This window comes from Kamptonema formosum PCC 10802 (assembly GCF_000332335.1).
Lineage (GTDB): Bacteria > Cyanobacteriota > Cyanobacteriia > Cyanobacteriales > Oscillatoriaceae > Oscillatoria.
On the sequence record NZ_KB235948.1, the window covers coordinates 617,841 to 675,511 of the forward strand.

49 protein-coding genes (1 of these 49 only partly in view) are annotated in these 57,671 nt (G+C 54.6%); 22 read left to right on the top strand and 27 right to left on the bottom strand.

Annotation, left to right across the window (positions count from 1 at the left end):
• On the top strand, positions 1-59 hold the 3' portion of the coding sequence (locus tag OSC10802_RS0102700; protein ID WP_017715244.1) for a M48 family metallopeptidase. Its footprint begins 1,876 nt before the window's first position; 59 of the gene's 1,935 nt are visible here — the last part of the coding sequence; its start codon lies off the left edge, out of view; the stop codon is at positions 57-59.
• Between the two features lie 288 nt (positions 60-347).
• Here OSC10802_RS0102700 and OSC10802_RS43865 read toward each other — a convergent pair whose 3' ends face one another.
• The 4 genes from OSC10802_RS43865 to OSC10802_RS0102720 form a co-directional block, all read right to left on the bottom strand.
• Positions 348-1,430 (bottom strand): OmpA family protein, encoded by a 1,083-nt coding sequence (locus tag OSC10802_RS43865; RefSeq protein WP_082218232.1) that lies wholly within the window; start codon positions 1,428-1,430, stop codon positions 348-350.
• Between the two features lie 7 nt (positions 1,431-1,437).
• Entirely contained in the window at positions 1,438-2,007 is a 570-nt protein-coding gene (locus tag OSC10802_RS0102710; RefSeq protein WP_017715246.1) for a hypothetical protein, read from the bottom strand.
• A gap of 357 nt (positions 2,008-2,364) precedes the next feature.
• Complete coding sequence (locus OSC10802_RS48675) at positions 2,365-2,883, bottom strand: hypothetical protein (RefSeq protein WP_155967341.1); 519 nt, start codon at positions 2,881-2,883, stop codon at positions 2,365-2,367.
• A gap of 196 nt (positions 2,884-3,079) precedes the next feature.
• Entirely contained in the window at positions 3,080-3,934 is an 855-nt protein-coding gene (locus OSC10802_RS0102720) for a hypothetical protein (protein ID WP_026098109.1), read from the bottom strand.
• A 908-nt stretch (positions 3,935-4,842) separates the two neighbouring features.
• On the opposite strand from OSC10802_RS0102720, the gene asnS reads away from it, so the two are divergent.
• Entirely contained in the window at positions 4,843-6,234 is a 1,392-nt protein-coding gene (gene asnS / locus OSC10802_RS0102725) for an asparagine--tRNA ligase (RefSeq protein WP_017715250.1), read from the top strand.
• A gap of 76 nt (positions 6,235-6,310) precedes the next feature.
• Here asnS and OSC10802_RS48680 read toward each other — a convergent pair whose 3' ends face one another.
• Positions 6,311-6,574 carry a hypothetical protein gene (locus OSC10802_RS48680; protein ID WP_232731604.1) on the bottom strand — a complete coding sequence of 88 codons (264 nt, stop codon included), beginning with the start codon at positions 6,572-6,574 and terminating at the stop codon, positions 6,311-6,313.
• A gap of 134 nt (positions 6,575-6,708) precedes the next feature.
• On the opposite strand from OSC10802_RS48680, the gene OSC10802_RS0102730 reads away from it, so the two are divergent.
• Positions 6,709-9,411 carry an AAA family ATPase gene (locus OSC10802_RS0102730; RefSeq protein ID WP_017715251.1) on the top strand — a complete coding sequence of 901 codons (2,703 nt, stop codon included), beginning with the start codon at positions 6,709-6,711 and terminating at the stop codon, positions 9,409-9,411.
• Positions 9,412-10,071: 660 nt separating this feature from the next.
• Here the strand turns inward: OSC10802_RS0102730 and OSC10802_RS0102735 are convergent.
• On the bottom strand, positions 10,072-10,572 hold the full coding sequence (locus OSC10802_RS0102735) for a hypothetical protein (protein ID WP_017715252.1): 501 nt from the start codon (positions 10,570-10,572) through the stop codon (positions 10,072-10,074).
• 201 nt (positions 10,573-10,773) lie between these two features.
• Here OSC10802_RS0102735 and OSC10802_RS43870 point away from each other — a divergent pair, with 201 nt between their 5' ends.
• Positions 10,774-11,874, top strand: coding sequence for an ATP-binding protein (locus tag OSC10802_RS43870; RefSeq protein WP_017715254.1), 1,101 nt, complete (start codon positions 10,774-10,776; stop codon positions 11,872-11,874).
• Positions 11,871-14,339, top strand: coding sequence for an AAA family ATPase (locus OSC10802_RS0102750; RefSeq protein WP_017715255.1), 2,469 nt, complete (start codon positions 11,871-11,873; stop codon positions 14,337-14,339). The genes OSC10802_RS43870 and OSC10802_RS0102750 overlap by 4 nt, the downstream gene beginning before the upstream one ends.
• Positions 14,340-14,755: 416 nt before the next feature.
• Here OSC10802_RS0102750 and OSC10802_RS52535 read toward each other — a convergent pair whose 3' ends face one another.
• Both OSC10802_RS52535 and OSC10802_RS0102760 read right to left on the bottom strand, forming a co-directional pair.
• Positions 14,756-14,938: a hypothetical protein gene (locus OSC10802_RS52535; RefSeq protein WP_017715257.1), complete on the bottom strand. Its 183-nt coding sequence runs from the start codon at positions 14,936-14,938 to the stop codon at positions 14,756-14,758.
• A 200-nt stretch (positions 14,939-15,138) separates the two neighbouring features.
• Positions 15,139-15,339 (bottom strand): hypothetical protein, encoded by a 201-nt coding sequence (locus OSC10802_RS0102760; protein WP_017715258.1) that lies wholly within the window; start codon positions 15,337-15,339, stop codon positions 15,139-15,141.
• A gap of 225 nt (positions 15,340-15,564) precedes the next feature.
• Here OSC10802_RS0102760 and OSC10802_RS0102765 point away from each other — a divergent pair, with 225 nt between their 5' ends.
• Positions 15,565-15,753: a hypothetical protein gene (locus OSC10802_RS0102765; protein ID WP_017715259.1), complete on the top strand. Its 189-nt coding sequence runs from the start codon at positions 15,565-15,567 to the stop codon at positions 15,751-15,753.
• 44 nt (positions 15,754-15,797) lie between these two features.
• Here the strand turns inward: OSC10802_RS0102765 and ctpC are convergent, their stop codons facing one another.
• On the bottom strand, positions 15,798-17,105 hold the full coding sequence (gene ctpC, locus OSC10802_RS0102770; RefSeq protein WP_026098110.1) for a carboxyl-terminal processing protease CtpC: 1,308 nt from the start codon (positions 17,103-17,105) through the stop codon (positions 15,798-15,800).
• 123 nt (positions 17,106-17,228) lie between these two features.
• Positions 17,229-18,449 carry a (E)-4-hydroxy-3-methylbut-2-enyl-diphosphate synthase gene (gene ispG / locus OSC10802_RS0102775; RefSeq protein WP_017715261.1) on the bottom strand — a complete coding sequence of 407 codons (1,221 nt, stop codon included), beginning with the start codon at positions 18,447-18,449 and terminating at the stop codon, positions 17,229-17,231.
• Between the two features lie 230 nt (positions 18,450-18,679).
• On the opposite strand from ispG, the gene OSC10802_RS56300 reads away from it, so the two are divergent.
• On the top strand, positions 18,680-20,179 hold the full coding sequence (locus OSC10802_RS56300) for a macro domain-containing protein (RefSeq protein WP_052334289.1): 1,500 nt from the start codon (positions 18,680-18,682) through the stop codon (positions 20,177-20,179).
• 171 nt (positions 20,180-20,350) lie between these two features.
• On the top strand, positions 20,351-20,566 hold the full coding sequence (locus OSC10802_RS0102785) for a hypothetical protein (protein ID WP_044169938.1): 216 nt from the start codon (positions 20,351-20,353) through the stop codon (positions 20,564-20,566).
• 207 nt (positions 20,567-20,773) lie between these two features.
• Here the strand turns inward: OSC10802_RS0102785 and OSC10802_RS0102790 are convergent, their stop codons facing one another.
• From OSC10802_RS0102790 to OSC10802_RS0102810, 4 genes are all read right to left on the bottom strand, one after another.
• The gene (locus OSC10802_RS0102790) at positions 20,774-20,974 is read right to left on the bottom strand and encodes a hypothetical protein (RefSeq protein WP_017715263.1); all 201 of its coding nucleotides are present in this window, start codon (positions 20,972-20,974) and stop codon (positions 20,774-20,776) included.
• Positions 20,975-21,256: 282 nt separating this feature from the next.
• Positions 21,257-22,195 carry a S1 RNA-binding domain-containing protein gene (locus OSC10802_RS38450; protein WP_044169939.1) on the bottom strand — a complete coding sequence of 313 codons (939 nt, stop codon included), beginning with the start codon at positions 22,193-22,195 and terminating at the stop codon, positions 21,257-21,259.
• A 258-nt stretch (positions 22,196-22,453) separates the two neighbouring features.
• A complete protein-coding gene (locus tag OSC10802_RS43880; protein ID WP_017715266.1) occupies positions 22,454-24,628 on the bottom strand; it encodes a M10 family metallopeptidase in 2,175 nt (724 codons plus the stop codon).
• A 421-nt stretch (positions 24,629-25,049) separates the two neighbouring features.
• A complete protein-coding gene (locus OSC10802_RS0102810) occupies positions 25,050-25,793 on the bottom strand; it encodes a dienelactone hydrolase family protein (protein ID WP_017715267.1) in 744 nt (247 codons plus the stop codon).
• Positions 25,794-26,388: 595 nt separating this feature from the next.
• On the opposite strand from OSC10802_RS0102810, the gene OSC10802_RS0102820 reads away from it, so the two are divergent.
• On the top strand, positions 26,389-27,372 hold the full coding sequence (locus OSC10802_RS0102820; RefSeq protein ID WP_026098112.1) for a GntR family transcriptional regulator: 984 nt from the start codon (positions 26,389-26,391) through the stop codon (positions 27,370-27,372).
• Positions 27,373-27,454: 82 nt separating this feature from the next.
• Positions 27,455-28,126 carry a nitroreductase family protein gene (locus tag OSC10802_RS0102825; protein ID WP_017715270.1) on the top strand — a complete coding sequence of 224 codons (672 nt, stop codon included), beginning with the start codon at positions 27,455-27,457 and terminating at the stop codon, positions 28,124-28,126.
• Between the two features lie 447 nt (positions 28,127-28,573).
• Here the strand turns inward: OSC10802_RS0102825 and OSC10802_RS0102830 are convergent, their stop codons facing one another.
• Together OSC10802_RS0102830 and OSC10802_RS0102835 are read right to left on the bottom strand one after the other, a co-directional pair.
• Entirely contained in the window at positions 28,574-30,121 is a 1,548-nt protein-coding gene (locus tag OSC10802_RS0102830; RefSeq protein WP_017715271.1) for a hypothetical protein, read from the bottom strand.
• A complete protein-coding gene (locus tag OSC10802_RS0102835; protein ID WP_017715272.1) occupies positions 30,122-30,646 on the bottom strand; it encodes a hypothetical protein in 525 nt (174 codons plus the stop codon).
• Here OSC10802_RS0102835 and OSC10802_RS38460 point away from each other — a divergent pair.
• From OSC10802_RS38460 to OSC10802_RS0102855, 3 genes are all read left to right on the top strand, one after another.
• A complete protein-coding gene (locus OSC10802_RS38460; protein ID WP_017715273.1) occupies positions 30,645-34,937 on the top strand; it encodes an nSTAND1 domain-containing NTPase in 4,293 nt (1,430 codons plus the stop codon). The genes OSC10802_RS0102835 and OSC10802_RS38460 overlap by 2 nt on opposite strands.
• Before the next feature lie 662 nt (positions 34,938-35,599).
• Positions 35,600-35,908, top strand: a complete 309-nt coding sequence (locus OSC10802_RS0102850; protein WP_017715275.1) for a hypothetical protein — start codon at positions 35,600-35,602, stop codon at positions 35,906-35,908.
• A 12-nt stretch (positions 35,909-35,920) separates the two neighbouring features.
• Positions 35,921-36,400, top strand: a complete 480-nt coding sequence (locus OSC10802_RS0102855; protein WP_017715276.1) for a hypothetical protein — start codon at positions 35,921-35,923, stop codon at positions 36,398-36,400.
• Between the two features lie 55 nt (positions 36,401-36,455).
• Here OSC10802_RS0102855 and OSC10802_RS0102860 read toward each other — a convergent pair whose 3' ends face one another.
• From OSC10802_RS0102860 to tig, 6 genes are all read right to left on the bottom strand, one after another.
• Positions 36,456-36,857 (bottom strand): type II toxin-antitoxin system VapC family toxin, encoded by a 402-nt coding sequence (locus OSC10802_RS0102860; protein ID WP_017715277.1) that lies wholly within the window; start codon positions 36,855-36,857, stop codon positions 36,456-36,458.
• A complete protein-coding gene (locus tag OSC10802_RS0102865; protein WP_017715278.1) occupies positions 36,857-37,087 on the bottom strand; it encodes a hypothetical protein in 231 nt (76 codons plus the stop codon). Before OSC10802_RS0102865 ends, OSC10802_RS0102860 begins: the two co-directional genes overlap by 1 nt.
• A 274-nt stretch (positions 37,088-37,361) precedes the next feature.
• Entirely contained in the window at positions 37,362-38,207 is an 846-nt protein-coding gene (locus OSC10802_RS0102870; protein WP_017715279.1) for an alpha/beta fold hydrolase, read from the bottom strand.
• 101 nt (positions 38,208-38,308) lie between these two features.
• Positions 38,309-39,649 (bottom strand): ATP-dependent protease ATP-binding subunit ClpX, encoded by a 1,341-nt coding sequence (gene clpX, locus OSC10802_RS0102875; RefSeq protein ID WP_017715280.1) that lies wholly within the window; start codon positions 39,647-39,649, stop codon positions 38,309-38,311.
• A 9-nt stretch (positions 39,650-39,658) separates the two neighbouring features.
• On the bottom strand, positions 39,659-40,348 hold the full coding sequence (gene clpP, locus OSC10802_RS0102880) for an ATP-dependent Clp endopeptidase proteolytic subunit ClpP (RefSeq protein WP_017715281.1): 690 nt from the start codon (positions 40,346-40,348) through the stop codon (positions 39,659-39,661).
• 208 nt (positions 40,349-40,556) lie between these two features.
• On the bottom strand, positions 40,557-42,059 hold the full coding sequence (tig, locus tag OSC10802_RS0102885; protein ID WP_017715282.1) for a trigger factor: 1,503 nt from the start codon (positions 42,057-42,059) through the stop codon (positions 40,557-40,559).
• 777 nt (positions 42,060-42,836) lie between these two features.
• Here tig and OSC10802_RS0102895 point away from each other — a divergent pair.
• The 4 genes from OSC10802_RS0102895 to OSC10802_RS0102910 all read left to right on the top strand — a co-directional run bounded on the left by OSC10802_RS0102895 (position 42,837) and on the right by OSC10802_RS0102910 (position 47,616).
• On the top strand, positions 42,837-43,883 hold the full coding sequence (locus tag OSC10802_RS0102895) for an aspartate-semialdehyde dehydrogenase (protein WP_026098113.1): 1,047 nt from the start codon (positions 42,837-42,839) through the stop codon (positions 43,881-43,883).
• Between the two features lie 119 nt (positions 43,884-44,002).
• Positions 44,003-44,890: a 4-hydroxy-tetrahydrodipicolinate synthase gene (dapA, locus tag OSC10802_RS0102900; RefSeq protein ID WP_026098114.1), complete on the top strand. Its 888-nt coding sequence runs from the start codon at positions 44,003-44,005 to the stop codon at positions 44,888-44,890.
• Between the two features lie 271 nt (positions 44,891-45,161).
• Positions 45,162-46,928, top strand: a complete 1,767-nt coding sequence (locus OSC10802_RS0102905) for a ribonuclease J (protein ID WP_017715286.1) — start codon at positions 45,162-45,164, stop codon at positions 46,926-46,928.
• A gap of 298 nt (positions 46,929-47,226) precedes the next feature.
• Positions 47,227-47,616 carry a BTB/POZ domain-containing protein gene (locus OSC10802_RS0102910; RefSeq protein ID WP_017715287.1) on the top strand — a complete coding sequence of 130 codons (390 nt, stop codon included), beginning with the start codon at positions 47,227-47,229 and terminating at the stop codon, positions 47,614-47,616.
• A gap of 346 nt (positions 47,617-47,962) precedes the next feature.
• Here OSC10802_RS0102910 and OSC10802_RS0102915 read toward each other — a convergent pair whose 3' ends face one another.
• Positions 47,963-48,184, bottom strand: coding sequence for a hypothetical protein (locus OSC10802_RS0102915; protein ID WP_155967345.1), 222 nt, complete (start codon positions 48,182-48,184; stop codon positions 47,963-47,965).
• A 728-nt stretch (positions 48,185-48,912) separates the two neighbouring features.
• Here OSC10802_RS0102915 and OSC10802_RS38465 point away from each other — a divergent pair.
• The 3 genes from OSC10802_RS38465 (at position 48,913) to recR (ending at position 52,508) form a co-directional block, all read left to right on the top strand.
• A complete protein-coding gene (locus tag OSC10802_RS38465) occupies positions 48,913-49,215 on the top strand; it encodes a Mo-dependent nitrogenase C-terminal domain-containing protein (protein ID WP_017715289.1) in 303 nt (100 codons plus the stop codon).
• Between the two features lie 859 nt (positions 49,216-50,074).
• Positions 50,075-51,796: a glycosyl hydrolase family 28-related protein gene (locus tag OSC10802_RS0102925; protein ID WP_017715290.1), complete on the top strand. Its 1,722-nt coding sequence runs from the start codon at positions 50,075-50,077 to the stop codon at positions 51,794-51,796.
• A gap of 70 nt (positions 51,797-51,866) precedes the next feature.
• A complete protein-coding gene (gene recR, locus OSC10802_RS0102930; protein ID WP_071593374.1) occupies positions 51,867-52,508 on the top strand; it encodes a recombination mediator RecR in 642 nt (213 codons plus the stop codon).
• A gap of 121 nt (positions 52,509-52,629) precedes the next feature.
• Here recR and OSC10802_RS0102935 read toward each other — a convergent pair whose 3' ends face one another.
• From OSC10802_RS0102935 to OSC10802_RS38470, 3 genes are all read right to left on the bottom strand, one after another.
• Positions 52,630-53,223, bottom strand: coding sequence for a Uma2 family endonuclease (locus OSC10802_RS0102935; RefSeq protein ID WP_017715292.1), 594 nt, complete (start codon positions 53,221-53,223; stop codon positions 52,630-52,632).
• Positions 53,224-53,388: 165 nt separating this feature from the next.
• Entirely contained in the window at positions 53,389-53,580 is a 192-nt protein-coding gene (locus tag OSC10802_RS52545; protein WP_232731605.1) for a hypothetical protein, read from the bottom strand.
• 4 nt (positions 53,581-53,584) lie between these two features.
• Positions 53,585-54,841, bottom strand: a complete 1,257-nt coding sequence (locus OSC10802_RS38470; RefSeq protein ID WP_198525051.1) for an FAD-binding protein — start codon at positions 54,839-54,841, stop codon at positions 53,585-53,587.
• 33 nt (positions 54,842-54,874) lie between these two features.
• On the opposite strand from OSC10802_RS38470, the gene OSC10802_RS43885 reads away from it, so the two are divergent.
• Both OSC10802_RS43885 and OSC10802_RS0102950 read left to right on the top strand, forming a co-directional pair.
• Positions 54,875-55,126 carry a hypothetical protein gene (locus tag OSC10802_RS43885; RefSeq protein WP_017715293.1) on the top strand — a complete coding sequence of 84 codons (252 nt, stop codon included), beginning with the start codon at positions 54,875-54,877 and terminating at the stop codon, positions 55,124-55,126.
• Between the two features lie 638 nt (positions 55,127-55,764).
• On the top strand, positions 55,765-57,216 hold the full coding sequence (locus tag OSC10802_RS0102950; RefSeq protein WP_155967349.1) for a hypothetical protein: 1,452 nt from the start codon (positions 55,765-55,767) through the stop codon (positions 57,214-57,216).
• Positions 57,217-57,364: 148 nt separating this feature from the next.
• Here OSC10802_RS0102950 and OSC10802_RS0102955 read toward each other — a convergent pair whose 3' ends face one another.
• Positions 57,365-57,649: a DUF427 domain-containing protein gene (locus tag OSC10802_RS0102955; RefSeq protein ID WP_026098117.1), complete on the bottom strand. Its 285-nt coding sequence runs from the start codon at positions 57,647-57,649 to the stop codon at positions 57,365-57,367.
• Between the last annotated feature and the right edge of the window lie 22 nt (positions 57,650-57,671).

The following is a 57,671-nucleotide window of genomic DNA, read 5'->3' on the forward strand; positions in this document are numbered from 1 at the left end:
GCGCTATCGCGATTACCCTTGACTGTCCGCTGCCTCCTTTTCTGAAGCAAAGCCGGTAGATATCTGTCTGGGAATCTAGAAATCAGGTTCGTTATCCCTCGTTCCCAGGCTCCGCCTGGGAACGCCGTCTTGGAGGCTCTGCCTCCTTTAGGCAGATATAGCAATAAACAGTCAGTTTAGGACACGCTCGATACGAAGTATAGACGTAGGGCAGGCGTCGCGCTGTAGGCGCTTGCGCCGTGCGCTCTTAGCGCATGCGCCGCTACGCTAACGCCTGCCCTCAATATATCTGGGACAGGCGAGACGCCTGTCCTACGTCCGTGCCCTAAGCGGTTCAAAAAAAACCCTCATATCCCAGCATTTTGCTGCGCGTACTTCAAATTCTTCTCATACTCCCCAACCTTTTTCTGCGCATTTTGGTAATTCGGGCTAGATGCCGGCACCTCCTTCATCAGCTGAATCGCTTCCTGCCACTTCTTGGCTACGTTTTTCCAATCCTCCGGAGTTTTGGCGCTTTGAACTAACAGTGCCGCATCTTGAGCCGATTTCACCGCTACCCCGAACGTATCCGCACCGGGCGAGATCACTTCCTTGCGGGTTTCAGTTTTGATAATGAACTCGACGCGGCGGTTCTTTTCCCTGCCGGCGGGATTGTCCGAACCGTCTGGATTCTCATTCCGATCGAGGGGTTTACTTTCGCCGAAACCTTGGGTTTGCATGCGAGTTGCCGGCTGCTTGAAAACATTGACCAAATAGTATTTCACCGCCGCCGCACGCTTCTTAGACAGGTCGATATTGTAGTCGTCATCCCCCTTGCTGTCGGTGTGCCCGTAGATGAAAACCTGCGCGTCTTTGTAATAGCTAAGCAGTTGATTAATCTTGGCGAGGGTTGGCTTGGCTTTAGCGCGAACGCTGTATTGGTCAAATTCAAATAAAATATTATCAGGCAGATTGAATTTGATGCCTTCGACTGTCCTTTCCGCTTTCAATTCCGTGACAATTTTCTCAACTTCTACCTTGGTTGGCTCCACCGGCACAGTCGCCGGCGCGGGAGTTGCCGGTGGTGGCTCCACCGGCACAGCCGCCGGCGCGGGAGTTGCCGGTGGGGGAGAACTTTCTACCGCAGTGGGAGCAACCGGCTGAGTCTCCACCTCTGTCTTCGTAGCCGGTTGCCCTTCAGACTTCAACTCAGTAGCAGGAGCCCCTTGACTTGTAGCCTCCAAGGTGGTAGTAGTATTGCCAGCCGGCGCTACCACCTCCAAAGTAGTAGTCGCCACCGGCTCAGCCTCCATGACAGTCGTCACCGGCACCGGCTCTGACTCCAGAGTTGTGACTTCAGGATATTGTTTGCCGGCACCCTGACAGGCTGAGGCAGCTAGCAGAAAAAATGAAGCCACAGTTAAATCGCGCCATCGCATTAGTTTTTTCATCTTGCTGCTACCGCCGAATGAAGATGTCTTCAAAACTCATATAAGGACGCTTTTCGCTCTTGTCGGAGTAAGAGTAACTCTTTGCATTAATGAATAAGGTCAGCTCAGTAGCTTCGGGTGATACCCTGCCAGTGAAAACAAACTGCCCCTTCATTGTAGTGCCAGGTTGAATTGCGATTGTGCGGTTATCCGGCGGAGCTGATAAATTATATTGGGGTCCCTCGTAACTGCCGCTGTGCTTGAGATACATATCATCTTTAGCATTTAGCTCGATAACCTGCCGGCTGCCATTAGTAACCTCCAGTGTCACGATAATGCTGTTGTCAGTAAAAGCAACTTTCCTCAGCAGCCCCCACACTTGATCACTATTGACTTGCAAGTTGTAAGTTTGCTCGGGTGGGAGTTGGTTTGTAGATGGCGGCTTCGCAGACGAGCTGGATTGAGTCTGAGCTGGCGCAGCGGTTTCGGTGTTGGGCGCTTGGTTGAAGAACTGACAGCCAGTATGCGCCAGCGACAGCAAAGCGATCAGTGGTATGATGCGACGGGTATTGGCCATGTTGATTTTTTTTTTCAACATCGTGATTGTACTAGCTTGCAAAAAATCTGTCAAGCCCCTGCAGCCCCTGCGCGCAACGTGCAGCTTGTACAGCTGTGGTGCCGGGGAGAGGGGGTTTTACCCCTCGCCACAGGTTCGTAGTTGGGCTTCAGCCCAAAGCTCGTAGTTGGGCTTCAGCCCAAAGCTCGTAGTTGGGCTTCAGCCCAAAAAGGTTCGTAGTTGGGCTTCAGCCCAAAAAGGTTCGTAGTTGGGCTTCAGCCCAAAAAGGTTCGTAGTTGGGCTTCAGCCCAAAAGTTCGTAGTTAGGCTTCAGCCCAAAAGTTCGTAGTTGGGCTTCAGCCCAAAAGTTCATAGTTAGGCTTCAGCCCAACCGCCGATATTACTCATTTTGCTTAGTCATCACCACATCCGCCCACCACAGAGTACAATTCGCAGGAGTGTTGCCAACCGGCGACAGCTTTCCTTCCACAATATTAGGAGAGCGCCGCACCCCCTGGAACCTCATTCTCGCACCCCCACAGCACGAGCCGGTGTACAAAACAGTCCAGTTTACTTTTCCTGCTTCAACAGTTCCAGATATTGAGGTGTCTGTGCAGGCGTTGCTGTTTGTCCCAACAAATTGGCCAGATAGCTGAGAACCTATTTGGTTAAAATAGGTCATAATTTCGTAATTTGCAGGACCTCCGACGGCTGGGTTGGTCAAACGTCTTACATTTATATCCAATTTCCAATATCCCTGAAGTGGCGGAGCATTTGCCTTACTAACCTCAACAGGTTCCTCTCCCGGAAGCATTCCCCGCACAACATCAACCGCACCGGCACTAACGATGGCGGATAAAAATACCGCCCCTAGAAGTGAAGGGAAAAACAGAATTCCTACCTTTCTCAATCTCACCATTTCCAAATTCCTGTCTTGTTGGGGACATTTACAGGCAACATCTCACTCCAAGCAAATCTACCTCCTGCCCTCTTCTTTCTCCCCCTCTCCCCTTGTGGGAGAGGGGGTTGGGGGGTGAGGGGATGACAACCGTGAGATGCACCTGATTCCCAACATAGGCTGGCTTTCCAGGGGCGGAAAAATTTTTGACCTGTTTTCAAGTTTTATTAACTTTGCTTGACTTTTCTTCCGGTTCGCGATATACTCCCCCAGCCTTTGAAGCCGGCACCGTCTTTCCATTCTTCCAGGCAAAACCGGCAACCTTGCGGCTAGCACGCACCCCAACCTTGCAGAATTCTGCGAACTCCCGGTTAAAATCAGTCAACTTCTTCCGCAGCTGCGGATCGCGCAGCGCCACAAATTGGCACACAAGGAGAGTCACTCCCAGCCAGGAAAACCCCAATTTGCTCCAAACCACCTTATTTTTGAGGTTGTTTACTTGAGTCTGTTTAAGTTCTGGATAAATCCCACCGGCATCTGCCTTCTCAATATTTTCCCTTAACAGCTCGGTTGCTTCTCTCCACTTCTTTACCGGCACTTCATAATAGGGTTCCAGACACAGAGAAAAACTGCCATCCACTTCCTCCCTGAGCGTTTCCGCAAATAACTCAAAAGCTGATTGAAAAGGATACTCCGTTTCAAACCCATCCGGCAACCAACGTCTAGCTATCTTGCTGAGAAGGGTGTAAACCCTAATGTGCAGCTCAGCCACATACTTATTGGCTTCCCTCACAAGCGCCCACTGATATTTGTAAAGAGTGACTCTCTGCTTCAGCAAATCGTGCCGGTGCTTGGAAATCTCTCCCCTCTCCAAAGCGTCGCCAATCGGATCGCCCTGACACAGGATAAACTCCGCTCTCCAGCCTTCCGCAAGCAGCAGGTGGTTTCTTCTATAGTTCTGCCATTCATTAATTTGTTCTTCTGTCAGGCACTTATCCAGTAAAGCCTTGCTGGGCAAACTGGCTATTAGTTCCGCAATCTGCTGCAATTCATCATCGCTGATTTCAGTCATGCTACCCTCTGCAGTAAAGCCATCATTCATGCTAGCTCACTGCCGGCTAACAGTCAAATGCCACCGGCTCCTCTCACTTGCCGGTTCCCAGAAACCCGGTTTCTCGCTCTTGGATAAACCCCCCTCTTCTCCCCCCTCTCCCCTTGTGGGCTATCCATTTCCCACATTTTTCTTAACATGAAATACATATTTATTTTAAAACCTTGGAACATTGATGGGCTATAGTTTTAAGCATCCTGGGGCTTAGGTTAGGACATTAGATCGAGAGGCTTGGCGTAAGCGCAGCGGCGCGTAAGCGCTACGCCGTACCTGCGCCTTTTTCCCTAGGTCACTGACGTCCTAACCAATATGACTGCTGCTATAATAGATGTAAGGGTGATGGGGAACCGGGAGTCCAGACAATTTGGCTTGGGCTGTGTAGACTCCACGATCTAGCAGTATGCACTTAGGTTAGTACATGGGCATCACGCATGCATGGCATCACGCAAAAGCTGTGAGTCTTTCCCATGCGCCATGACCGATGCGCCATGCCCCATAAGCCATGTCATTAATGTCTTAACCAATATGACTACTGCTATATTGCCTCTACTTGGCAGCGAACGGGACTCTGGCCACCCCAAAGAGGTGATGGACTTCCAAATGGGCTATACATAAATCTTCATTAAGAAAGATGTGGGTAATGGATAGCCGCTTGCGGGGAGGGGGAGTAAAAAATGGCAGTAGGGTGCGTTCCCAAGGGGAACGCACCCTACTGTGCTTGTCAGGAGTGCCGGTGCGGGGGAGGGGGCAATGGGAATAGGGGTGAGGGGTTTGTCCCCGAATGAGCTGCGCCCTACAGCGGCAGCGATCTCAGGATGCCAGCTGTGAGATATTACGATTGAGGTGATAGCACTAAACGATAAAACAACATGGCAACGCGACGGATTGCGGAAATTTTGCGAAATGGCCAGCCTGACGAGCCGGTGACGGTTCAGGGGTGGGTGCGCACGAAACGGGAATTGAAAGAGTTTGCCTTTGTGGAGCTCAATGACGGCTCATCGATGGCCAACCTGCAAGTGCTGCTGAATCCGGATTTGCCAGACTCGGAAGGGGTGCTCAAGCTGCTGAACACCGGCACATCGGTGGAAGTTGCCGGTGTGCTGGTGGAGTCGCCGGCAAAAGGACAGCGGATTGAGCTGAAGGCGTCGGAGGTCAAGGTTTACGGGGAAGCAGATCCCGAGACGTACCCGCTGCAGAAGAAGCGCCACTCGTTTGAGTTCCTGCGGACAATTGGCCACTTGCGATCGCGCACCAACACCTTTGGCGCAGTGTTCCGCGTTCGCAACGCCTGCGCTTGGGCGATCCACAAGTTTTTCCAAGAGCGGGGTTTCATGTGGATTCACACGCCGGTGATCACCGCCAGCGACTGCGAAGGTGCCGGTGAGATGTTTGCAGTGACAAGTTTGGATTTGAAGGACGTCCCCCGCACAGACAAACAAGCCGTCGATTACAGCAAAGACTTTTTCGGGAAACCGGCATTCCTCACCGTCAGCGGACAGCTGGAAGCTGAGGTGATGGCGATGGCATTTGGCAATGTTTACACATTTGGCCCCACTTTCCGGGCGGAGAATTCCAACACATCCCGGCACTTAGCAGAGTTTTGGATGGTGGAGCCAGAAATGGCATTCTGCGACTTGCAAGGGGATATGGATTTGGCGGAAGCCTTTTTGAAGTATATCTTCAAACATGTGCTGGAAACCTGCCCGGAAGATATGGAATTTTTCAACCAGCGGATTGACAAGTCCGTGCTGGCGACAGCTGACAATATTATTAACAGCCAGTTCGAGCGGGTGACCTATACAGAGGCAATCCGGCTGCTAGAAAAGGCAGACAAGACGTTTGAGTATCCCGTGAGCTGGGGGCTGGATTTGCAGTCGGAACACGAGCGCTACCTGGCGGAAGACCTGTTCAAAAAGCCGACAATCGTCACAGATTATCCGGTGGGGATTAAGGCGTTCTACATGCGCCTGAACGAGGACGAGAAGACTGTGGCGGCGATGGATATTCTCGCTCCCAAGATTGGCGAGATTGTTGGGGGTTCGCAGCGGGAAGAGCGGCTCGATGTGCTGGAGCGGCGGATTAAGGCGCAGGGGCTTGACATTGAGAATTATTGGTGGTATATGGATTTGCGCCGGTACGGTACAGTGCCGCATGCCGGTTTTGGGTTGGGGTTTGAGCGGCTGGTGCAATTTATGACCGGCATGGCGAATATTCGGGATGTGATTCCGTTCCCGCGCGCGCCGCTGACGGTGGATTTTTGAGGGAATGTAACCCCCTCACTCTCGTTCCCAGGCTCCGCCTGGGAACGCATATCTAGAGGCTCTGCCTCTTATTATTTTAGCACAGGCGAGACGCCTGTGCTACGTCCGTTTTTTTCTCGGCGCACCGGCGAGACGCCTGTGCTACGTCCGTTTTTTTCTCGGCGCACCGGCAGCGACGCCGGTGCGACGTCTGTTTGGGCGTTTCCAAGCGGGGGGTGGGAGCGAGGGGAGGTCGCGCAAGAGGCCGGTGCGGCGTCCCTTTTTTCTTGTTCCCATCTGCAACAAAGGAAGAAGAAAAATCACCTTTTAGGAAGAAGACAGCGGTCACGCTTTTATTCAATCCCGTCTGGATGGGACTTCGGTAAGCTTTCCTGAGGGGGAAATCAGGCGGCTGGTGCGCGAAAGAGCCGGTCAAGACCGGTGACGGGTGCTGCTGTACTATACAACGTATGCCGGTTACTTAGAAAAACTGCAATGAGCGAAAACCAGAATCCCGTCCCCCGCTTAGACTTGGCTCCCAAGCTAAAGCGCCGCCTCTTCTTGTGGAATCCGCTGGATTACCTGCGGGTGCTGTACTGGGTGTTTTTCTTCCCCCAGGCTTTGCGGTGGTATGTGGACACTTTCGGGGAGGGGTATATCCCCGAAAAGGAAATGAATTTGCGCAAGGGATGGGAGTTGCTGCGACAGAATCGCATTGAGCGTAACTTGCTCCTGCAAGGGTTGATTTTGACAGTGGTGACACCCCTCGCTGCCGGTGCATTTCTCGAGCAGATAGGCGTTCCTGTGGATTGGAGGGGCGTGGCGCTGGGCGTCGGGTTGGGCGTGGGGTTGGGCATGGCGTCGGGCGTGGCGCTGGGCGTGGCGCTGGGCGTGGCGTCGGGCGTGGCGCTGGGCGTGGCCTCGGGGTTGGCCTCGGGGGTGGCGTCGGGGTTGGCCTCGGGGCTGACGCTGGATGTGATGCTGGACCTGATGTCGGGCGTGGCATTCGGCGTGGCGTGGGGCGTGGGGTTGGGCGTGGCGCTGGGCGTGATGTCCGGGGTGGCGTCGGGCGTGACGTCGGGCGTGGCGTGGGATGCGCTCTCGGACGCGATAAAAGAGGTGATGTCCGGCGTGGGGTTGGGGGTGGCGCTGGGCGTGGTGTCGGGCGTGGTGTCGGGCGTCGGGTTGGGCGTTGGGTTGGGCGTGGCGCTGAGCGTGGCGCTGTGCGTGGCGTCGAGCGTGGCGCTGGGCGTGGCGATCCTCCGTGTGGAGAATTGGCTGTTTTCTGTGTTGCTCACCCCACTGAAATTGTGGAATAAGCGCTTTCAGCTGTCTCGCGTCACTCCAGTTCCCCTTCCCTTTGTTTCGCGCCGGCTGGCAAATTGGCTGCGGCAGGACTGGGAGGCCGGTTTGCACAATGTCAACCAAGTTTTAGCCTACACGCTTCAGTTTATCCCGGCTGTTAAGGCTGTGAATAAGGTGCTGGCGGAGACACCGGCGGAGCAGCTGATTTTTCGCGTCGCCCAGATAGCTGAAAACCCCTATGATTGGCAGTTGGTGCGTTTTGCCTCAGGGTATAAGCGCCCAATCATCGGATTAAAGAAGAGAGAACTTCGCCCCGACACCCCAGCCCGCGCTGCAGCCGCCGGCTTCTGGTATCTGCACGCCAAGAATGCCCGGAAAGCCGCCGAAGCTTTTGCTGAAGTTAGCTCTCTGTTATATGGGGAGGAAATGCTCGCCATCGCTCAAACCCTGGAAGCTTTTGACACGGCTAGTGAGCTAGCCGATATTGCTGCGGTGCGAGTGCCGGCTTTTCCCAAAGACGCCTCTCTCCGCCCAGCGACTTGGAAAGCGCTCGCCGGTTTGCGGCGAGTGGTGGAAGATATGCAAAATTTTGAGAGAGGTGTGTCTCCCTCTAACCGTTCGTTCGCTCTCAACCGAGCCTTAGGAGAGCTGACCGGCATCCTTGACAAAACCGGCACTCTCCCACAAGCTGAGCGAGATTTGATAGCATTCATTGCTAAAAATTGGCAAGAATCCCTGCTGGAGGTTGCTGCTGAGGTGGGGGCTGTTTCCATCGGCGAGCCGGTGCGCAATCCTTATGTTGTTGGCGACCCCGTTGAGGGGCAACTGCTGTTCGGGCGGGACGACATAATGAGAAAGCTAGAGGAATTGTGGGGTGCCGGCAATCAGCTGCAATCTGTACTGATATTCGGACACCGGCGCACCGGCAAAACCTCTATCCTGCGCAGCGCCGGCAACTCTCTGGGTTCAGGGATAACAGTCGCTTATGTCAACTTGCTGACGGTTGCTAATACCTCTCAGGGAGTCTCCGACGTACTGATGGCGATTTGTGATGCCATTTCCAGTCAGGCACACTGCACGCTGCCAGACGAGACAAAATTGCTGACCTTTCCCTACCATACCTTTGAGCGCTACTTGAAACAAGTCGAGGCAAATCTGGAGGGGGGCTTAATTATCGCCCTAGACGAATTCGAGGAAATCGAAACCCTGATAGAGGCGGGAAAACTCCCTCCCAGCTTTATGGTGTTTTTGCGGGGGATGATGCAAGTCAGTCCCAAGATAGCGTTTGCATTTGCCGGCTCGCACACCTTGGAGGAGATGAAAGCGGATTACTTCCAGCCGTTTTTCTCCAGTGTCATCCCGATTCGGATTGGCTTCCTGACTCCAGCAATTATCCGCCAAATCCTGGGGAACCCAGATCGTAACTTCCCCCTCGACTACACGCCTGAAGCGCTCGACCGGATTTATGCGCTGACTTCTGGACAGCCGTATCTGGTTCAGCTGATTGGATTTCAGATGGTTCGCTGGTACAATGACGTGGTTTTTGAAATGGGACGCTTGCGCGAGCCGGTGTTTAGTGTCGATGATGTGGAAATGGAGATGGACGATCAAATTTTCAGGCGGGGGCGGTATTACTTCACCGGCATTTGGGAGGAAGCGGCGCGGGGTGCTGCCGGTCAGCAGGCAATTTTGCGCGCTCTCGCACCCCACGCGGAAGGGCTAACGCTTCGAGAGATTGCTGAAGCTGCCGATGTGGGAAGTGAGCGCGCAACTGCAGCTCTCGATACTTTGGAGCGACATGACGTTGTTGCAAAAATCGACAGCCGGTGGCGGATTGTTGTGGAATTGTTTCGCCGGTGGGTTTTGAAAATAGAAGCCGGTGGGCAACAATAAACAGAATATAGCGCGTCCTATACCTTCGCGGAAATTTCAGAAACCCGGTTTCGTAGGGGCGGGAAAGAGTGCCATTGGTGTCAACTTAAGCTGTGTCCCGTAGTCTCTAGGCGGTTGTAGACGCCCTTGGCGGCTTCCCGCAGGGTAACCGCAGCTATACAGACAAAACCCGCAAGGCAAGGGTTTTAAGATTCTAGCTCTTCTCTTAAGTCCTTGTCATGCGGACTTGGTTGTAGTGCCGCGATTTCCAAGAGACTGTTGGCGAATTGATAGGGGGCTCAAACCCCACCCCCAACCCCTCCCCGTTAACGGGGAGGGGAGCTTTCTGGGAACCCTTGTTCTCCCCTTTCTCGTCTTTCCTCGAAAAAAAACCCGCACATTTTGAGAGTCTCGCTATACTCTTAGCCCGCGAAGGCGGGCTTTGTTTGTATAGCCGCGATTTCCAATCGCCAGGTTCCTGGCCAACTAGCCAGAGGTCTAACCCCTCACCGATTCGCCAACAGCTTCTTTCCAATCGCCGGGAGCTTAAGTTGACACCAGTGGCCACCCACGGAGACCGCCCTCTTCCGGGTTTCTGGACTCAAGCGCGGTTGCGCAAATCATTTAGAACTGGGAACGAGAGAAAACGAGGGAAATTGAGCGCTCGCCCCCTCGCGTGCGTCAACTCCACTGACGCACCAGTACCATTTTCCCGTCACGAATAACTGCAATGCACTCCTGATTTAAGCTTTGCTGCAAATCTTCCGCGTGAGCGAGAATTTTGGGCCAATATTTCTCTAAGCCTTCTGCGTCACACCAAGAAATCACTAGCCAGTTTATCTCTTCTTCAATTCCTTTGACGGGACTGGTGTAAGTTCCTAAGATCAGCCAGACGCTAGCTGCAGTAAACCACTGCGTCATGCAGTCAATTGTTCGCATAACGTGAAACTGGCTGTCGGGCACAATCAGCGCAACATAGTGGGGAAGCTCCTCGAACTGTTTGCCAGCAGGAAAGCTGGGCGGTATGGGCGGGATGTTTGCTTGCAAGCTGGCAAGAAGCCGCGTGCCCACTTCGGTTTTGCTGTACGGGAACGGCTTGGCTTGCGGTTGCGGTTCGCTTGGCTGAAATGCGGGGAAAGATGTCATAATTAGGTTATCTCCCTTAATGCGAGCAATCTTCATAGGGCCAACTGCCCCTTATCAACCACCTTAGGCTTTGGAGCGGGGAATGAGCGGAAAAAACCTTCCTTTTTCCGGAATAAAAAACCGGAAAAATTTTTCCGGTTTTTTTCCGGTTCGGAGACTTGACGGCTCTCTCTAGCTGTGGTAAGCTCAAACAAAGAGGAGCTAAGGGTGAGAGGAGTTTGGGAGGGTGGCGAGACTATGAGTGCCTGGGAAGACTTTATAATGCGGGTATGCCGGCGGTATGGGCTGAGTCGGAAAGAGGGGGCCATTCTCCTCGCCAAGTTTCCTGACGAGAACAATGTAATAAGCAATCCTCAGGTTGCAGCAAGCTCCACGGAAAATAACGGGCTTCCCAGGAATACGGGAACGATTGACAAGCACCTGTGGAAGATATACGAAAAGCTCAGCCACCCAAAAAAGCAGGACTGCGAAGCGTTTCCGAATCACAGCCAAAGAAGGGGACAAGCCAGAGATCCTGAACTTCTGGCTTGGCTGAAACAGAAGTATTTGGAGGAGATGAAACCGCAGAGTTCTCAGCCTCCATTTCGCAGCGCAAGCGTTATTGACGGGGGAAGCCGCGCCATTCCAGAGAATCCGTTTATTCCCCTCACCGGCATAGTGGACGAGCCGCAATGGTTCTTCAACCGGCACCGCGAAATCCGGAACGTATTCGAGACGCTAAACACCGGCAGCAGTGTGGCGCTTATAGGAGAAGAGGGAATCGGCAAGTCCTCTCTGCTGTGGGAGATTTGCCGGCTGGCGGAAAGTCGCCTCCTGTCGTCGCGCCAGCCGGTTTACCTAGACCTCAATCCAGTCTGGGACGAAAATGGGTTCTACAGCGCTTTATGCGAAAAGGTTGGCATCCCCGAAAGTAAGGGAAACGATCTGAACCGGCACTTGAATTCGCATAGAGTGCTGCTGGCTATAGACAATGTGGGCAAGATCGTCAAGGAGGGTTTTACCTGGCACATACGCGATTGGCTGCGGGGTATCGCCGAAGGAGGTGACGCTCCTCTGAAGCTGATTATAGCTGCCGGTGAGTCTCTCGACACCCTGTTTAACGACAGTCAGAATGATGGCAAGACATCCCCTCTTGCCGGTATTTGCCTACAGGAGAAAATCAAACCTTGGGATGAAGCCACTATCCGCGCTTTTATTCAATCCCGTCTGGATGGGACTTCGGTAAACTTTACTGAGGAGGAAATCAGCCGGCTGGTGCGGGAAAGTGCCGGTCATCCCCGGCGACTGGTGCGGCTGTGCTATCAAACTTATGCCGGTTACATGGAGAAACTGCAATGAGGGAAAACCACAATCCCGTTCCCCGATTAGACTTAGCTCCCAAGCTAAACCGCCCCCTCTCCTTGTGGAATCCGCTGGATTACCTGCGGTTGCTGTACTGGGTGTTTTTCTTTCCCCAAGCTTTGCGGTGGTATGTGGATACCTTCGGGGGAGGGTATATTCCTGAAGAGGAAATGAATTGGCGAAAGGCATGGGAGTTGCTGCGACAGAATCCCATCGAGCATAAATTGCTGCTGCAAGGGGTGGTTGTGGCAGTTGTGACACCCCTAGCTGTCAGTGCAGTTCTTCAGCAGATAGGCGTTTCCATTGATTGGTTCGGCGTGGCGTTGGGCGTGGTGTTCGGCGTGGTGTTCGGCGTGGCGTCGGGCGTGGCGTCGGGCGTGGCGTCGGGCGTGGCGTCGGGCGTGGCGTCGGGCGTGGCGTGGGGCGTGGCGTCGGGCGTGGCGTGGGGCGTAGCGTTCGGCGTGGGGATACTCCGTCCTGATCATTGGCTGTTCTATCTGTTGCTCACCCCACTGAAGTCTTGGAATAGGCGTTTTCAGCTTTCTCGTTTTACCCCACTTCCCCTTCCCTTTCTTTCCGCTCAGCTCAAAAATTGCTTGCGGCGGGATTGGGAGACGGGTTTATATAACGCCAACCAACTTTTAGCCTACACCCTTCAGTTTATCCCCGCTGTTCAGGCTGTAAATCAGGTGCTTGCGGAGACCCCGGCAGAGCAAGTCATTTTTCGTGTCTCCCAGCTAGCTGAAGCCCCCTATGATTGGCAGCTGGTGCGTTTTGCATCAGCTTCTCTGAAGGCAAAAATTAAGTCACGGGCTATAGAAAGTTTTTTGTTGTTCTTCTCTTTTTTCTGGGAGCGACAGCTGCGGGTAACACAGACTCGCCCCGACACCCCAGCCCGCGCTGCAGCCGCCGGCTTCTGGTATCTACATAAAAAAGAACCCCAGAAAGCCGCAGAAGCTTTTGCGGTAGTGCGCTCTCTCTTATATGGGGAGGAAATGCTCACCCTCGCTCAAACCCTGGCAGCTTTTCACGCTGCTAAAGAACCCGCCGCTATTGCTTCCCTGCAAATGCCGGCTTTTCCCAAAGAACCCCTGTTCCGCCCAACGACCTGGCAAGCCATAGCGAGTCTGCGGCGAGTGGTGGAAGATATGCAAGCGGTTGAGAACAGTGTGTCTCTCTCCACTCGTTCCTTCGCTCTCAACCGAGCCTTAGGAGAGCTGACAAAAATCCTCGACCGTGCCGATATTATACCACAAGCCGAGCGAGATTTGATCGCAGACATCGCTAAAAATTGGCAAGAATCCCTGCTGCGGGTAGCTGGTGAGGTGGGGGAAATTTCCATCACCCAGCCGGTGCGCAATCCCTATGTTGTCGGCGACCCAGTTCAGGGTAAACTGTTTGTCGGGCGGGAAGACATCCTCAGAGAGCTAGAACAGTTGTGGGTGTTGAGCAATCAGCTGCAATCTGTAGTCCTCTTCGGGCACCGGCGCATGGGCAAAACTTCCATCCTGCGCAACACCGGCAACTGTCTGGGGTCAGGGGTAAAAGTCGCTTATGTCAACCTGCTGACTGTTGCCAATGCCTCACAGGGAGTCGCCGAGGTGCTGATGGCCATTTGTGATGCTATTTCCAGTCAGGTACACCGCACACCCCCAGACGAGACAAAGTGGCTGCACTTTCCCAACCGCACCTTTGAAAACTACCTGAAACAAGTCGAGGAAAATCTAGATGGCGGGTTAATTATCGCCTTAGACGAATTCGAGAAAATCGAGGAACTGATAGAGGCGGGAAAAATCCCTCCCGACTTTATGGGGTTTCTGCGGGGGATGGTGCAAATGAGTCCCAAGATAGCTTTTGCATTCGCCGGCTTGCACACGCTGGAAGAGATGACAGAAGATTACTTCCAGCCCTTTTTCGCCAGCGTCATCCCTATCAAAGTTGGCTTGCTGACTCCAGCGACTGCACGCCAAATCCTAGCTAACCCAGATGATGACTTCCCCCTCGACTACACGCCAGAAGCGCTCGACCGGATTTATGCCCTGACTTCTGGACAGCCCTATCTCGTTCAGCTGATCGGATTTCAGCTGGTTCGCCGGTACAATGAGCTGGTTTTCGACATGAGACGCCCCCGCGAGCCGGTGTTTAGTATAGATGATGTGGAAGCCGCGATCAATGATGAATTATTCACCCGGGGAGGGTATTACTTCACCGGCGTCTGGGGTCAAGCGGCGCAGGGCGCAGCCTATCAGCAGGCTATCTTGCGGGTTCTCGCCCCCCACCCGGAAGGGCTAACCCTCGACACGATTGCTGGGGCTGCCGGTGTGGGAGCAGCGGAGGCAACTGCAGCCCTCGACACCTTGATGCGACATGATGTTGTGGCGGAAACCGGCAGCCGGTGGCGCATCGTTGTGGAACTGTTTCGCCGGTGGGTTTTGCAAATGCAAGCCGGTGGGCAAAAATAAATGGAATTCTCTCGCTGCTAGCTAGGTCCCTGGCGATTGAAATCGCGGCTATACAGACGAAGCCCGCCTACGCGGGCTTTTTTTGAACAATTCTCTGGTTTCTAGCTAAGTTTATGCTGGCGGCGGGGGTCCCCATTAATTCGCCAACAAACTCTGTCCAATCGCCGGTAAATTCTATATTACAGAGACAGTCTTGCTCTTCTCTTAGTCCGCGTTGGGCGAAGCCCTTCCCGAAGGGTAGGCGGACTTTGTTTGTATAGCCGCGAATTCCATTCGCCGGGGAACTTAATACTTGCTTCACCGGCATCCGCAATAGCCTCTGTCTCTTCTATTGACTTAGCCAGTAAGTTCATTGTAGCAGAAGTTGCCTCAGGTTGGGATTCCGCAACCTGCCACAGGAGCCGGGAAAGGCGCGTCTAGTAGGAAACTGCCCGTTTCTTGAGGTTCTCCAATTCCTCAATTTCGACAATCTTTTCCTCCGTCTCGCCAAACTGTTCCAGGATGGTGAACCCAACTGCAGTGGCGTCATTGCCGAGTTGCAGGAGTCGCCGGTGTAAGTTGAAAACAGTGGTTGTGATGTCTTCGGGTAAGTTGGCCATCCGTTTTATTTCCCCTAAGAAAAGCCTCATCTATTCTCCCATGAAACTTAACCGCCGGTGCGAATAGCGGCTCTGTCAAAGGGCAAATAGACTTCTCAGTTGGCTGAACGTTAGGCCCAGAAACCCGGTTTCTTAAAGAAACCGGGTTTCTCAGTACCTCAAATTGCGCTCGCCAATCATATCCTTTTAGAATATCGCTCCTATTCCCCGACCTGCTGTGACTCACGCCTGTACTTGCCCTCCAGACGCTGCCGGCGCTGCCGGCGAAGTTCAGCTTCTGCCATCGCAATCAGTTCATCTAGTGCCAACCCAAAAAGATCGAGCTGCCGGTTGCTTTCGCGCAACCGCTCAACATTTCGCCTTCTCGTCTCTGCGTCAGGGATTTGTGGTAGCTGAGTCATGGTAGGTTCCAACTCCTTTTAATCTCTCGAACCACCGGCAGCCGAAGCGGGCGGCTTGCCCCAGAGCAATGGTCTGTGGTAATAAGTTTAGCATATCAGCAGGAGCTGCCGGTTGAATTTATAAGATTTTTAGCGAAAGCGTATGCAAATTATAGGAAGAATTATTGTTCTGCTTTTTGGCTTTACAATTTACCCAGAACCCAAAATCCCTAACCGCCGCCCCACATGGAAACAGCACAAAGTTGGTATATTGTCAAGCGTCCGGAGGGTTTCTGCGACATCCTCCCCGGCGAACAAGCCGAAAACAAAGAAGCCCCCAACATCACAGAGAAGTGGGGGCCTTATGCCTCTGCAGACGAAGCGATCGCCCGTCGCGTGGGGCTGATTCGTGCAGGCAAATGCAAGCCTCAGTAAAGCAGGAATCCTCCCGACGCCGGACCTCTCGGACAGATGTCCTTTTACTTCTTACTTTTCACCTGCTTGCCGGCGGGGGATTCAGCGCGTCTTCCTTGCTTTTGAGCAATCTCCTGTCGCAGCACTTCCATCGCTTTAGCATATTGCGGGTCTTCTGGCGAGCCGATCTTCTCGCGATCGCCCCTCAAAGCATCCCGCTGCTGCTCCGACAGCTCAATCACCACATCAGGGTCAATGCCGTGCTTGTTAATATCGCGCCCGCTAGGGGTGAGGTACTTGGCAATCGTCACCGCCATCCCCGAACCGTCGCCCAAACCCCGCACCGACTGCACCAAACCTTTGCCAAATGTCTTCACGCCCACCAAAGTGGCCCGCTTGTTGTCCTGCAGCGCCCCAGAGAGAATCTCGCTAGCGCTCGCCGAACCGCCATCCACCAGCACCACCAGGGGTTTATCCGTCAGAGCCCCCCGGTTGGCATCCTCGCGCCTGGTTTCTCCCCGGCGCTCCACCGTTGACACAATTGGGCCATCTTGCAGCCACATGCGAGCAATTTCAATACTGGCTTGCAGCAATCCACCGGGGTTGGAGCGCAGATCCAGAATATACCCTGTTACCTTCTGCTTTTCCAAATCCTTAATCGCGTCCCGCATTTCCTTCGAGGCGTTGGCGCTGAACTGAACCAGGCGAATATAGCCCACGCCGCCGCTCGGAGTTTTGCGATAGGAGTAGCGCACCGGATGGATCTCAATCCGGTCGCGTTTCAGGCGAAACTCTAATTGTTCCTTCTCCCGCAGGATGGTGAGCGTCACCGAGCTGCCGACCGGCCCACGGATCAGGTTCACCGCCTGGTTGACATCCATGCCTTCGGTGCTCTTGTCGTTGATCTTGAGAATAATGTCCTTAGCCGCCACACCGGCGCGGAATGCCGGCGTGTCCTCGATCGGGGCAATCACCACCAGCTTTTTGGTTTTCTCATCTTGGGCCAGCTGAATCCCCACGCCGGTGAGTTCCCCAGAGGTGTCAATCTGCATGTTCCGGAACTCTTGCGGGTCCATGAACCGGGTGTAGGGATCTTTCAGCTTCTCCAGCATTTCGCGGATCGCCTTGTAAGCTTCCGGCTTGCTGGTGTACGACCGGCTCAGATACTCCTTGCGAACCGCGTCCCAGTCCACCTGATTGAAGGTGCCATCCACATAATTGCGGTCAATAATCTGCCACACCTCGTCAATCAGTTCCTTAGGGCTATCCTGAAAGAACGCCTGACCCTTATGAATATTGGCTCCTGCTATAGCGACAGCGCTAACCGTCATCACTGTCGCACCCACAACGAGGCCACGTTTTGTTATTTCCATAGGTTTGCTGAGCCGGAAAGGAAACATTGCAAAGGCATTTCGCCCACTCTAGCACAAGCGATGGGAGGAAGTGTTCCGTAGAATTTCTGCCCTCCCACCGAGAATTGGGTTTTCCGAGAACACTTAAGGATCGACCCAACGGCCATCCGCCTTGATTAAGCTAATTAACTCCCCCACACCCTGCGATTCGGGGACTTTTTTGATTTCTTCGCGCCCGCGATATAAAGAAATGTAACCGGGCTGCCTGCCCACATAGCCGTAGTCAGCATCCGCCATTTCTCCCGGGCCATTGACAATGCACCCCATTACTGCTATATCCAGGCCGGTGAGGTGTTTGGTTGCTTCCCGCACCTTGTGCAGCACTTCCTCTAAATTAAACAGCGTGCGGCCACAAGAGGGACAAGCCACATACTCCACCATCGTCTTCCGCAGCCCCAAAGCTTGCAGAATACTGTAGCAGACGGGAATTTCTTTTTCTGGCGCTTCGGTGAGAGAGACGCGGATGGTGTCGCCAATCCCCTCCGCAAGCAGAGTGCCGATGCCGGCAGTTGACTTAATCCGCCCGTACTCCCCGTCACCTGCTTCCGTAACCCCCAAGTGCAGCGGGTAGTCCATGCCAAGCTGATCCATCCGCTGCGCCAGCAGCCGGTACGCCGCCAGCATCACCGGCACTCGGGACGCCTTCAGGGAAATCACCAAATTGCGAAAATCCAGCGATTCGCAGATGCGAATAAATTCTAGTGCTGATTCTACCATACCTTCGGGCGTGTCGCCGTAGGTAAACACCATCCGCTCCGCCAGGGAACCGTGGTTGACCCCAATCCGCATTGCCTTCCCTTGATCGCGCAAGGAAATCACCAGGGGTTCCAGGGTTTCGCGGATTTTTTCCCCAATTTCGTCAAATTCTGCTTGAGTGTATTCAGTTCTGCTCGCTTTCGGCTTTTCAAACACATACAGCCCCGGATTAATCCGCACCTTATCAACGTGCTTAGCCACTTCCAGGGCAATTTTCATGCCGTTGTGGTGGACATCAGCAACCAGGGGCACCCGCTTGTAAGTTTGAATCAGCTTCTGCTTGATTTCCGCCAGGGCGACAGCGTGAGCTATGCTGGGCACCGTGACGCGGACAATCTCGCAGCCGATTTCGTGCAGGCGACGGATACCGGCTACCGATCCGTCTATATCGAGGGTGTCTTCGTTAATCATCGACTGCACCACCACGGGGTAGCCGCCCCCGATGGTGATATCGCCCACCTTTACAGGGCGGGTTTTGCGCCGGTGGATGGTGGTGTCTGTGTTGAGGTTGCTGTAGGAGGTGGTGGTTGGGTTGGGCAGAGTTTGCATCGTCGGTTGGTAGGTTGTTCCTCTCTGCTTTTCAGAGTGCCACAGATGGTGCGCCTTTGGGCGATCTCGGTGCCGGTGCCTCGTGCCGGTGGCTTTGGCGTAAGCCCAGCAATCGCCCCTCCCCCTGCATGCCGGCAGCCCCAGACAGTTAAGTTGCCTCACTCTCCTGTGCCATAATGGGTATCAAACAACGATTCTGTCAGTTAAATCCCCTGCGTTGCGTAAATCTGATGCTAGGCAAAATACTCGGTGGGCGCTACCATATCGCCAGCCACTTGGGAGGGGGCGGCTTCGGCACCACCTTCGTCGCTGAGGACAGGCATTTACCCGGAACCCCCCGCTGCGTCGTCAAACAGCTCAAGCCGGCAACGGCTGGCAGCCCACTTTTATGGGAAACCGCTCGGCGTTTGTTCAACCGGGAAGCCGAAGTTTTGTACAAGTTAGGAAATCACGAGCAAATCCCCCGACTTTTCGCTCATTTTGAAGAAGAGCAAGAATTCTATCTCGTTCAGGAATACATTCAAGGACACGAACTGCGCCAGGAACTGCGTGCCGGTGAAAAGTTAAGCGAAGCTCAGGTGATTGCAATTTTGCAGGAAATTTTAGAAATCCTAGCCTTTGTCCACCGGCAGAATGTCATCCACCGCGATATCAAGCCGTCTAATATCCTGCGGCGCTGGCGTGATAACAAGCTGGTTTTGATTGACTTTGGCGCGGTCAAGCAAATCAGCACTCAAGCGCTCAGCTCCTCAGGTCAGACAAGCTTATCGATTGCCATCGGCTCACCCGGCTATATGCCCAACGAACAGTTAGCCGGAAAGCCGCGCTTCAGCAGTGACATTTTTGCCGTGGGAATGATTGGCATCCAAGCCCTCACAGGCGTAAATCCCAAGGATTTACCAGAAGATCCGATAACCTGTGAGATCGTCTGGCGCGATTTGGTACAGGTAAGCTCTGAGTTAGCAGATGTTGTAGACAAAATGGTGCGCTATGACTTCCGCCAGCGCTACCAATCTGCGGTAGAGGTGCTGGAAGCTCTCAATTCTGTATCCTCAATTCCCTTTACTCCCAGCACCGCCATCCCTGTAACGCCTGAAAATCCCAATCTTAGCTCAGCCACAACTGTACCGAATATTGCCGGCGAACTCAGTTCTGAAGAGAAAGCGGACTCCCCTCAGCGCCCCCAAAGTTCTGTGAGGAATCGAATTGCGATTGTTGAAGGCAATATTACTCTACAGCAGGTCGATGCTATCGTCAACCCTACTGATCGATTATTTTCGGGCGGTGGTGGGACAGATCGCGCCATTCACCGTGCGGCTGGTCCTGGGCTTCGAGAGGAATGCAGCCGGCTAAGCGGCTGCGTCACGGGTGAAGCCAAAATTACCGGTGGCTATAACCTCCCCGCACGGTGGGTTATTCATACCGTGGGTCCCATCTGGCATGGGGGCAATTCTGGAGAGGAGGAGAAGTTGACTCAATGCTATCGAAACTGCCTGGCATTGGCAGAACAATACTCTATACGGACAATTGCTTTTCCAAGCATCAGCACCGGAGCCTATGGTTTTCCAATAGATAGAGCGGCTAGAATCGCTGTTCCCGAAGTCAAGCTTTTTCTGGGGAAAAATACGTCTGTTGAAAAGGTAATCTTCGTTTGCTTCGGGCAAAGGGCTGACATCGGGCGAATGGCTTACAATTGTTATGTGACTGCTGTCAAGGAAATTCTGGAATAGAGCGGGTGAGTGGGGTGCGTTCCGCTGCCAACGCATCCCACTTCTGCGGAGTGTTCAGGGGCGCGGAACGCACCGTACATCTTGCGCCCCATCCGCTCCCACCGGCTGCCGGTGGCAAAGAAAGCGCAATCTATTATAATAGAATAATAACAGCACTTCTAACAGATGAACATGGCAGAAAGAACTTCCACCTTACAGAAAGCCCTGGAAGTAGTAGAAGCCCTATCGCCAGATGAGCAGGCTCTCCTTGTCGATATTATTCACAAGCGCCTGCAACAGCAGCGCCGGCAGCAACTATTACAGGAAGTCGCAGAAGCCGAGCGCGATTGCGTTCAGGGGAATGTGCGTAGCGGTTCAGTTTCAAACCTCTTAGCGGATTTAGTATAGCCGGTCAATTTTTTTCTATCCCTTTTCCTCTTTCTTCTTCCTTCTTGGCGTCCTTGGCGTCTACCCTACGGGAAGCCGCTGGCGCGTCTATGGCGGTTGATTATTAAACCCCATATCAATTCGCGAACAGAACAGTAGCGTGCGTTCCGCCCTGAACCCATCTCACCCCCACAGAGGATTTGGGGGCGCGGAACGCAGCCCACATCTCTATTCCTGGTCGGGGAAAACCCACTTCGGGGGTGCCGTGAGTTTCTTTCTCAGCGCTTCCTGAGCAATCTCGATCATTTGATCTAGCGAAGTGTCGCTGATGAACTTTGACGCCTCCGCTGCGTACCCCTGGTTCGGGCATTTGTCACCCAAAACGCAGCCGTTGACGCAATCGATAGCGCAGTTTATCTTATTTTCCACTGTTCCCTCCTCTGTCTATTTTCAGAACCGGCATCAGGCGTATTTTTCAGGAGCGCCGGCAAAAAAGCCGCTTCCCTGAATCTGACTTATTAAAATATTATTAATATACGCCAGAAACCGGAACTTGTCAACGGTCAGGGTTTCCGGGCAATTACTTTATGATAATGCCGGCTGTCCCACTCACACCGGCAGGCGGGGAGAGGGAGCCGGTGGTGCCGGTGGCGCTGCCAGATGGCCCGGAAATGGGATTCGCCTGCGGGACAGCCGGCAGCGCCTTGAGTTTTACTCTGCTGCAGCGGGAGACTCAGATGCAGCGGGAGGATCGGAGTCCTTTTTGCTCCCCTTGTGAGCGCGCGCCTCGGCATCAGCCATCACGTCAGCCATCTTCTCGAGCATTTCCCCCGGGGAATTTTCCAGCACCCGGGTAGACAGGGCAATGCGATTTTTCCACTCATCCACCTCAGTGATGACGGCTTTAATCGACTGACCCACCTTAAACGTATCGGGGAGAGAGGAGATGTAGGTTTGGCTAATTTGCTTGATGTGCAGCAAAGCGGTGACGCCATCCAAATCCACAAACAGCCCAAACGGCTTGATACTGACAATATCGCCCTCCACCAGCTGGCCAACCTTTAACTGGCTGACGCGATTCGCTCGAGCCAGCAAGCGCTGGGACAGCACCAGTTTGTTCTGTTCGGGATTGACCTCCAGAAAGTTGGCGCTCAGGCGCTGACCGACGAGCCCGTCTAAATTGTCGCGCTCGATCAGGTGCGAGCGGGGGATAAATCCCCGCAACCCCTCGACATCCACAGTGACGCCGCCCTTATTGACTCCCGTCACCCGCACCTGCACAGTTTGGCCACTGTCCTGCGCTTGGGCCAGCTCGTCCCAGACCCGCTTAGATTCCAGCTGGCGGACAGAAAGCGTCACCTGACCTTCTGCATCCTGCTCGCGGACAATCAGGAAGTCCCGCTCTTCCTGCAACGGCAGCACTTCCGACAAATTGGTGACCCGTCTCAAGGAAGCCTCTGCGATAGGGAGAAACGCCGGTGACTTGCCACCGATGTCAACATAAGCGCCATCCTTGGTGTGTTGAAACACCTTGCCGCGCACGACCTGTCCCTTTTGAAACTCGTAGTTGTGCGCTTCGAGGGCTTTGGCAAAATCGTCCATCGAAAAGGACGCCTTTGCCCCTTGAGAACGAATCGATTGTGGGTTCATAACAGTTTAAAACAACAAAACAGAGATTGCGCTTGGATGCTGGCCCTTTCGCTTGAGGCTGAAAGCCACCGGCTCTGGCGACAGGAGCCAACCAATAGCTCCCTCACTATAGCTAATTATCAGATTTTTGTGGGAAGCCCTCGGGGCGAGATTCCGGGGATCTGGGAGTGCCGGCGGCAGAGTTTAGAAACCGGGTTTTTTGTGGGAAGTAAGCGACAGATTTAAATCTCCCTTGAGAAGAAAGCCGGTTTCTCTACTCTAAATCTGGGTGAAATCCGCAGCGGTGAGAGTCGGGGCTTGAATCCCGATCAGCGTCGCCAAATATTCGCCGGTGCCAGCCAACCGGAGCGCGGTATCAGCGCCGGCAGCTTCGATGAGAATATCCTTAAACGCCAGACCCGAACCCAGACCGATGGCGTCCTCACCAGGGGTAAAATCGGTGATAATGTCTCCAGCCGGCTGAGAAAGGCCGCCATCTCCGGGCGAGTAGGCGAATATATCCGCACCGGCACCCCCCGTGAGGGTGTCAGCGCCAACAGCGCCGGTGATTTTGTCAGCGCCGGCACCCCCGTCAATCCGGTTGGCGACAGGATTGCCCAAGATAGCGTCATTGCCTTGGGAACCCACCAGATTTTCGATAGTCGTGCCAAAGGCAATCACCGTGGCGTAAATGTCAGTCGTATAAGTTTTCGTCGCGTACACCGGCTGGCTGTTCTGTGTGCCGACCTGTTCGGTCACCGTATAAGTCGCTCCATTCAGGGCGCTGGTAGTCGTGTTGCGACCGCCCTCATTCATGTCAAAATAGTAGCTGTCCGTTGCCGGCAGGGCAGCAAAATCCAGCGTGTCGGCACCGGCGGCGTCCCAGATACTCTGCTTGACATCGAAAAACGTGCCGATATCAAACGTGTAGGTTGTGTCGGTGCTGTTAAAATCACTCATCCCGTAGAGATCCTGCAGGGCTCGCACGTCGAATGCCATCGGCGACTTGGCTCCAACGCCAGCAAAGTTGTAACTCATTACGGTGTTCGTATCGTTATCTTTGGCCGCAGAGAGGAATGGCCCGACTTCGACGGCCTGCTGGTTTGCGTCACTCTGGGTAGAGTTTGAGTAGTCATAGGGGTGTTTTAGGCCCAAGGCATGACCGATCTCGTGAATCAAAGCTTCGTAGCCGAAACTGCCCGGGCCGCTGGAGAATGCCTCATTTGGATCTGTTTCATAATCGCGGCTTAAATGCACGTCCCCGGCAATTTGCTGGCTCACGCCAGAACTTTCTTGAGGCGGCTGATAGGCGTAGGCGTAAAAATTGTTGCTCCCATCCCCGTTGGAAAACATGATTCGGATCTGACCTTCGCTGGGCGGTCTGTCTGGCACCTCGACGATATTGAAAGGCAGGATTTCGTCATACTTTTGCATAATCTGGCGGACATTATTTTTGATGGCATCGCTGACCTCCCCAACGCCAGATTCCTCTCCCGGGTACAAAAAGGCACTCGCAGTTGTCACAAAACTGTAGGTGAGAGTGCCACCGGCGGAGACATCCCACACTTGTGCCGACGCCGTCTGTGTGGTGTCCGTCGCGGTCGTGCCAGTTGTCTGACCGGTTGTGCTAGTAGTTGCCTGTGCGTCTCCGAAAAATGACGGTGAGCCCGGAAAAACTAAGCTGCTAATTGCCTCTCGATCCAAGAAAAGAGACGGGCGGCGACCCTCTGTCTGGCCAAAGGTTACATAGTGTTCAAACGCCTGCCGGTTGCTCAGACCTGCCGCTCTCAAGTCTCGGTTCGTGTTCAGATAGTATGACGGGTCGAATACCGGCGAGGCGCGGCGTCCCTCATCCAAACCGCTAATCAAATAGTGCTCAAACAGTTGCTTGTTGTTTAAGCCTGCTGCTACGAGATCCGGGTTGTTAATCCGATAGTAGTTGGCGTCGAAAAACCGTGAGGCTTTGCGCCCCTCCGCCAGGCCATTCGTCATATAGTGATTGAAGGCAAATTCGTACTCGCTCTGAAGAATCTGCTCTTCTAGCGTTCCCGTACCACTGCTGCTGGACCCGCCAGTTAAGGTATCCGACACCAAGGAGTCGAGAGCGTACTGTGACGCCGCATCAGCTACGTCCTGGTTGTGTTCTAAATAGTAGGTAAAATCGAAGAAAGGTGAGGGATCGCGACCCTGGAATATCACATCCTGTTGAAAATCTATCAGCAAGTCCCTGTCGCTAATGGTGTCCTGATCTGAATTATTTTCTCGATAGTAAGGGAGGTCAACATAAAGCGAGAATAGGCGTCCTTCTGCCAGTCCATACGTTTCCAAGTGCGACAGGAGCTGATCATCGTTAAGTCCTGCCAAGTCAGGATTGCTAATGCGATATAGGTTCAGATCGACTATATCTAATGGTAGGGATTTGGGGGGGGTCGGTATACCAACAGCTGTAGCCATAGGTGTTCTCCTAGGTAGGGCAAACTTTCTTCTATTTAAAGGGAGCGGTATTTTTACTGTCAGGGAATAAAAATTTCCCCGAACACAGAACTTCCTCGGACTCAATCGGCTGGCGTCTGGCGAGGGGCGCTGGGACTAAAACCTGTCCACTCCGCTCAATCAATCATAATAAAAACCTCACCTCCCCACACTCCAAGTTCCCCCCGCGCCTGGGGGAGGGCAGAGAAGATTGAGAGCTGAGGCGCGGGTGCCGGCAGAGGGCGGGAACGGATTTACTCACACAAAAGGGCAAACTCAAAAGGGCAAAAAACTGTGACTGGCTTCTCCCCCACCCCCTGCCAACAGGCGGCTCTGATGAGAGCGGCAAGGATGATATTAGCGCATCCGATAGCAGGATTGCCGCCTAAGCGAGCCGCCGGCACTATCGCAAGGTCTGGCCAAAGAGCTGCAGCACTTGCTTCCAGGCATCCGCTGCGGCTTCGGGACTGTAACTAGCCCGCTGGTCGCAGAAAAAGCCGTGATCAGCGCCGGCGTAACGAAAGACGCGGTGGGGGATGTGATGTTTCTGGAGTTCCGCCTCAATTTGGTCAACTTGCTCCGCTGGGATGCTGGCGTCCGAGGTGCCAAAAAACACCCAGATCGTGCCGGTGATGTCCTTGGTGCGGGTGAGGGAGGGCTCGCCACCCCCAGGCGTCCAGTTGGTAATGCCGGCACCGTAAAATGAGGCGGTGGCCTTAATATCGGGCAGGGTGGCGGCCAGGTAGGCGACGTGGCCACCGAAGCAGAAGCCAATGCAGCCGGTGGCGTCTGGTTTGACAAACGGCTGAGCTTTCAGGTAGTCGATTGCCGCTTGGATATCCCCGAGAAGCTGTGACACTTGGGTCTGTTCCTTGTAGCGCCGGCCCTGCTGAATGTCTTGAGGAGTGTAGCCGGTTTCAAAATCCGGTGCGAGGCGCTGGTAGATAGCCGGTGCGATGGCCACGTAACCCTGCTTAGCAATCCGCTCCGTGACATCCCGGATGTGGGAGTTGACCCCAAATATCTCCTGGATCACCACAACAGCTGGAAAAGGCCCCTCGCCCTCAGGCTGGGCCAGGTAAGCAGCAATTGGCAAATCGCCGTTATAAATGCTAGCGCGAGCGGTGAGAATCTCTTGGTCTGCCATCTGGATTGCAATGGATAGGGTAGAAGTGTCGAAAATCTAGAGTGTCATATCTAGCGCTTGCAGGAAAAGTCTATATTAAAAAAAGAAGCGCACATTAGCCCCGGCAGCTTTCCCTCGCGAGATAATGAGAATTCTTTGAAAGAAATCCCAGCAAACCCACACCAGACGCTCCCTGCGTCCCACCCCCCGTGAGCCCAATCTTTAGCCCTGTCCTCTACCCTTTCCCACCCCCCCCGTCCCGCCGGTACCCACAGGGGGCCATTTCCAGGCTGGATTTGTCAGGTTGGGGGCAGGGAGAGGGGCTTTGGCGGCAGAACGGGAACATTTTTTTTGGCTCGCGGGTGCCGGTGCGACAGGATTGTTTAATTTCTAGCATTTCTCCCCCTCTCCGGCGCAGTCCCCAGGCTGCCGTTCCCATCCGCCAGCCCTGTTTTTGTTCGCGGGGGGCGAGGCGAGCTGCGGTGAGGGGCTCATCCCACCACTGCGCAACGCCTGTCAGACAGCTCCCGTTTGCCTTCTCTATAAAATCAAAAAAAATGGCACGTGTGCCAGGGCAGTTTCGTCTGTTTCCTCTAAGCGCATCCGAGGTTCCGTGATGGTTCAGTTTCACATTCAGCCAGACAGCGACATTCCAGCATCAAACCAGCTGTTTAATCAAATCCGATTTGCGATCGCATCGAGGCAGTATCCCCCCGGACACCAGCTGCCCAGCACGCGAATGCTGGCCATGCAGACCGGCCTGCACCGCAACACGATCAGCAAGGTGTACCGGCAGTTAGAAGAAATCGGGCTCGTGGAAGCCCGTGCGGGGTCGGGCATTTACGTCCGAGCCCAAGGCCACGAGGGGGGCACACGCCTGAAATCTCCCATCTTGGAACAGCACCCCCAGGCGTACAAAGTGGTGCAGACTAGCCTGGACGAACTGCTCAACCAGGGGTGCTCCCTCAACCAGGCTAGAGAGCTTTTCCTGGCCGAAATTGACTGGCGCTTGCGCTGCAGCGCCCGGGTGCTGGTCACCGCTCCGGGCCAGGATATTGGCGTCGGAGAGTTGATGGCCCAGGAATTGGAGCAGGCGCTTCGCATTCCCGTGCAGTTGGTGCCGCTCGACCAGCTGAGCAAAACCCTGGATCAAGCTCAATCGAGCACGGTAGTCACCAGCCGCTATTTTATCGGAGAAGCCGAGGCGATCGCAAGACCCAAAGCGGCCCGCGTCATCCCCGTGGATATCTACGACTACGCCAAAGAAATCCAGCTAGTAAAAAACCTGCCGAAAGACACCTGCTTCGGTATCGTTAGCCTCAGTTTGGGCATCCTGCGAGCTGCAGAAGTGATCATCCACAGCTTGCGGGGCGACGACTTGCTGGTCATGACGGCCCAAACTAGAGATGCCTACAAAGTCAATGCCATTGTCCGCGCTGCCCGCACCGTTGTTTGCGACCAAGCCAGTTACGCTGCGGTGAAAACCGCTATCGCAGCCGCCAGAGAGGATCTGATTCGCCCACCTCAAGTTATTTTCTGCGAAAATTATATCGGCGCTGCCTCGATTAACCTGCTCAAACGCGAACTGGGTTTGGCTTAACTCAAATTCTGCCCTGCTTTTTCCTGCTGGAGATCGCTCAATTCCCAGCCCTCAACGGTGACAGCTAACCCCTAACTGAATTATGACGATTGAAATGCATCCTTCTGTTGGCTTAAAAGAGGCCATTGAACAGCGCCGCGCCGCCCGCTCTTTCCGACCCGACCCGATCCCACCGGCACTCCTGCAAGAAATTTTCCGCCTGGGGCTTCGCGCTCCCTCCGGTTACAATTTGCAGCCTTGGCGGTTTATTGCTGTCCAAGAGCAAGACAACAAGGATAAGCTAAAGGCTTGCGCCTTTGACCAGCGGCAGGTTGGGGAAGCGCCGGTGGTGCTAATTTGCTGCGGCGACCGGCGCGTGGCACAACCCGCATACATTGAATCTGTTATCCAGCTGGGCTTGAATGCCGGTGCGCTCAATGAGGCTTATGCGGAGGTGATGCGCCAGAAAATCCCCGCCTTGTTTCAGTACCGCCCCTGCTTTGAGTCACTGGAAGCTTGGACGAACCGGCACACCATGCTCGCCGTGGCTCACCTGATGATTGCCGCCAAGAGTTTCGGCGTGGACAGCTGCCCGATGGAAGGGTTTGTCAGCGCTCAGGTTAAAGAGGCGTTCAATATTCCCCCAGAAGTCGATGTCTGCTGTTTGCTGGCGCTGGGTTACGCAGCTGAACCGTTTAAACCCTACGGTGGCCGGTTTGACACTGACCGCGTTTTCTATGGCGAAAGCTTTGGCGAACCCTTTCAGCTACAGTAAGGGCTTCGCACATTTACTTCGCACATTGGTAGAGTGAGCCCCAGAACCTCACCCCCCATCCCCCTCCCCGCGTGCGGGGAGGGCGAGTAAGAGTGGGAATCTCTGCCCCTCTTTCCCACAAGCAGATTAAAAGCGTAACAGCTTAATATTTGCCACCAGCAGATATGGCAAACAGAACATTTCATACTTTTAAGCTGCATAAATTACATTTATGCCTTTAAGCCGCAAGGGGTATGATCTTTTTTATACTAGCTCTTGTGCAGGCCATATTTCCTCGTTCCCAGGCTCCGCCTGCCTCTGGTGTGAGTAGCGAGAGTTGGCTTTCTATTCCCGGCGCTCTAGCCGGTTGCGGCAATTGCTGTTCAGGCGCAACAGAAAAATTAGATGGAAGTAGCCAGAAACCCGGTTTCTTTAAGAAACCGGGTTTCTCAGTCTCTTATAATCCGCTCACTTCCGCCACCGGCTCGCACACCACCACAATCTAATCCCAATTCCAGTGATTGCACCGGCGGTGAGTGCGACAATCAAGCAATAGATACCCAAAGTTGCCGGCACTAACCAGGAGTCCGGTACATGCAGGTGCTTGGACAAAAAGAAATCTAACTTATACCTCTCTAAGACTTCTGGTTTGTCCTTGGCGGGGTTAAACGCTGGAAAATTGCCCGACAGTGAGGCGGCGGCTGAACCGGCACCCAATCCCACACCCACCATCGCGACGATTGTTTGGAAATTCCGGTCCCGCTGAGCGTGCTCAATCTCTGTCATTCCCCGAATCGAGTTGATCAAATCCCCTAAGACTTGCAACCCCGGACTTAAATTTTCAGAATCCTTTTGCAGTTGCAGCAGGTATTTATTTGTGATATAATCGCTGAAGCATTCCAGGAATTTCAGGTCAGAGGGGCGCTGCCAGTGTGCCAGCTGGGCTAGGAAAGAAGGCGGCTCCCCACCGGCACCCTTTGCGCCAGATGCTGGCACCCGCAACCAGGAGGCAGCCCCATCCGGCAATAGGCTCTGGATAGAAGCCTCTGCGGCTGTTTGCTGCATTCTTGCCAGTCGCTTTTGATAGTTTAGCAAATTAATTTCTACCGTGCGGCTTTGGTTGCCGAGATTGTTCAACGCAATGGTATAATTAAAGAGAGTCTCCTGGGCGTCAGCGAGGATTTTGCTGCGTTTCTTTAGGGGTGCGGTTTTGCTGTCTCTGACATAAACTTGGATGTCCGCAAATTGCTTTTTCAGCTGCTGTTTCAGGTAGCAGCTTTGGCCATAAGCCCACAGCATTTTGTGCCGGTAGCCAAACAGGCGCATCCAGCTGAAATTCAACTTGGCCGCTCTCTTGGCAGCCCTTTCATCGGGATATAAAGCTATGATAACATGGTGGGATTGCTGGATGTCTTGAATCCTGGGCGGCTTTGCCGGTGAGGGCAAATCTCCAGTCTCTCTCATCACCAAGCGGTAGCGCGACAGTTCAAACAGGGTTCCCCCCAGCAACCGCCCTTGTCCTTGCATGTCTTGCTCCCAGTTCAATCCCAATTCTAACTCTTGACAGCACTTTTTGGCAATCTCTTCCGGATTGGCGTTGGGGTTGGCTAGCTGAGCGAAAATCAGCCAGGTTTGCCCGATGGTTGCTGCGTAACCGTTCAGTTTTTCCTCTATTATCCCTTTGAATTTCGCGACGCACTCGGCTGGGTGGCGCGTGCTGTTTTGCGCGAAGGAACAAGCCAGCAGCAGCCCATAAGTATCATTCAGGCGGACGGGATAGTAATAGCCCTCAAAAGGTTTGTCCCTGTCTGGGAATTTCTCCCTTCGGTTGGGCAGCAGTTCGCGGTACTCGGTTTCAACGGCTATGTCCAATTGTAAGAGGGTGTCTCGCAGGGATTCGGGCAACTTGCCGGCAAACAATTTCCGATTCTTGTCCAAATCGTCTGGGCTTTCTCCCAAGCCTTCCCGCAAGTCGTAGAGAAATAGATACAGGTTAGGATAAATCAGGTCGCTCATTTAAATAACGGGCTGGTTGAGAAAGTGCCAGAGTTTTTCCAGCAGGCTCAGTTTTTTGGCCGTATCCTCAGGGGCGGGAGTCGCCAAGACGTTAATCGTCATGTTGAGAATTTCATCGCTTTCCCATTCCGGTTTGCCCTCAAACCAGGGGCGTTTGGAGATTTCTTCCCTCGGGGGAAGTGCCTGTTTGATTTCGGTTTCCGCCGGCAGCCAGTCTGGAGAAATTGGGCCATCGAGCGCTTCTAGCCCCGCGAGCGCCTTTGCATACAGTTGCGAGAAACCGGCATTGCCGGCAAGTTGGGCTGTCAGCTCAGCGGCGAACTCCTGCGAGTCTTCCGGGTACAGGGCCAATTTTTGACCGGCCTGTTTTAAGGCGTATCGCTCCTCAGGCGCGAGCGGGGTTTCTAAATTGTGTAATGCTAGCAATACAGCCAGCCAGGGGTTGGGAGCCGGTGCGGGCATAGATCCAGCGGGGAATTTTGTATCATTATATATTAAATCCATCTTAGCAGGTTCTACAGCCATGAGTCGGGATGCGTTGGTGGTGGGCATCAATTCTTATCCTTTTATGTCGGCTCTCAACAAACCGGCAGGGGATGCAGAGGACATTGCCCGCATTCTGGAAACCAGGGGTGACTTTTTGGTGCGGCGGTTGCCCGAAACCCGTCAAGGGGCAGCTTTGCGCGTCAATCCCGAACCCAACCCCCAAGAGGTGACTCAAAAAGTTCTGGAAGAGGCGATTGTCCAACTCTTCAACCCCGGGGGAGACAGTATCCCGGAGACAGCCTTGCTGTTTTTTGCCGGTCACGGGGTGCGCAAAACTAGAGGTGGCCCCACAGACGGCTTTTTAGCCGCCAGCGATACCAATCCGAAAAAAGAAGCGTGGGGAGTGTCGCTGAAGTGGTTGCGGGAGTTGCTGCAGGAAAGTCAGGTGCGCCAGCAAATTGTCTGGCTGGACTGCTGCTATGCTGGAGAATTCTTCAATTTTGACGAAGCCGATCCAGGAGAGCGGGGGCGCGGGCGCGACCGGTGTTTTATCGCCGCCTGCCGCAAATTCGAGCCGGCTTACGAACAGCTGACCGGCACGCACGGGGTGCTGACGGGAGCGCTCTTGCAAGCACTCGATCCAGAGCGCCAACTCGACGGGGTGGCAACCAATTACACTCTAACCGATTTTATCAATCAACTGTCAGGAGTTCCCCAGCGCCCGATCTGCCGCAACTCTGGCGGGCAAATCCTCCTCACCGGCAGCCCCGCCGCGCCCCAGAGAGTCCGCCAGCAGGAGGGCGTCTGCCCCTATCGCGGGCTGCGATATTTTGATTTTAATCAAGAAGACCCCCAATATTTCTGCGGGCGGACAGAACTCACCGACCGGCTCGTGGAGGGAGCTCGCCAGGGGAATTTTCTGGCAGTGTTGGGGGCGTCGGGGAGTGGCAAATCTTCCCTGCTGAGGGCGGGATTGTTACACCAGCTGAAGCTGGGGCAGAAGTTATCGGAAAGCAACCGCTGGAAAATCTACCCGCCCTTCACCCCTGGAAACCATCCCCTCCAGAGTTTAGCGCAGGTGTTTGTGGAGCCTGGACTGTCAGCGGTTGACCGCGCGGCGCAGTTTAAAAAAGCGCAGGATCTGATTGCGGCGGGCGCTGAGGGGTTAAAGTGCCTGATTGCCACTGCGGACGCGCCCCGCACTGTGCTGGCCATCGATCAGTTTGAGGAGGTTTTTACCTTATGCGATGAGGCGGAACGGCAGCAGTTTTTTGAGTGCTTGCTGGGGGCGCTGGATGGGGAGGCGGACAGCGGCAAATCCGCTTTTTTCCTGGTGCTGGCGATGCGGGCGGATTTCCTTGGCAAGTGTGCGGATTATGCCGGATTGGCGGCTCGAATTGAGAGGCATAAGCTGCTGGTGACGCCGATGCAGGAGGAGGAGTTAAGGGAAGCGATTGTCAAACCGGCTGAGCGAGTGCGCCTGGAAATCGAGCGGGAACTGGTGGACGAGATTGTTGCCGATGCCCGAGGTCCGGGGAATTTGCCCCTGGTGCAGTACGCGCTGACGCTGCTGTGGGAACAGCGGGCGCTCAACCGGCTGACGCTTTCGGAATACAAACGCTCCGGTGGGGTGAGGGGGGCGCTGAAAAAACGCGCCGATGAAGTCTATGAATTACTGTCGCCAGAGGAGCAGTTAGTTGCCAAGCAGATTTTTCTGGAATTGACCCAGTTAGGGGAGGGCACCGAGGACACTCGCCGGCTGGTGTTTAAAGAGGATTTGGTCGGGAGGTTGCTGGCGGGGAACGACAGATCGCGCGCATCTGCCGGTGTGGTGGAGCGGGCGATCGAGAAATTGGCGGAGGCGCGGTTGGTGGTGGTTGGGGAAGTGCGAGCGCGGGGGGATAGTGCCGGTGAGGTGCCGGTGGTGGATGTCGCCCACGAAACCCTGATCCGCCACTGGCCACTGTTGCGCCAGTGGGTGGATGAAAACCGCTCGGCACTCCGGCAAAAACGGGTTATTGAGGCAGCGGCGCAGGAGTGGCGAGAGAAAGGCAAGCGGGGAGATTACCTGCTCGGCGGGTTAAAACTGGCGGAAGCTGAGGGGTTTCTCCAGAATCATGCGGCGGCGCTCTCGCTGTCGGAGCCAGATCGGGAATTTGTTGGCAAAAGTATTAGTCGCCGGCGAAACAATCGCATGTTGACGGTTGGCATATTTGCCACCGTGTTGATAGTGGTGACTGGACTCTGGCTGAAGGCTGAACGAGATGCCACGATTGCCACCCTGCGCGAAAAAGCCGCGCGTTCGGATAAAATGCGGTCGGTTCAGCCGGTGGAGGCGCTCGTGCTGGCAATTCAGGCGACAGGCGAGAGTCAAGCGAAATTGCAGCAAGTGCTGCAGCCGGTTCAGTCCAGCTTACTCGCCGGTGTTCAAACCCCCATCGAACAAAATCGCTTCCAAGGAGATCAGGGTGAGGTCACGTCTGTCGCCTTTAGCCCGGACGGCGAGTATATCGTCAGCGGCAGTCTTGACGGAACGGTGCGGTTGTGGAACCGCAAAGGCGAACTCATTGGCTCTCCCTTTGTCGGGCATCAGGGTGAGGTCAGGTCTGTCGCCTTTAGCCCTGACGGCGAGTCCATCGTCAGCGGCAGTTTTGACAACAGGGTGCGGTTGTGGAATCTCAAAGGCGAACCGATTGGCTCTCCCTTTGTCGGGCATCAGAGTGGGGTCAATTCTGTCGCCTTTAGCCCTGACGGCGAGTCCATCGTCAGCGGCAGTTTTGACGGAACGGTGCGGTTGTGGAGCCGCAAAGGCGAACTCATTGGCTCTCCCTTTGTCGGGCATCAGAGTGGGGTCACGTCTGTCGCCTTTAGCCCCGACGGCGAGTCCATCGTCAGCGGCAGTGGTGACGGCACAGTGCGGTTGTGGAACCGCAAAGGCGAACCGATTGGCTCTCCCTTTGTCGGGCATCAGAGTGAGGTCAATTCTGTCGCCTTTAGCCCCGACGGGCAGACTATCGTCAGCGGTAGTCGTGACAAAACGCTGCGGTTGTGGAACCGCAAAGGCGAACTCATTGGCTCTCCCTTTGTCGGGCATCAGGATTATGTCAATTCTGTCGCCTTTAGCCCCGACGGTCAGTATATCGTCAGCGGCAGTTCTAACAGCACGGTGCGGTTGTGGAATCTCAAGGGCGAAGCGATTGGCTCTCCCTTTGTCGGGCATCAAAATTGGGTCAATTCTGTCGCTTTTAGCGCCGACGGCAAGTACATCGTCAGCGGCAGTTGGGACAAAACAGTGCGGTTGTGGGACCTCAAGGGCGAAGCGATTGGCTCTCCCTTTGTCGGGCATCAAAGTCCGGTCACGTCTGTCGCTTTTAGCCCCGACGGTCAGTCTATCGTCAGCGGCAGTTGGGACAAAACAGTGCGGTTGTGGAACCGCAAAGGCGAAGCGATTAGCTCTCCCTTTGTCGGGCATCAGAATAATGTCGATTCTGTCGCTTTTAGCCCCAACGGCGAGTACATCGTCAGCGGTAGTCGTGACAAAACAGTGCGGTTGTGGAACCGCCAAGGCGAAGCGATTGGCTCTCCCTTTGTCGGGCATGAGTATGCGGTCAGTTCTGTCGCGTTTAGCCCCGACGGCGAGTACATCGTCAGCGGCAGTTCAGACGGCACAGTGCGGTTGTGGAACCGCAAGGGGGAACCGATTGGCTCTCCCTTTATCGGGCATCAGAATGATGTCAATTCTGTCGCCTTTAGCCCCGACAGCGAGTACATCCTCAGCGGCAGTTGGGACAAAACGGTGCGGTTGTGGAACCGCAAAGGCGAAGCGATTGGCTCTCCCTTTGTTGGGCATCAGAGTTGGGTCAATTCTGTCGCGTTTAGCCCCGACGGCGAGTCCATCGTCAGCGGCAGTTCTGACAACACGGTGCGCTTGTGGAACCGCAAGGGCGAAGCGATTGGCACTCCCTTTGTCGGGCATCAAAATTCGGTCAATTCTGTCGCCTTTAGCCCCGACGGCGAGTACATCGTCAGCGGCAGTTGGGACAACACGGTGCGGTTGTGGAACCGCAAAGGCGAACCGATTGGTACTCCCTTTGTCGGGCATCAAAATTCGGTCAATTCTGTCGCCTTTAGCCCCGACGGCGAGTACATCGTCAGCGGCAGTTCTGACGAAACAGTGCGGTTGTGGCGCGTTGGCTGGAAAGCTTTGCTGCCATTGGCGTGCGACAGGTTGCGCGACCACCCTATTTTGAAAAACCCCGACACTGATGAGGCGAAGGGAGCGAAAGAGACTTGCGAAAAATACGTCTGGTCTAAACAGGAGAAAAGGTAAAGCCCGACACGGATTTGAACGAGGCGGACACAACCCTCCGCTCAACCGTGTCTCCTTTGCCAGTCGTGCAGTTTTCTGCGCAGAGGGCAGTCCCCCGGAATGCCGGCCCAGAATGCCGCCCCAGAATGCCGCCCCAGAATGCCCATTTTCAGGCTGCACCGGCATTCAATTTTTTGTTGATTTTTTGTTGACAGAATGCCCGCCCCTGTGCTATACTGAAATCGATGAGGAAGAACTGCCTGCCAATAGTCAATAGGGCAAAGAAGCCGGTGCGCCGTTCGTAGTTGGGCTTCAGCCCAAAAGTTCGTAGTTGGGCTTCAGCCCAAAGTTCGTAGTTGGGCTTCAGCCCAAAAGTTCGTAGTTGGGCTTTAGCCCAAAAGTTCGTAGTTGGGCTTCAGCCCAAAGTTCGTAGTTGGGCTTCAGCCCAAAAGTTCGTAGTTGGGCTTTAGCCCAAAAGTTCGTAGTTGGGCTTCAGCCCAAAAGTTCGTAGTTGGGCTTTAGCCCAAAAGTTCGTAGTTGGGCTTTAGCCCAAAAGTTCGTAATACACCGGCAATCGTTACGCTTTGAGAGTGTAGCTATCCCACACCAATCGCAAGTATACTAGCAATATCACCGGCATCCTGCTATTCTTCGCATGGCCAAAAATTCATCTACTGCAGCACATGACCAAAGGCCCAATTCCCGATGAGACTCCCAGCAACCTACAGGAGCAACTCCTCCTAGAAGACGCACTAGCCGGCAATGCCAGACCCATTCAAGGCGGAGCCAGACGCCCACTGGGCGATGTTCCCCGACTTGTGGCTATCTATGGCGGTCAGCCCGAAGATTGGTTTAAAATGACCAGTAACGAAGCCTTTGTCATCAATGGAGCGTCCGTACAAGTCCATTGGTTCCGGAACAATCAAACAGGTCAAAACGTTGAGATAAAATTCAAACGTAATTATCCCAAAACCGCCCCAAGAAACCAGTGAGGTAAATAGATTATGATAATTCGCTGTCTGGCTAAAACGGGCGCATATCTTCCTGAAAATTACCTAAACCCGTCTGTGTTTATCACCGAACGCACTGAGTTTAACCTGACGGTTGGGAAAGAATATATTGTCTACGCCTTTTACCAATGGAAAGGAGAGATATGGTACTATATCTGCGATGACAACTACACCTATTATCCCATGCAGAATCCCGCGCCGCTGTTTGAGGTGGTTGACGATAGGGTTTCCAAGTATTGGAGAGTGAAGCTATCCCCGAATGGCTTGCTAGAACTTGCATTCGAGGAGTGGTTTGCCGACCCCTATTTTTACGACAAACTGACAGATCAGGAAGAAGCCGAGGTTTTGATTTTCGAGAAAGTCAAAGAGCGCATGGATGCGGAAGCGCTATCCCCCCAACCCTCACCGGCAGAGGGAGAATCCGAACAGCAAACCTCTCCGCCGGCGGTGCCGGTGGCTCCAGCTTTGGTTTAATCAGCCCTAAATGCCGGCTCTCAGCAAAAGGCGAGCGCGGAAAGCCCCACCCACCTTACCAGATTGTATCCACACCGGCCTGTTGAATCTTGAGGTCGCGGCTAATTAGCGGCAAATCAAGACACAGCGCTGTAGCAGCGATGATGCGATCTGGCAGTTCCAGCATCTGAATCCGACCGGCTTGTTGCATCGCCCGCGCAACCTGCCGGTCGAAGGGAACCTCAACCAGTAAAGCATCCTGTTTTTCTACTTCCCCAAGAAGCCGGTCAAGAGTAGAGGCAGCAAGCCGTCCTTGCTCAATTAAGTATATAATCTCCGCCAGAGTAATAGACGAAAACCCAACCGAGTCACCAGCTGCTCCTATCTGTTCTATCGTATTTCGGGCAGAGGTGGAGAGGCGATCGTCGGCAAAAATATACCAGATAACGGCGGCGGTATCTGCAACGGCACGCAGCACTAAATATCCTCCTTGGGAAAGTTTGCCCATGCCTTGCGGCGAGCTTCCTCAATTTCCTCAGCGGACGGTGCTGAACCCAAGTCAGCACAAAGACCCCACAGTGAGCGGCGTTTAGCTGGTCGATTCTCGACTAACTCGCGCTCAATCTCAGGAGCGATTTGCTGGATTAAGCGCACTTTGTCCACCAGCGAAAGCTGCCTTGCCTGCTTGAGAACTTGCTCTAGAGTCACAATTGTTTTCCAGCTTTACTTTACTTTTATAGCAGTAGCCACTTAGATGAGGACGTAGGACAGGCGTCTCGCCTGTCCCAGAAACCTTGGGGGCAGGCGAGACGCCTGCCCTACGCCTTCCCTCCGAGTGCGTGTCCTAAACTGACTGCCTATTGCTATAATTGTAACTTTTTCTTGCTAAAAACATCAACGCCCACTTCTTTCTCCCCCTCCCCGCGTGCGGGGAAGGTGGGGCCCCCTCTGGGGATAAGGGGCTGGGGTAGGGGGGTGGGGTTCAACCGGCAATCCCCAAAAACTCCCGCACCGGCTTCAAATACCCCTGCGGATCTTCCAGCATGGGAAAGTGCGCCGTATTTGGAATCATCACATACTCCACCTTCTCGCTGAGCCCCGCCGCCCGCCGGCCCATTTCTGCCGGTATAATCCTGTCATACTCTCCCGCCACCAGCAGCACCGGCACCCGCAGCTGAGCGAACTCTTCCGGCATCACCGTCGCCGCCTTCTCACTCACCGACGTAAAAATCGTCCCCAACGCCGCCTCGTAATCCGCCATCAGGAAATCTTCCAAAAAGGCGCGACTTTCGGCACCGGCAATGGGGCGGCGCAAAAACCTGGCCATAAACAGCCGGTCAGCCAGAGGAATTCTCGCCAGCCATGCCGGTCGGAACCGCACCACTTGGCCACCCCATTTGTGAAACGCCTTAAACGCCCTCTCCTCGTACTCAAAAATGCCGCTGCATGTTAAAATCGCCCTCTCCACCCGCTCCCCATAGCGATTCAGGAACAGCGTCGCCACAGACGCCCCCATCGAATGGGCGTTCAAATACACCCGCTCCAGCCCCAACACATCCAGCAGCGCCACCAAATCTTCCGCGTAGGTTTCCAGCTCGTAGTCCAGTCCCGCCGGCTCCACCGGCAGCCGCGAGCGCCCAAACCCCCGCATGTCGTACATAACACAATCGAACCAATTTGTCAAGGCTTTGGCGGTGCTTTCCCAGTAGCGACCCGAGCCGGCCCATCCGTGCACAAAAACCATCACCGGCTTCTTCTCCTCGGAAGCAGCCGGTGTCTTAATCCACTCACAGTAATGCTCAACGCCGCGAACTGTAATATAGGGCATCCTGACCGAGATAATTTCTAATTGTTCGTGGGCGAGGGGGGGGGTGGGGAATCGGGCACGGCGTGGAACAGATAGCCTGCGCCCTGCGCCCCGCGCCCAGGTTACGCAGATTCTGGCTTGGGCAGCGAGGAGGGGTGCAGCAGCAGTTCTGCTGTCGAGCGCTTCTCCACCATTTCCCGCGTAATCATGCAGCGAGTCACATCCTTGCGGGAGGGCAACTCGTACATCACGTCCAGCATCAGCTCTTCTACGATACCGCGCAGAGCCCGAGCGCCGGTCTTGCGCCGGTAAGCCTCTTGGGCGATCGCCCGCATCGCGTCCGGCTTGAACTCCAGCTGCACGCTGTCCATTTTCAGCAGCTTCTGGTACTGCTTGACCAGGGCATTGCGCGGCTGAGTCAGGATAGCCATCAGCGCCTCTTCATCCAGCGGTTCCACCACCGCCACGATCGGCACCCGCCCGATGAACTCTGGAATCATGCCGAACTTCACCAAGTCATCCGGTTCCAGGTGCTTGATCGCGTCCGACGTGCGCTTGTCTCGCGTCTGCCCCTCTCCCGGCTGAACAAAGCCCATTGACTTTTTGCCGGTGCGCTGCTCAACCACCTTCTCCAAACCGACAAACGCCCCGCCGCAAATAAACAGGATGTTGCTCGTGTCAATCTGGATGCAGTCTTGATAGGGGTGCTTGCGCCCGCCTTGCGGAGGCACGTTGGCAATCGTCCCCTCCAGCATTTTCAGGAGTGCCTGCTGCACCCCCTCTCCGGAGACATCGCGCGTGATCGAGGGATTTTCGCTCTTGCGGGCAATCTTGTCGATTTCGTCAATGTAGATAATCCCGCGCTGCGCCTCTTCCACATCCAGATCCGCCACTTGCAGCAGCCGCAGCAGGATATTTTCCACATCCTCCCCGACGTACCCAGCTTCCGTGAGCGTGGTGGCGTCCGCCACTGCAAAAGGAACGTCCAGGATGTCTGCCAGGGTTTGCGCCAAGAGCGTCTTGCCGCAGCCGGTGGGGCCAATCAGGAGGATGTTCGACTTTTGCAGCTCAACCGTGTCATCCGCAGACACCTTGCCGCTGGCCTTTGCCTGGGCGAAGCTCAGCCGCTTGTAGTGGTTGTAAACCGCCACTGACAGCACCTTTTTTGCCTCATCTTGGCCAATGACATGTTCGTCGAGATACTTCTTAATCTCTCGGGGTTTGGGAATTTGATTGATTGAGAGATTCGCCGAGCGAGCCCTGCGCTTCTGGGGCTGGTCCGAGCGGGGTGCGGGTTGTGGCGCAGCCGCTCCCGAGTCGAATAGCTCCTCGTCCAGGATTTCATTGCACAGGTCTACGCATTCATCGCAAATATAGACTCCCGGACCAGCAATCAACTTGCGAACCTGCTCCTGAGACTTGCCACAAAAGGAACATTTCAGATGGGAGTCGTACTTGGACATATCTGCCTCTCATTTCAGTGCGCTAACAGCCGGGGCTGGGGTGGGAAGGCTATCTTTAGAGATCACCTGGTCAATCAGGCCATACTCTTTGGCCTCGAATGCCGACATGAAGAAATCGCGCTCCGTATCGGCTTCAATGGTTTCCAAAGGCTGGCCCGTGTGCTGAGCCAGTAGCTCATTGAGCTTACGTTTATGATAGAGAATTTCCTTAGCTTGGATTTCGATATCAACAGCTTGTCCCTGGGCACCGCCGAGCGGCTGGTGAATCATTATCCGGGCGTTCGGCAGAGACAGGCGCTTGCCCTTGGCCCCTCCGGAAAGCAGGAACGCCCCCATACTGGCGGCCAGTCCGAAACAAATGGTCATCACATTGGGGCGAATCTGCTGCATCGTGTCGTAGATGCCCATGCCGGCGGTCACCGAACCGCCCGGAGAGTTGATGTACAGCTGGATGTCCTTTTCTGAGTCTTCAGCTTCCAGGTACAGCAGCTGGGCGATGATCGAGTCGGCCACGGCATCGTCTACGGGCGTCCCCAGAAACACAATCCGCTCCCGCAGCAGCCGCGAGTAGATGTCAAAGGCCCGCTCTCCCATACCGGACTGCTCCACCACCATCGGGACAACGCCGAGGGAGGCCGAGCAGATATCTGAGCGAGACAAGCTGGTGACTTGGGAATTCTGGGACTGAGATACAAGCATAGGTAGTGATGTCAAAGCGTGCGTTTTTAGCATAGCGCTGTCAACGGAATCGTCCTGGGGATGGCAGCCACTGCCCCGCTATCTGTAACTATTATGCCGCAGCTAGAAGGAGTCTAGCAGGCTGGGGCCGGAAAAAGGCTTTTTTCCGGTGTCCATCCCGCGCCGCTCCCTCTATCCCTTCCAGCGTTCCTGGGTTCTACCGGCTGGCCTATTCCACCACCGGCCCTTCCGGGCCGTCGCCAGAAGCTGCCGGTGCCGGCTCATCCGCTTGCGGCGTCTCAGGGGCGGCCTCACCGGCCTCCCCGACTGCGGCTGCCGGTTCCGCACTGCCTTCCGTGACTGCTGCCGCTGTTTCTCCCCCAGCGGCCTCAGCTTCAGCCTCGGCTAGGGAGCCTTCTGGCACCAATTCCACCGTAGCCTGCGCTTCCAGCCACTCCAGGGTTTTTTCCCGCAGCATATCCACTTCCACAAACTGCCGCACCCGGGCGATATCGACAGACTGTCCCGACAGCTCCTGGATCACTTCTTTTACCCGGGCCTCAAGTGCTGCCGGTTCCACCGCGATAGATTCCCGCTTGGCAATTTCTTGCAGCCCAAAAAACTCCTTGATGCGCCCGATTGCTTCCGGGCGCAATTGCTCCCGTATCTTCGGCAGGTTTTCCTGCGTGTAATACTGCTTTACATTTATTCCGTAGCTCTCCATCTGAATCGCTCTTTCCCGGAGCAAAACATCTGTTTCTTGATTGATCAGCGTTGCTGGAATTTCCATCTCCACGCGACTCAGCAGCTCATTCAGCAAGGCTTCCTGCTTGTTTGCCTTCGTTTTATCCTCCGCTTCCTTTTTGAACCTTGACTCGAGTTCTTCCCGCAGTTCTGCGAGGGTTTGGAACTCGCTGACCTCTCGGGCGAACTCATCATTCAATTCGGGCAGCTCTTTTTCTTTGAGATCGTGCAGCGCGATCGTGAAAATCGCCTGCTGCCCCGCTAGGTCTTGGTTGGGATAGTCCTCCGGAAACTGCACTGATATCTCGCGAGTCTCTCCCGGATTCATCCCGACAATGCCGTCAACGAAGCCTGGAACAAACTTTTCTGGCAGCAGCTCTACCTGGAAATTATCAGCTCTGACACCTTGAATTTCTGGATCGGCCTCACCTTCTGCCGGACTGGCATAGCGAGCCGTATAGTCCACCACCGCCACATCTCCAAGCTGTGCCGGTCGCCCCTCTGCCGCCGGAATCAAGTTGGCCATTTCCGACCGGCGAGTTTCCAGGAGCTTGTTCACCCTGTCCGGGTCGGGCTTGACTTCTTCGGCTTTTACCTTCAGGTCTGTGTACTCGCCCAGGATCGCCGAGGGCTGGACATCCACTGAAGCCGAGAACGTCAGCGGCTCTCCCGGTTGAAACTGGCTCACCAGATCCTCGAAGGAGGAGAGCAGGTGGTAGTTGCCTAGCGGTTCAATCGATTCCTGCTTGAGGGCTTGCTCCACCCCATTTTGAATCAGCTCTTCCACTGCAGCGGCCTTGACGCGCACCGCACCCAGACGCTGCAGCAACACATGGCGAGGCACCTTGCCCTTGCGAAACCCAGGAATATTCGCTGTTCGGCTCAGGTTTTGCAGCACCCGTTCGTAGGTGCTCTTGGACATTTCTGGGGGAATTTCGATCTCCAGGCCAATTTGGCTGGCGGGAAGCTTTTCCTGGGTAACTTTCATGGACGCTTTGGTTTCAGACAACAGATGTTATGGTTCTTGAATCGTTCTACTGGGTCAACACCGGCCCTCCCGTTGCGGCATCTCGTGTCAGTATCCCAAGGGATGCCCGGCGGCCACGACGGAAGCAGGCTGCCCGGTTGCGAGTGCGCGCGAAAAGCGCGAAAATACCTATTGGTTTGCCCGCGCCATCTGAGCGGGGCCCGTGGCTGACTTCACCGGTTTAACCTTTCTATCGTACCCGATCCGAACCTGGTATTGTGTTTGATTCCGGTCCCCCTGCGGAATTAGGCTCAATTGCTCCCTCTTTGGGGCACCTGCTGCCTGCGTCCAACCCTGCCCGACCGAATTTTCGCGCCCGCCGGCACCGACACGCGGCGAGTCCTGTGTTAAGCTTGTTAAAATAACTACACATTATCGCCAAGCGTGAGGCGGTGAATGCAGGTCTTCTGTCCCCCTCCGGGACTTGCCGCCGGCGCAACCCGACCGCCCGCTCGGGCGAGGGAAAGATAGATTTATAATGGAGTGCGAGCCCGCACCCCCGCAGGGGCGCTTGCTTGCCGCACCTTCTTGTCCGACCGGCATTCTGTCTGCCAGCAGGCGGGCGGTGCTGGCCCCAGAGTCCGCCCACCGCGCGGCAAAAGACCGGCCCGACAAGAAAAAATTTCCTTAAAAATAGCGATAAACCTTGCTAAAATCCGAGTCAAATCAGCTTTTTTAGATAAACTAGCCGAACGATATCTAAAAAGATTTCCCATCAGTTAAGCGGAGGAAACCAATTTGCCTCAATCTTATCGAGTAGCCATTCTAGGAGCCACCGGCGCAGTGGGCGCAGAGCTGCTGGAACTGCTGGAAAGCCGCCAATTTCCCCTGGCGGATTTGAAGCTCCTCGCCTCACCCCGCTCGGCAGGGCGGACTCTGCCTTTTAAAGGGGAGCGGCTGCCGGTGGAGCAGGTAGAAGAGCGTTCGTTTGAAAATGTCGATATCGTCTTGGCTTCCGCCGGCGGCTCCACCTCCAAAGGTTGGGCCCCCAAAGCCGTCGCCGCCGGCGCTGTGGTGATCGACAACTCCAGCGCCTTCCGCATGAACCCCCAGGTTCCCCTCGTGGTTCCCGAAATTAACCCAGAAGCGGCAGCAGGCCACCAGGGGATTATCGCCAACCCCAACTGCACGACGATTTTAATGTCTGTGGCGGTTTGGCCACTGCACAGGGTTGAGCCGGTGCAGCGGATTGTCGCCGCCACCTACCAGTCCGCCAGCGGTGCCGGTGCCCGGGCGATGGAGGAAATGAAAGAGCAGGCCCGAGCTATACTGGCTGGAGTTACTCCCAAAACGGAAATCTTTCCCTACCCCTTGGCCTTTAATTTGTTCCCCCACAACACCCCCCTCAACGAACAGGGCTACTGTGAGGAAGAAATGAAAATGGTCAATGAGACGCGCAAGATTTTCGGCGCGCCCAATCTGCGCGTCAGCGCCACTTGCGTTCGCGTTCCCGTCCTGCGGGCTCACTCAGAAGCAGTGAACCTGGAATTTGGCAAGCCATTCAGTCCGGCTTTGGCGCGGGAAATCCTCAGTCAGGCTCCCGGGGTCAGGGTGGTCGAAGACTGGCAGGCCAATCATTTCCCCATGCCAGCAGAAGCGAGCGGCAAAGACGAAGTTCTAGTAGGCCGGATTCGTCAGGATATCTCTCACCCGTGCGGATTAGAACTGTGGCTGAGCGGCGACCAAATTCGCAAGGGTGCGGCATTAAATGCTGTGCAGATTGCAGAATTGCTGGGAGAAAAAAATCTGCTCCGACCGGCAGCTGTCGCAGCGGCTCGCAGCTAAAAGCCGCCCGAGTTGAAAAGACCGGATGTGGGATTTTAGAAGGGAACTAAAATCTAGAATGAAAATCTAAGTTCTAAAATCCCGCTGACCTCTAAAAATGAAAAGTTAGGTAGAAGAGCGTGGTAAATTTTGGACGGGTACTGACGGCCATGATTACGCCGTTCAAAGAGGACGGCAGTGTCAACTATGCTGTAGCGGAAAAGCTGGCAGCCCATTTAGTAGAGCACGGCACGGATACCCTAGTCGTCTGCGGGACGACCGGCGAGTCTCCCACCCTAACTTGGGATGAGGAGTGCCAGTTATTTCAGGTGGCGCAAAAAGTAGCCGCCGGCAAGGCTTTGGTGATCGCAGGCACCGGCTCAAATTCTACCTCAGAGGCGATCGCAGCAACGCAAAAAGCTGCTAAACTGGGAATAGATGGGTCCTTACAGGTGGTTCCCTATTACAACAAGCCACCCCAGGAAGGACTTTACCAGCATTTCAAGGCGATCGCCGAAGCCTGCCCCGATTTGCCCATCATATTGTATAATATACCGGGGCGCACGGGTCAAGATATGAAGGCAGAAACCGTTGCCCGCCTAGCGGAAATTCCCAATATCGTGGCGGTAAAGGAAGCGAGTGGCAACCTGGATCGAGCCAGCGAAATTCGCTCCCTGACGCCAGCTTCCTTCGCCATCTACTCGGGGGATGATTCCCTCACCCTCCCCCTGCTGGCCATTGGGGGTGCCGGTGTCGTCAGCGTTGCATCTCATCTGGTGGGCGACCGGCTGCAAACGATGATTCAAGCGTTTGAAACAGGCCAAACCAAAGTGGCCACAGAGATTCACCTGCAGCTTTTCCCCCTGTTCAAAGCCCTGTTTAAAACCACCAATCCCATTCCGGTGAAAACCGCACTCAGGCTTCAAGGGTGGGATGTGGGCCACACGCGCTTGCCGCTGTGCGATGACCCAGCCGTCGATCTCAGCAAAATTTTATCGGCACAGATGGCTAAGCTGTCCCTTCTCTGACGCCGGCGGCACTAAACAGGTTTTTTGGAAAACTGAATATATCAACGCCGTGTCTAACTTCTGACAGTACGGGAACCCTGTATTTGTCAGAAGTCAGCAGTCAGCCAACCGCAGTCAGCAGCCACAGCTTTCGGAAGTGAAAATCCTCTGGCCAGTGGCAGCGACAGTCTGGCAGCTGACAGATAGAAGCTGGGAAAAAACGTGATAGTTAACCGCTGATATCTAAATTTATTTCCAACTGTTAAGGAACAACTTATCTATAAGGATGAACATGAGCAAAAACGGCACAGCACCCGCTCTCAAAATAATCCCTCTGGGGGGGCTGCATGAAATCGGCAAGAATACCTGCATCTTCGAGTTTGGGGACGATATGATACTCCTGGATGCCGGTCTGGCTTTCCCTACCGAGTCGATGCACGGGGTTAATATTGTACTGCCAGATATGACCTACGTGCGCGAAAATCGCCACAAAATCAAGGGGATGATTGTCACCCACGGTCACGAAGACCACATCGGCGGGATTCCCTTTCACCTGAAGCAATTTGACGTTCCCGTGATCTATGGCCCCCGCTTTGCGATGGCCTTGCTGGAAGGCAAGCTGGACGAAGCAGGTGTGGCGAACCGCACGGAGCTGCGAACGGTGGGCCCGCGCGATATGGTGCGCGTGGGCAGCTCGTTTTTTGTGGAATTTATTCGCAACACCCACTCGATTGCTGACAGCTTTACTGTCGCCATCCACACCCCAGTGGGCGTGGTGATTCACACCGGCGACTTCAAAATCGACCACACGCCGGTGGACGGCGAGCGCTTTGACCTGCACCGGCTGGCTGAGTACGGCGAAAAGGGGGTTTTGTGCCTGATGAGCGACTCGACCAACTCGGAAGTGCCCGGATTTACGCCTTCAGAACGGTCTGTCGCGCCCAACCTCGACCGCATCTTCGCGCAAGCGCCTGGTCGCCTGATGGTGACCACCTTTGCCTCCTCAGTCCACCGGCTCCAGATGGTTTTGGAGCTGGCCTTGAAACACAACCGGCTGGTGTCTGTGGTGGGCCGGTCGATGCTCAACGTGATCGCCCACGCCCGCAATCTGGGCTACATTAAGTGTGAGGACTCCCTGTTCCTGCCTTTGCACGCTATCCGCAGTTTGCCAGACGAGAAAGTCCTGATTCTCACCACCGGCTCTCAGGGCGAGCCCATGTCCGCCATGACGCGGATTGCCAATGGCGAGCACCGGCAGCTGAAAATCCGTCCGGGGGATACGGTGGTCTTTTCCGCCAACCCCATCCCTGGCAATACCATCGCCGTGGTCAACACCATTGACAAGCTGATGATGCAGGGCGCTAATGTAGTTTATGGCCGCGAAAAAGGGATTCACGTTTCCGGTCACGGCTGTCAGGAAGACCAAAAGCTGATGATTTCCCTGACTCGTCCCAAGTTTTTCCTGCCGGTGCACGGCGAGCACCGCATGCTGGTCCAGCACGCCAAAACCGCTCAGAGTATGGGTATACCCGCTGAGAATATGGTGATTATCAACAACGGCGACGTGGTGGAGCTGACGGAAAACAGCATCCGCAAAACGGACAAGGTGCCCTCTGGACTGGAGCTGGTGGACTCTTCTCGCTCTGGGGTGGTGCAAGACCGGGTGCTCAAAGAGCGCCAGCAGCTGGCGGAAGAAGGCGTCGTGACGGTTGCGGCAGCAATCGACTGGAATGGCCAGCTGGCGGCGGAGCCGGAACTGCACCTGCGCGGGGTGGTGTCCTCGGTTGAGCGCGGCATCCTGCAAAAGTGGGTCAGCGAGACGATTGAAGATTTGCTCAGCGACCGCTGGGGAGAATTTGCCAAAACCACCGGCGATACAGAGGTGGTGGAGGTGGACTGGGCCGGTTTGCAAGTGCTGCTGGAGCGGGAACTGCAGCGCATGCTGCGGCGCGAGCTCCAGAGCAGCCCGCTGCTCGTGTTTTTGATGCAAACGCCTAAGGAAGGGCAGGTGAAAGCGGCGGGACGCCGGCGGCGCACGGCGGCTAAGGTCGCTTCGTAACTGCGCATTTAATTTGCGCTATCCATCTCTATTTACTCGTTATGGGGCGGGCACGGGAGCCCGCACCTACGGCCAGGGAAAGCATATCTGGAGGTTCTGCCTCCTTGGGAGCATATGCAGATTAAAAGCCTAAAAGCTTAGGGCTGTATCTGGGTGTGGCTCAGGGGTGGGGGGTGGCCCGCCCCTATTATTGTGCCGGCTCACCTTGGGAGAGCCGGCGCTTTTGCGTCCGCTTGATTGCCCTTTATTAAAACTTCTACAGACAAAATTCCTTTCACCTACTAAAAACAGAGCGACTATGCCTAAAAGAGAGAGTGAAAAGCAGTTTGATGAATTGATGAAGCAAAACCGTCACATCAACAATGAGATTTTAGCTAAAGCTGGCTGGATTTGTGCGAGTGTTGATGTAGAAGCAGGGCGGGAAATTTTAATGGCCAGAAAAGAGTTCCTTGTAAGTGAGTATTATTTTCCCTTCTTACCTAGAGCAGGCGACATAATTGGCCTGACAACTTTTAGCAAAGAAGCGGTACTTGAATACGGGCCGGAGAGTGAGTACACAGATTCTATACAAGCCAAAGTGATAGAGGTCGAGATTGAAAGTATTTCAAGCGCTGCTCCACTAATACAGGTGTCTCAGGCTATAGAATCCTTGTGCGTTTTTCTCAAAGTCATTTTATTACCGTCCTAGCACGGCAGTTACAAAAGAGCATCTGGCTTGACAGCTCTGGCCTCGGAACGCAAACGAGGGTTGACAATCGCTTTATTGAAGAGATTGCAATTTCTCCATTGATGCCGCCCGTCGCATGCTGTGTCAGAGTATGCCGTCACCGCACACCTGTCCATCGCATTTGCGGGCCTTTCTTCCTATCAAAAAGTGCTACTTCGTCTGCCATTCCTGCAAACGAGACAGCCCCCAAGCTGAACAGCAGGGGGCTGTCTTGTTTGAGCCGAGCAGGTTTTGCTAGGCTGATTGCCAATCTGTATCTTCATTGTAGCGCTGCCGGTCTGGCGACATCCTTAATCTAAAAGCGTGTTTATAAAGTAATTATTAATGTGGGGGCCAGAAACCGGCTTTCTTCTTTAGGAGGGCTGAGTTCTTTCAGCTTCCCCACCACAAGAACCCCGGTTTCTTGTGACTTCACTTTTTCCTCGAATCTGACCCCGTGCGCCACCACAGCATCGCTCACCGGCTTGCTTGCCCTCTCCACCGGCACCCCCAGGCGAACGCGCCGGCGTCCCCTTAACCTCTGGGACAAACAGGCTCAGCCGCTACTCAAAAGCTGGGCTCCCTCTCCCGGGGAGGTCATTCAGTTGCCGGCTGAGCGTGGGACTGTCCAGCTAAAAACTGTGACCGGCTGCTGTCGGAGTCCCTCACCCAACAATCCAGAGGATCTCTGTGTGCCTGGGCCGAATTCAGGCTGCAGATAACTGGCCAATCAGAGGCGAAGTCCCAGAACCGAAAACAGTGTTTCCAGCAACATACTTTTTTCGGACAGCGGGACACCTGTCCCGCGCCGCACCGGCTTGCATGGCCACACCCGAGCCGGTGCCACAGCCTGAATAATAGCTAAGCGCCCACTTGACTGGGAACACCACAGGTGGTAAAGGGGGTCAGGTTTAATTAGAGACAGCCGGCCATACAGCTACGGAGTGATATCGATCGCTTGGGGAAGTGAGGGAAATTATTTATGCCGGTGATAGAAATCGTTTATGATTGATTCGCTTTGGGGCAATATAGCAGTGTGATGCGAAAGTATGACACTTACGCAGCCGAAATCTGGGCGACCGCGCTCAACAGCAGTCAACCCCCAGCCCCGCCGGCTGCGCCAATCCGGTAGAACCTCCAAAGATACCGTAAAGAATCGGCAGAGGCTCACACAACCTCGGGCCAACAGAGGACACATCGATGAGTGTATCCAAATATACCACACAAACTCTGGCTCCTGCAAGAAGCCGGTTATGGATTCGCCAAACACAAACCCCTATGAGTGCAGTAACAGCTGCTCGCTATCCCGCCCAACACCCCGCTTTCGACCTGCTGCAACCCTTGCGCCAGTGGCTCGACGGGATAAAAATCCACGATGCCAAGTTCGCCCGGCTGCTGTGCCGGCTAATTCCAGCCCAGTGCCCCTTTGAGCGAGACATCACACTGTTTGGGAAAGTCCTGTTCCACATCCCGCCCATGTGCAAGCTCAACCCCCTCTACGACCAATTCGTGGGTCTGCGCTTCCGGGCGCTTTGCTATCTCGCCGATGAGTGCGGTGAAGATGTGAGACGCTACTGCTAATCGAGCCAGACAGGTTGCGATATTATACCACAACTCGGATCGCCCGCAATTGCTGTTTGGCTGTAAGGCTTTCTCGCTGCGACGCTTCACAACACTATTGTATTTGCTAGCTGTGTGAGATTTTCCTAGTGCTGCGTGGCAGGAGTGCCCCGCCAGTTATTCCAAGTCCTCCATCTTAACATCTCCCCATCTGCCCATCGTTTGGGAAACTGGTCCAAAATTTCTGCACCGCCGCACTAGATTATAGCTGCGCTGCGTGTCGCCCGAGTCGGAGGCTAAACCGGCTGCAGCACAAGTAACCCAATGGGTGCCGGTGGCAATTCACCGCCAGAGAAATCCTACCGATATTGCACCGGCACCCCAAACCCGAATCTATAGAAACCCGTTTTCTCCACGAAAGCGGGTTTCTCCACTTTTGGGGTTTTGTCGGGTATTGTTATATAGCGCGTCAATAACCTTCGCGTAAATTTCAGAACCCCGGTTTCTTAAAGAAACCGGGGTTCTGGCCCCCAGCGGTTGCGCAAATCATTTAGAACTGCTATAGCAGCAGTCATATTGGTTAGGACACGCGCTTGGCCCAATTGCCGGCTGCTATATCAGAGGTTAGGGGCGGGTTTATCGGTGTTGTAGCTGTGTGGCACTCTTTGTCGGTGTTCCCGCCCCTACATCATGTTAAACCCCAAGTCCTTTCCCTAAGTGCCTACTGCTATATCTCGCACAGGTAAGCTGTTAGGCTTTTAACCTGCTTTTCCGTTGAAAGGAGGCAGAGCCTCCAGATTGCGTTCCCAGCCTGAGGCTGGGAACGAGAGACATTCTCTAGAGGCACAAACTACATCCAAACTCTTGCGAGGAACGCAGTATGAAAAAAAGCGCGAAGAAGCGCCGGTCTAAAAAGTTATGGCAACTTTTTTTAGTGTGCGCTTTGCTGTTCAGCATTTTTGGCGGATTTTACGCTCTCTCGGCTGCCTACAACTATCTGGCGGCTCAGGAATCGCAACCCAATTCCTCTGTCGCGGCTGAATCAGCTGGAAAAGAAACCCCTACACTGACATCCAATCTTTCCCCCAGTTGCGGCAGTCCCACCGGCGGGCCGGCGGACAATCCGATTGCAGCCAAATATGGCAGTTCAGCTTACCCGCCGGCTGGCAGGATTAAGTGGAATTGCGTCTATAATATCCGTGACTTTAAAGGCTCCTCAATGGTGGAGCGGTTCAATTCAGCGCGAGACGCCGCCGCAGCAGCCGGCGGGGGAGTCGTCTATTTCCCCGCCGGCACGTATAACTTTACTGACAGCATTTCCTTGAAAAATGGCGTGGTCATCCGGGGGGAAACTCCGGCGGTTAAAGATGCCAAATCCAGCGCTTACGCACCCCTGGCTAAGTTAGTCTTTCCCAAATACGAACCGAAATTATCAGGAAGCGGAACCCCCAACGAGACGGCGTTCAAAAAAATATTGACAGCCGAGCCGAACCGGGACAGCAATATTGGGATTGTGAATGTTGATGTGAATCGCGCCGGCATCTCCTGGGAGGGGGATGCGGATGCCGGTCAAAACAAAAATATAATCGTGTTTGGCATTCGCAACAACAATGTAGCCGAGCCAGACCCAAGAGTTCCCGATACGTCCTTTCAGGAGCCGTGGGTGCGGTACAGTTACCGGTTTGGGGCTAATTTGAAAATCAATGCTTCCGAAAATGTGTTAGTTGCCAACAATCGCATCAACGATGCCATCACGGACAGTTACGAGCAACCGGGCTATAAGGTTAAAGCGCTCAAAGGAAACGAAATCATCACTTATTCAGAAGGCAGTAAAGTGCCGTTCCACTATGGCAATCATTATGCTATAGTGGTGAATAGGTCAAAATCGGGGGGATACAGCCTCGCTGCCGGTCCGCAAACAGAGCCCGGACTGTTTCGCAAGGGGATTGTCATCCGAGACAACTGGGTTTATCATACCATGAGAGTGGCTATTCAGGCGTCGGGGGAAGGGTTGGTGATTCAAGACAACCAGATTAAAGACGAATCAAGAAAACAGTGGTGGACTGACCCGACCGGCACCCAGCAGCCGCAAGGTGCGGTGACGCTGGAGAACCGCGCCATAGATTGGTCGGGGTGGAATGTGCGAATTGAGGGGAATAGCTATGAAGTGTACCGGCATCAGGTGATGGATTCGCGCTATCTGAGCGTGGATGGGGAGGGGATTCTCATTCAGGAGTGCTGCGGCGGGACGACAGTGCGCGGAGCGTCCATCAGCAAGAATCAGGGTAACTCTTACATCGGGCTTTACAAAGTTCCGGAGATTCGCAATGTGCGGATTGCGGACAACAAGCTGCTGTCTAATATAACCAATACGCCCCTGATTTATGTAGTGGCGGATACCAATAATAGCGCACATTCGATGGAGGGTGTGCGGATTGAGGGCAATACGGTGAGTGGGGATATTTTGGCCAAAGCTAGCGCGGGAGGGAGCGGGAATGCTATCCGAAATAATGCGGGAAATAATAGTGGGGCGATAGAAGCGTCGTGTCACGTTGCGGTGAGTGGGAATAGCGGGTTTCAAGAGAAACCGTGCTTGCAGTGAGGGGATTGATCGCTTCGGGAGGCAGAGCCTCTTGGGGGTCGTTCCCAGCCTGAGGCTGGGAACGAGAAACTTGGGTTATAATAGTAGTGGAAATCGGCAATATGAGAGGAGGTTCAAGGTTTATACACGTCCTTTAGCTCGTTTAATTGAGCAACTGCAGCGCTTGCCCGGAGTTGGGCCAAAAACCGCGCAGCGCTTGGCTTTGCACATCCTCAAGCGCCCGGAAGGGGAGGTAGCCGCGCTGGCGCACGCTTTGATTGAGGCGAAACAGCAAGTGGGGCTGTGTCAGGTGTGCTTTCACCTGTCAGCTGAACCGGTTTGCGAGATTTGCCGCAATACCGACCGCGACAGCACCACGATTTGTGTGGTGGCGGACTCTCGGGATGTGATTGCGGTGGAAAGAACGCGGGAGTATCGCGGCAAATATCACGTTTTGGGCGGGGTGATTTCGCCGATGGATGGGATTGGTCCGGAACAGCTGTATATCTCGCCGCTGGTGCGGCGGGTGAGTCAGCAAAAGATTCAGGAAGTGATTCTGGCGATAAGTCCGAGTGTGGAAGGGGAGACGACGACGCTGTATGTCGGTCAGCTGCTCAAACCGTTTGCAAAGGTGACGCGGATTGCTTTTGGGTTGCCGGTCGGGGGCGATTTGGAGTACGCCGATGAGGTGACGCTGGCGCGGGCGCTGGAAGGGCGACGGGAGTTGGATTAGGCGACTGAGGTGCCGGTCGGGCTACAGAGCACAGGCGAGACGCCTGTGCTACGTCGGGAAGGGGGGGCTAAAGAGCGATTCCCCCCGCTTTTTTTGGGGGATAGCCGGTGCTTCAGTTAAGCTAGAGAATTTCCTTGAGATCCAAGACAAATCCTGGCAGCACCTCTTCCCCTGACAGGGTTTCTGGATTTTGAAGAATCTCGACATCTCGACCGGCGCGATAAATTTCCACTCGTTTGTTTTGCGGGTCTATTAACCAGCCCAGTCGAGTACCGTTATCCATATACTCCTGCATTTTCTCGCGCAAGTCTGTCAGGGAATCACTCGGAGAGCGCAACTCGACGGCAAAATCAGGACACAGGGGGAGAAATTTCTGTCTTTGCTCACGGGTTAAGGCATCCCAGCGCTCTCGGGGAATCCAAGCTAAATCGGGGGCGCGATCCGCACCATTCGGCAGCTTGAAACCGGTCGAAGAGTCAAAACCTTTGCCTAGATTAGTCTGTTTGTTCCAGACTCCAAGCTCGACGGCCATGTCAAAGTTGCGATTGCCGGTTTCTCCTCCTGTGGGGGACATAATGAGTAATTCTCCTTTGGCTGTGCGCTCAAATCTTAAATCGCGGTTCTTCTGACAGAGCTGGAAAAACTGCTCGTCTGTCAAGTCGATCTTTAAGCGGAGAGTGGGTGTCGGTGGCGAGCTGATTGTGGCAACTTCCATATACTTTTCCCTACTTCGGCTGCTATACTGTTTCTATTATAGAGCTTATTTGTGAGAGTGTAAAGCTGTGGCAGCTGAGCCTGACATGCAGGGGGCTGTACGGTGTGAGAAGGAGGGTGCGTTACGCAAGGGAACGGCACCCTACAAGTTAGAAGCTATAAACTTTTAGAAGATCCCGGCACCATACCCTAGCACACTGTCAGGATCGTAGCGGCGCTTGGCACTGACCAGCATGTCCCACACCCGCCCAAAATGCTGCTGCCAATCGAGTTGAGAAAAAGGAATGGAACCGACCGGATAGCGGGTGCCGCCTAAATTGCGATTGCGCTCGAAGAGTGAGCGATTGCTGGCTATCATGCGGTCAGCACCGATTGAGTCTGGTAATGCGTTGCGCATGCATAGCGAACAGGAAGACAACCGGCTCTCCGGGCGCGCGAAACAGCGGCATCTTGAAACGCTCTGTTTTGACTGGATAGAGGAGCACCGGCCCGCCACCTGTATCAGCCGGCGTTAGCGTTGAAAGGATGTCGCCAACATACCGCTCCACCGCTGTGCCGGGGACAAACAGATTAATCCAGGGATGGGGGCAAGACCACAAGCCCAGAGATTTGAGAGCGGCAACATCTTCAGCCAGCCGGTTAGCGTGCTCGAAATACGATTTGTCCTCAATCTCTTCCCTGCCCGGAATGCAGCTCAAACCGGCAAGCAGGCGGGTGTTGTCTGGCAGTGCCGGCGGCGTGTAAAAGCGCACAGCCTGCAACACGAACTCCCAGCCGCCGCTGCTGCTGGGAACCACCTGGCCCTCTACAAAGTTGAACCGGTCGCCGGCAATTAACAGCCGCTGGTCGCCGAGAAAGGCAGCCAGATTGTCGTAGAATAAATGAAACACCCGAGCCCTTGTTTCGGCGGGGATGAGTTTAATCGCTGCCCGAACGATAATCCCGCACTGACCCCATCCCGCCAGCACGGCTGAAAATAAATCGGGCTTTTGCGAAGGCGAACAGGTTTCCAGGTTGCCCTCGCCAGTTACGACCTGAAGTTCGAGGACATTATCGGCCTGCAAACCGTGGAGATAAGTCGCGCCGCCAATACCGCCGGCTGACAGGGTGCCTCCTACGGACAGATCCAGATAATCGGTGAGGCTGTGCGGTGTCAGCTGTTGCTCTTGCGCCGCTTGCAAGAGGTCGCCCCACAGCACGCCGGCATCAACTTCTATGCGACCGGCGCTGATAGAGTGAATGGCGTTGAGCTCACTCATGTCGGTGACGGTTCCTGAATCGACCTGTGACTGACCGCCGGTGGTGTGACCCTGACCCCGCGCAACCACCTTGAACTTGTGGGTGCGGCTGAATTTGATTGTGCGGGCGATGTCTTCAATCGAGCCCGGTTTCAGCACTGCAGCCGGTTGGCGACTGACGATATGGCCGAAATCATCAGCAGCAGCAGCCCGCACCGCACCGCCGGCGCAAAGCACCCCATCGAGGGGCGAGAGGGCTTCAAATTCGGATACTGATCCTGCGGATGTCACCCAGGAACGACTGACTGGATCGAACCCAATTACGGGAGCGCAGGCGATTAAATCTTGCAAAAAGCTAGAGCCAGATATATTGTTTTTCATGCGCAATTCCCTCAATAGTTTATAATATTATTTGTGGCTCTTGTAACTGCAGTTGGGGCACAGCAGCTGGAGATTCGCTCCGGCCAACTGCCAGCGCGCCCATTGCCCACTGCCGGTGTTCAGCTGGCTGAGGTAGTCGGGGCGGTTTTCACGGGAGCGAGCGGGAGAGGGAGGGCGGCAGGGAAGCCGGCGGCGCAGCTTGGGGCCGGCACCCCACAGGTCGCTTCCGGGTTGCTGTGCCGGAGCCAGAGAGAGCGTGGGGTGGTGGGGCTGTGTTCCCCTTGACAGGTCGTTTGTTTTTTGGGTGCGCTCCCGGAATCGGGATTGACTCTCAAGCCCGGGGCGTCAGGCGGCGTTTGTGAGCGTCTGCGCCAAGAGCGAGCCCTCTACTTGCCTTGAAATGTGGCGCAGCAGGGGGTTAAAATGTGCTGCAGTAGTGTATAGTTGCACTGGCGGTACGCGAACCGGCTGACCGGCTAGCGCAAAGCGCTGGGGCTGGGGGAATTTTTATGCCGGTGGCGGCGAATTTAGATCCTGGCATGGCGGCGCTGCTGTCACAATAACAAGTAGTTGCTCTGCGGCGCACGCACTTTGGGCGTTCCGCCCCAGTGTGAAGAGTTGTGAGATGAGTTTTACCCCGTCCCGACATGCCGAGGTGCCAGCGTCCCCAGTTCCTTTCAGCTTTCGCGGGCTGAATTAGGAGATGAAAAACTCCACGCCCGCTCGCTGCGCTCTTTTTGATGGGTGGGAAAAGTACCGAGAGGCAAGCAAGGCGGTTTTCACCGGCTCTCACAGAGAAAGTAGCCCCGCTCGCGACTAGCGCTCCCGACAGGAGAATATGCGATTGTTGAAAACCCCTTCCCACCCCTGCGCAAGCCAGTAAAAACACCGGATTAATGCCTGAAAGCCCCCACCTCGAAGCTATGACTCATAAAGTATACGCTCCAAGCGTTCACCTGTTTGCCTTTCACCAGCGCAATGGCTTGGCCAGCGACTCCAGCCCAGTGGAGTCAGCCAATAGCCTGCTGTGGCAAAAATGCGACCAAATCTTTGAGAAACTCAAGCTAGAGAATCTCAAACTGACGCAGGAGCTAGCTCCTCCCAAAGAATCAGACAGCCCCCGCGTTTTGCTCCAGAAAGCGGAGGTGAGGGAGCAGAATATTTCTCCTCCGTTCGACGTTTCGCTCCCGTTCGACGGACAGATTCTCCTCGACGAGAGTGAAGTGGTGAAAATAGCAGGCTTTGCCTATCCCCTGCAAACTCCTGACAGTTACGCGCTCTGGCTGAACTTGCGCCGGCCTGACAGAGAAAATGGCCAGAAAACAGCGAGTGTAGAGCCGGCGCTGCTGGGCAAGTTGAATCCAGACAACTGCTTGCTGCCAGAGTTTATCGACAGCTCACTGGGTCAAACCCTGCTGATTACAGCTTGGCTAACCGAAGGGCAAAATTCCCAGGACAAAGTTTTTTTAAAAGAGCTGGCTGACCAGTGCGTGAAGAATTTCATTCCCGATCCAGACAAGCGCCCGTCCTTCAATCGCGACGGGCTGTTATTTGGCAGCCCCATTTTTGAGTATGGCATTATCAACCAGCCGCCGCCGTACCGGCACATCCTGGTCTGGCTCTTGTGCCACTCCGTTACCGAGATAAAGTTCGGCAAGTGCTATCAAGAATTAATGGAGCTGTTTTCCTACCGTTCTAAAATCGTTCAAGCTTACCAAACCAGCCGCAACGTTTGCAAACAGGTGTCGGAAGAGTATGGAAATATTGAGCGAGAGATTGAGACAATTTATCAGCTTTCTGAAGGCCGGTTGCGAGATACAGAACTGCTGCGATTCAAAGAGCAGCTCAAACTTATCCCCAAAAGGGCGCTGGAATATTCTCGCTTCCTGAGAGACTTGCAGCAGGGCCGCCATACGATAAGAATTAACGCTCAGAAATATGAAGATAAAGTCAATCAAATTCAGGGCAAGCTTCAATCTGACAGCCTAGAATTTTTAGAGACATTTAGCCAGAAAAATTGCCTTTCCCTGCAAGAACAAATCCAAGCCGACTTGAACTATTTCGAGCATGGAGTGGGCTTGCAGGAAAAAATGCTTGGTGCCATTCGAGGCATGGTAGAAATTGAACACGCTGAGCGCGAGCGCCACTTGCAAGATACAATCGGGTGGCTGGGCATTGGCATCGGTACGGCGGCGGTGGTTGGCTCCTGTAGCGCCCACCTAACACCGGCCAATCCCATCCAACCCCCCTTTACTTCTGACACCCTCCATCCCTTCACCGCCTCCGCACTCGCTAGCGTTATTGGAGGCGTCGCAGCGGGGTGGGTGGCGAGGTTGTTCCTCCAGCGCCGCCGAAAAAAGGCTGCCAAAACATAATCCCAAATCCGCCTGAAACTTGCCGGTGATTTAACCCCCTCCCCGGAGCGCGAAGAGGGGGTGTTGGCCTTTGAGGTTTCTGTTGGCTAATGCTATAAAGCAAAGGTAGAAACCCGGTTCCTCACCCCCTGCAACCGGTTGGCGGCGCTTACTGCTCCACCTTCACGCCTTTCCAAAACGCCACATACCCTTCGATATGCTTGGCGGCATCCTTGGTTGCCGGATAGTACCAGGCGGCATCTTTATTGACCTGACCGTCAACACAGATGCTGTAGTAACTGGCAACCCCTTTCCAAGGACAGGTGGTGTGCGTGCTGCTGTCCTGGAAATACTGGCGGTTGATGGCATCCGGCGGAAAATAATAATTGCCTTCCACGACTTTGCCAGCGTCGCTTTCGGCTAAAACGGCTCCGTTCCACACGGCTTTCGGCATTGCTCCCTCCACTGAAAACTGC

Coding starts and splice junctions, on each gene's coding strand:
- OSC10802_RS43865 (WP_082218232.1), bottom strand. CDS start 1,430: ATGAAAAAACTAATGCGATGGCGCGATTTAACTGTGGCTTCATTTTTT.
- OSC10802_RS0102710 (WP_017715246.1), bottom strand. CDS start 2,007: ATGTTGAAAAAAAAAATCAACATGGCCAATACCCGTCGCATCATACCA.
- OSC10802_RS48675 (WP_155967341.1), bottom strand. CDS start 2,883: ATGGTGAGATTGAGAAAGGTAGGAATTCTGTTTTTCCCTTCACTTCTA.
- OSC10802_RS0102720 (WP_026098109.1), bottom strand. CDS start 3,934: ATGACTGAAATCAGCGATGATGAATTGCAGCAGATTGCGGAACTAATA.
- asnS (WP_017715250.1), top strand. CDS start 4,843: ATGGCAACGCGACGGATTGCGGAAATTTTGCGAAATGGCCAGCCTGAC.
- OSC10802_RS0102730 (WP_017715251.1), top strand. CDS start 6,709: ATGAGCGAAAACCAGAATCCCGTCCCCCGCTTAGACTTGGCTCCCAAG.
- OSC10802_RS0102735 (WP_017715252.1), bottom strand. CDS start 10,572: ATGAAGATTGCTCGCATTAAGGGAGATAACCTAATTATGACATCTTTC.
- OSC10802_RS43870 (WP_017715254.1), top strand. CDS start 10,774: ATGAGTGCCTGGGAAGACTTTATAATGCGGGTATGCCGGCGGTATGGG.
- OSC10802_RS0102750 (WP_017715255.1), top strand. CDS start 11,871: ATGAGGGAAAACCACAATCCCGTTCCCCGATTAGACTTAGCTCCCAAG.
- OSC10802_RS52535 (WP_017715257.1), bottom strand. CDS start 14,938: ATGGCCAACTTACCCGAAGACATCACAACCACTGTTTTCAACTTACAC.
- OSC10802_RS0102760 (WP_017715258.1), bottom strand. CDS start 15,339: ATGACTCAGCTACCACAAATCCCTGACGCAGAGACGAGAAGGCGAAAT.
- OSC10802_RS0102765 (WP_017715259.1), top strand. CDS start 15,565: ATGGAAACAGCACAAAGTTGGTATATTGTCAAGCGTCCGGAGGGTTTC.
- ctpC (WP_026098110.1), bottom strand. CDS start 17,105: ATGGAAATAACAAAACGTGGCCTCGTTGTGGGTGCGACAGTGATGACG.
- ispG (WP_017715261.1), bottom strand. CDS start 18,449: ATGCAAACTCTGCCCAACCCAACCACCACCTCCTACAGCAACCTCAAC.
- OSC10802_RS56300 (WP_052334289.1), top strand. CDS start 18,680: ATGCTAGGCAAAATACTCGGTGGGCGCTACCATATCGCCAGCCACTTG.
- OSC10802_RS0102785 (WP_044169938.1), top strand. CDS start 20,351: ATGGCAGAAAGAACTTCCACCTTACAGAAAGCCCTGGAAGTAGTAGAA.
- OSC10802_RS38450 (WP_044169939.1), bottom strand. CDS start 22,195: ATGAACCCACAATCGATTCGTTCTCAAGGGGCAAAGGCGTCCTTTTCG.
- OSC10802_RS43880 (WP_017715266.1), bottom strand. CDS start 24,628: ATGGCTACAGCTGTTGGTATACCGACCCCCCCCAAATCCCTACCATTA.
- OSC10802_RS0102810 (WP_017715267.1), bottom strand. CDS start 25,793: ATGGCAGACCAAGAGATTCTCACCGCTCGCGCTAGCATTTATAACGGC.
- OSC10802_RS0102820 (WP_026098112.1), top strand. CDS start 26,389: ATGGTTCAGTTTCACATTCAGCCAGACAGCGACATTCCAGCATCAAAC.
- OSC10802_RS0102825 (WP_017715270.1), top strand. CDS start 27,455: ATGACGATTGAAATGCATCCTTCTGTTGGCTTAAAAGAGGCCATTGAA.
- OSC10802_RS0102830 (WP_017715271.1), bottom strand. CDS start 30,121: ATGAGCGACCTGATTTATCCTAACCTGTATCTATTTCTCTACGACTTG.
- OSC10802_RS38460 (WP_017715273.1), top strand. CDS start 30,645: ATGAGTCGGGATGCGTTGGTGGTGGGCATCAATTCTTATCCTTTTATG.
- OSC10802_RS0102835 (WP_017715272.1), bottom strand. CDS start 30,646: ATGGCTGTAGAACCTGCTAAGATGGATTTAATATATAATGATACAAAA.
- OSC10802_RS0102850 (WP_017715275.1), top strand. CDS start 35,600: ATGACCAAAGGCCCAATTCCCGATGAGACTCCCAGCAACCTACAGGAG.
- OSC10802_RS0102855 (WP_017715276.1), top strand. CDS start 35,921: ATGATAATTCGCTGTCTGGCTAAAACGGGCGCATATCTTCCTGAAAAT.
- OSC10802_RS0102870 (WP_017715279.1), bottom strand. CDS start 38,207: ATGCCCTATATTACAGTTCGCGGCGTTGAGCATTACTGTGAGTGGATT.
- clpX (WP_017715280.1), bottom strand. CDS start 39,649: ATGTCCAAGTACGACTCCCATCTGAAATGTTCCTTTTGTGGCAAGTCT.
- clpP (WP_017715281.1), bottom strand. CDS start 40,348: ATGCTTGTATCTCAGTCCCAGAATTCCCAAGTCACCAGCTTGTCTCGC.
- tig (WP_017715282.1), bottom strand. CDS start 42,059: ATGAAAGTTACCCAGGAAAAGCTTCCCGCCAGCCAAATTGGCCTGGAG.
- OSC10802_RS0102905 (WP_017715286.1), top strand. CDS start 45,162: ATGAGCAAAAACGGCACAGCACCCGCTCTCAAAATAATCCCTCTGGGG.
- OSC10802_RS0102910 (WP_017715287.1), top strand. CDS start 47,227: ATGCCTAAAAGAGAGAGTGAAAAGCAGTTTGATGAATTGATGAAGCAA.
- OSC10802_RS38465 (WP_017715289.1), top strand. CDS start 48,913: ATGAGTGCAGTAACAGCTGCTCGCTATCCCGCCCAACACCCCGCTTTC.
- OSC10802_RS0102925 (WP_017715290.1), top strand. CDS start 50,075: ATGAAAAAAAGCGCGAAGAAGCGCCGGTCTAAAAAGTTATGGCAACTT.
- OSC10802_RS0102935 (WP_017715292.1), bottom strand. CDS start 53,223: ATGGAAGTTGCCACAATCAGCTCGCCACCGACACCCACTCTCCGCTTA.
- OSC10802_RS52545 (WP_232731605.1), bottom strand. CDS start 53,580: ATGATAGCCAGCAATCGCTCACTCTTCGAGCGCAATCGCAATTTAGGC.
- OSC10802_RS38470 (WP_198525051.1), bottom strand. CDS start 54,841: ATGAAAAACAATATATCTGGCTCTAGCTTTTTGCAAGATTTAATCGCC.
- OSC10802_RS0102950 (WP_155967349.1), top strand. CDS start 55,765: ATGACTCATAAAGTATACGCTCCAAGCGTTCACCTGTTTGCCTTTCAC.
- OSC10802_RS0102955 (WP_026098117.1), bottom strand. CDS start 57,649: ATGCCGAAAGCCGTGTGGAACGGAGCCGTTTTAGCCGAAAGCGACGCT.